Source organism: Rathayibacter sp. AY1D2 (genome assembly GCF_002932695.1).
In the GTDB taxonomy this organism is placed as follows: Bacteria; Actinomycetota; Actinomycetes; order Actinomycetales; family Microbacteriaceae; genus Rathayibacter.
Map to the genome: position 1 here is coordinate 1 of NZ_PSVX01000023.1, position 52497 is coordinate 52497.

The following is a 52497-nucleotide window of genomic DNA, read 5'->3' on the forward strand; positions in this document are numbered from 1 at the left end:
GTCGACCTGGTCTCCGGACAGGTCGGCCGCCTGCAGATCCCGGCGCACGACGGAGACGCCTACGCCCTCTCCTCCGCTCTGCACCTGCCGTTCTCGGGGGCGGTGCAGGAGGAGCGCTGCGGGATGCTCCTCCCCCGGCCCGTCGCGCGGGGGCGCTCCGGGCCGGGTGGGGAGGGGATCAGCTCGCGAAGGTCCAGGTGAGCGGGAGCGAGGCGGACAGGCCCTGGTAGGCGTTGGTGGCCGACGAGTCGAGGGTCACGGCGATGGAGAAGGGGGTGGAGGTGCCGGGGGTGACCGGGGCGGTGTTGAGGGTCTTGACGGCGGAGCCGGCGAGGGTCGCGGCGGTGCCCGTGAAGACGGTGGTCCCGCCGGAGGTGATCACGACGTTGAGCTTGCCGCAGAAGTCGGTGGCGGAGCCGGAGGCGCCGGCCGCGACGTTGTTGCTCTGCAAGCAGGTGGCGCCGGGGGTCAGCGTGAAGGTGTTGGCGTTGACGGTGCCGGTGTTCTTCAGCGTGATCGCGGTGGTGACGGTCTGGCCGGGGACCATCGTGGTCGATCCGCCGAACTTGTTGATGGTCGCGCAGGTCGCGGTGTTGGTGCTGATCGAGCCGCCGTCGGTGCTGAGGCAGGTGATGGGGCTGGCACCGGTCGACTTCTCCTCCATGACGAGCGAGCCGGAGGCGGCGGTGTTGCCGGTGTTGGAGATGCTCGCGACGAAGCCGGACAGGGTGCCGGACATCGAGACGGAGAGGAGAGCGGCGGCGGCGATGCTCGTCGCGATGGCGAGGGGAGCGAAGCGGACGCGCTTGGACTTGGCGGTGTGGGTCGACATGGCAGGACTCCTGATCGGGTGGGGCGGGCTGATGCTGAAGGGGGAGGGTCCGGCTGGTGGTCCGCCGAACTCGATTGACCGCTAAGTTACTTGATGACCAAGATACATTGCAATCGTTCTTTCACCCCCTGTCCGGGTGACAGGCCGGGACCCCCGAGGGCGACCCGTACGATGACCCCAGCCCTACCCCGAGAAGGACGAATGACCACCGAGAGACCGACCCCGCGCGACGTCGACCAGGACGCGCCCGCCGTGCAGCTGCGGCAGTCGCTCCGGCTGCTCGAGAACGCGCAGCGGCACCTCCGCGCGAGCATCGCCGCGGGCGTGGGCGTGGGCATCTCGGAGCTCACCGCGCTCGAGGTGCTCGGCGAGTCGCCCGACCTCACGCCGAAGTGGCTGGGTCTCGAGCTCTCCCTCTCGACGGGCGCCGTGACCGCGCTCCTCGACCGGCTGGCGACCGCCGGCCACGTCGACCGGCTCGCCAACCCGCAGGACCGCCGCAGCGTCCTGCTGCGCCTCACCGCCTCCGGGGAGCAGCTGCTCGCGCAGGTGGACGAGCGCTACGACGAGGTCAGCGCGGAGGTGCTGAAGGCCTCCCCCGGGCTGAACGGCATGGCGGACGACCTGGCGCGTGCCGCCGCGGTCATCACCGCGCACACGATCCGCTGATCCGCGCCAGTCGCTAGGAGTCCAGCGCCCGGGTCAGGGTCCAGACGTTGCGCCCCTCCGAGCGCTCGTGCTCGAACGTGGTCGTCAGCGCCTGGATGAGGGCGAGCCCGCGGCCCGACTCCGCGAAGACGTCCGGCATCTCCCGCGGCCCCGTGCCGATGTCCGGCGGATCGGCCGTGTCGACCAGCTCCGCGTGGATCGCGTCTCCCTCGACGCGCACGACGAGGCGGCAGACGATCGTCGTCGTCGACGTCGCGTGCTGGATGACGTTGTCGACCAGCTCGACCAGCGCCGTCTCGACGGCCATGCGGTCGCGGGCCGGCAGGTCCGGCCGCTCGCCCCAGAGCCCGGCGAGCATCTCGTGGACGACCTCGGTGTCGTCCGGGGGCGTGCGGAACCCGACGCTGCGCTCAGTCACGGTACGCGTCGCCGGCCGTGTCGAAGAGGGTGAGCACCCGGTCCAGATTGGACAGCTGCAGCACCATCACGACCTGCTCGCTGGGCGCCGCGATCCGCAGGTCGCCGCCCGCCTGCCGCGCGGTCTTGAGAGCGCCGACCAGGGCGCCGAGGCCGGAGGAGTCCATGAACGTCACCGCGCTGAGCTCGACGACGATGCGGGGGCTGCCCTCGTCGATCGCCCGGCGGACGGCCGAGCGCAGCTCCGGAGCCGAGGCCGCGTTGAGCCGCCCCTCCCCCCGCAGCACGGCGATGTCGGGGGCGGTCGTCTCGGTCGTGAACGTCATGCGGGGTCCTTCTCGGCGGAGCGGTCGGCGCCCGTGCGGGTCAGCACGAGGGCGGTGATGTCGTCGGACGCGGAGCCGGAGGCGGCGAGCGCCCTCAGCGCCTGCAGGAACTCGGCGGTGTCGGCGGAGTCGCGGGCGAGATCGACCGCGCGCGCCAGCGACTGCAGCGTCCCGTCGTAGAGGTCGAGGACGCCGTCGGTGAAGGCCAGGAGCGAGTCGCCGACCGCGAGCTCCACGGTCTGGGTGATCCAGCCGCCGTCCTCCGCGATGCCCAGCGGGAGGCCCAGTGCCGCGAGCCGCTGGAACGAGCCGTCGGCGCGGAGGAGGACGGTGAGCCCGTGGCCCGCGTCGACGAAGTCGATCCGGCCGGACGCGGTGTCGAGGCGCCCGTGGAAGAGGGTCGCGAAGGTCTCGGTGGCCGTGAAGTCGTCGTGCAGCTGGGCGCTCACCGCGCTGACGACCGCGTCGGGGTCGCCGCCCAGGCGCGCCCGGAACGCGGAGCGGATCGAGGCGGCCACGATCGCCGCTGCCGTCCCCTTGCCCATCACGTCCACGAGGGTCAGGTCGACCGTCTCGTCGTCGCCGCGCCAGCTGTAGAAGTCGCCGGTGATCGTCCACCGCGGCAGCGAGAGCCCCGAGAGCTCGTAGCCGGCGGGGTGGTGGAGGGAGGAGGGAGCCATCTGCGTCTGCATGTCGGCGGCGCGGTCGCGCTCCGCCGTGTCGCGCAGCTCCCGCTCGACCCACTCGCCGAACTCCTCGAGCAGCTGCCGCTCGTCCGGGGTGAGGCTCCGGGGCACGAAGTCGATGAGGCAGAGGGTGCCCAGCTGAAGGTCGCCCTCGACCGACAGCGGCCGCCCGGCGTAGAAGCGGACGTGCGGGTACCCCGCGACGTGCTCGTGCCCGGCCCACGCCTCGTCGGCACCGAGGTCCGGCACGACGAAGGTGGTGCGCTTCTCGAGCGTCGCGTCGCAGAAAGTGCCGGCGCGCGGGTAGGCGAGCACGGCGTCCGGACGCTGCGGGGACTTCGTGAACAGCGTGGTGTCGTCGAGGAAGTGGATCTCGGCCACGGGCACGCGGAACAGCTCCTCGGCCATCCGTGTGATCCGGTCGAAGCGCTCCTCCGGAGCCGACCCCATCATCTCGAGCGCCTCGAGCGCCACCAGCCGCGGATCCTGCTCGGCCTCGATCATCCGTGCCCCCTTCCCCCTGCGCGCCGCGCCGGGACTCCCCGGAGCGCACACGCACCTCCGACCGTATCGCCCCGCTTGACGGGTGGGGGACCTTCGGCGCCTCTGTACCCCTCACGGGGTACGGCTGTCGCAGATCGCGCGGTCGGGAGCGTCGGCGGTGGCCGATCCCGGCCGTCCTCGCCTCCGCCTCTTGCCGCCGGACGGAGCGGACCCCTACTCTTCACCCGACGCTCCCCCGGCGACCCGCGAGCACCCGAAGCCCGCAGGCTCGTGGGCGTCGCCTCAGGAGCGCCCGTGCCCACTCAGCCGCGTCCCCTCCGCCGATCGCGCGCGGAGACGAACCGACCCTCTCGATCCGACGCGCCCCGGCGCGGGAGCCCACTCGCTGCGGCGCTCCTGCTCGTGACCGTCCTGATCCTCCCGCTCGCCACCGCGCCGACAGCGTCCGCCGTCGACTCGGCGGGCGACGAGTACGACGCGATGCGCCTCGCCCTCGTCGCCGATCTGACGGGCACGATCCCGGGAAGCGGGAGCGTCGGCGGCCTCGCCGCGGCGAAGGGCCGCCTCGTCGCCGAGGCCGAGGGCTACTGGTCGACGCTCGAGACCGACGGCGGCGAGCCCTGGCCCGATCTGGTCACGGGCACCTCGGCGGTGGAGGTGTGGACCGCCTACAAGCGGGTCACCGTCCTCGCGACCGCGCTGAAGACCCCCGGCACCGCCCTCAGCGGCGACCCGGCGCTCCTCCGCGACGTCGTCACGACCGCCGACTGGCTCTCGGCGAACCGCTACAACCGCTCCACCACCGGCACCTCCCGCTGGTGGGAGCAGCAGATCGGCATCCCGCTCGAGCTGAACAGCATCACCGCCCTCCTCTACCCCGACCTCTCGGCGGCGCAGGTGCAGGCCTACCTGTCGGCCTCGACGCGCTTCGCCGACACCGTCACCCGGACCGGCGCCAACCGCGTCTGGACGGCGGCGGTCATCGCCGGGCGGGCAGTGCTTCTGAAGCAGCCGGCGAAGATCGCGGAGGCGGCCGCCGGCATCGACCCGGCGCTGAGGACGGTGGCGTCCGGCGACGGCTTCCACGCCGACGGCTCCTTCGTGCAGCACAGCGTCTTCGCCTACAGCGGCGGGTACGGGCTCTCGATGCTCGACACCCTCGACGACCTGTACTCGCTGCTCGACGGCTCCCGCTGGGAGATCACGAGCCCGGAGGGGCTCGGCGTGTACGACCGGCTCGCCTCCTCCTTCGCCCCCGTCACCTGGTGCGGCGCCGTGATGTCGACGGTCCGCGGCCGCGAGACCGCGCGGGCGGAGTCGGAGGACGGCGACGTCGGCGTCCAGCTGCAGGCGGCGGTGCTGCGCCTCGCCGACAGCGCCCCGCCCGCGGTCCGGACCCGGACGAACGCGCTGGCGAAGAGCTGGCTGGCCTGCAACGCCGGCAGCCCCGTGAGCATCGAGACGGCCGGATCCGTCAGCGACGTCGTGCGCGCGCGGCTCGTCCTCGCCGACACGGGCCTGACCGCGACCCCGATCGGCTCGGGCGTCCGGGCCTTCGCCGGCATGGACCGCTTCACGCGGACCACGGCGACCTCGGGCTTCGCCGTCGGCCTGTCGAGCACACGGATCGCCCGCTACGAGTCGCTCAACGGCGAGAACCGCAGCGGCTGGTACACCGGCGACGGCGCGACCTCGCTCCACCTGGGCAGCGGGCGCCAGTACGACGACGGCTACTGGGCCACGGCGAACCCGTACCGGATGCCCGGCACCACCGAGGACACGATCGTCCGGAGCGCGGGCGAGGGCGCGTCGTCCCGCCCGACGACGACCTTCACCGGGAGCCTCGAGAGCCCGTCGCGGCGGACGGGGATCGCGGCGCTCGACTTCGACGCGGCGTCGGTGAGCCTGGTCGCGAAGAAGGCCTGGTTCACCTTCGACGACGAGATCCTCGCGCTCGGCTCCGGGATCACGGCGACCGACATGTCCGGGACCGGCTGGGACGGGGTGCGCCGGCGCGCGGAGACGGTGATCGACGACCGCCGCGACGTCGCTCCCGACGCGAGGCTCCGCGTCGACGGCGTCCTCCGCGGTGCGGAGGCGACCGCCACGAGCACCGCCCGCTGGGCCTCGATCACCGGCTCCGCGGAGTCGGTGGGCTACGTCTTCCCGACGCCGATCGCCCTGACCGCGCAGGGGCGGACCCGCACCGGAGCCTGGAGCGCCGTGAGCGCCGCCGGTCCGACGGCGCCGGTGACCGGCCACTACTACTCCCTCACGACGAGCCACGGCACGAACCCGACCGGCGCCTCGTACGCGTACACGGTCCTCCCCGGCGCCTCCGAGGCGGCGACCGCCGCGTACGCGGCGGACCCGGACGTGACCGTGCTCAGCAACACACCCCAGCTGAGCGCCGCCCGCGACCGCTCGACCGGCACCGTGAGCGCCGTGTCGTGGAAGGCCGGGACCACGAGCCCCGTCCTCGTCGGAGGCACCCGGGTCGCGAGCATCACCGGCGCCGGACTGGTCTCGATCCGGGAGGACGCGGACACGGTGACCGTCTCGACCGTCGACCCGACGCAGGTCTCGACGAGCGCGCTCACCGTGACGCTCGCGCGGCCGACCGCGGGCACGGTGTCCTCGAGCGCCGCCCTGAGCGTGACGAGCAGGACGAGCACCGCGACGACGATCACGTTCCGGCCGAACGGGCTGAAGGGAGCGACGGCGTCCATCGTGCTCGCGAAGAGGGCCGCCACTCCGGTGCCGACGGCCACGCCCACGCCGACCGCCACCGCCGCGCCGACCTCGACGCCGACCGCCACCGCGACTCCGCTCGCCGCCGTCGGGGCCGGCACCCACCAGAACGGCTCGCCGGCCGTCGCCGTCACGGGCACCTGGTCCACGACCTCCTCCTCCGCGGACAGCGGCGGCGGTGTCTCCTTCTCGTCGACAGGGGGCGCCTCCGCCACCCTCCGCTTCACCGGCACCGGAGTCTCGTGGGTGAGCCGCCGGTCCAGCACGTCCGGGATCGACGAGGTCCGCCTCGACGGCGTCCTCGTGGCCTCGGTCGACCGCTACAGCGCCACCACCCGCTCCGCCCAGACCGTCTGGACCAGCGGGACCCTGCCCGCCGGCACCCACACCGTCACGATCACCCGCGGCAGCACACGGAATCCGGCGGCGACCGGGGGCAACCTGATCCACGACGCCTTCGTCGTGAGGGGCTGACGGCCCGGCTATCACCGGCCGCGGTGCCTGGCCAGGCCCTCGCCCGGCGGCGGGCGGGCCCGTAGCGTCGCCCGGACCGATCGACCCGCCGGGGTCACGACGAGAGGACGCGCCATGAGCAGCACGAGCGACATGATCCGGAGCCACCCCGAGGAGCTGCGCGGCGTCGATCCGGAGGTCCTGGCCGAGTGCATCGACGCGTGCGGCGCCTGCGCGCTCACCTGCACCGCCTGCGCCGACGCGTGCCTCGGCGAGGAGTCGGTCGCCGAGCTGGTCCACTGCATCCGCACCGACCTCGCCTGCGCCGACGTGTGCGCCGCGACCGGCGCCGTGCTCTCGCGCCGCGGCGTCGTCGGATCCGCGGCCGTCCGCGCCCTCGTCGAGGCCTGCCTCCTGGCCTGCCGCGCCTGCGCCGACGACTGCGAGCAGCACGCCGGGATGCACGAGCACTGCCGGATCTGCGCCGAGGCCTGCCGCCGCTGCGAGCAGGCGTGCGAGAGGCTGCTCGCGCAGCTCTGAGCGCGGGCGCCACCGCGGGACACCACCCCCACCGGACTCGACGGGCGGCTGTCAACCGTCCTGCCCTGAGCGTCCGGCGCTCCGCGGAGGTCATCGCCCACATCGAGCTCGAGACGCGCCGCATGCAGCCGGCCCGTCCCTCGTGGAGCGAGGAGATGACGGACATCCCTCCGCTGGACTTCCTCGAGTACACGGACATCGCCGACCTCGAGGACGCCCGGCGCGACCCGATGGACTAGGCCGCCGCCGGCTCCTCGGTGGAGCGGGAGTCGCTGAGGGACAGCGAGCCGATCGTCGCGATCACGCCGACGAGGACCGCCACGACCAGGAAAGCGACCCGCTCACCCGCGAAGAAGCTCCGGACGAGGTCCGCGCTCCACGCGCCCGCCGGGAGGGTGGTCGCCACCAGTGCGGCGATCAGCGTGCCGACGACGGCCGTGCCGATGCTGGTGCCGATCTCCTGGGCCGTGTCGTTGAGCGCCGCACCGATCGAGGTGCGGTTCGCGGGCATCGCCTCGACGAGGGCGACGGTGCAGATGGTCATGATCGTCCGCAGGCCCACCGTCATCACGACCATCATCACGGCGATCGCGAGGTAGCCCCGGTCCACCGCCCAGGACATCCCGAGCAGCGCGCCGACCAGGAGCCCGGTGCCGATCAGGCAGGCCGCGCGGTGCCCCAGCTTCGCGGCGAGGCGCTCGGTGACCGGAGTGGCGGCGAGCATCGTGACGATGACGGGCAGGTTCGCGAGGCCGGCGCGCACCGGGCTCCAGCCGTAGGCGTACTGGAAGTGCAGGATCAGGCCGAACAGGACGCTCGCGAAGGCGACCGAGGCGCCGAGCTGCGTGAGCGCCGCTCCCCGCGCGGGGCCGGCGCGGAAGATTGCGAGGTCGATCATGGGCGAGACGGCGCGGCGCTCGCGGACGACGAATCCCGCGACGGCGGCGACGGTGCCCGCGGCGCAGGCGATCGTGAGGAGCGACAGCCAGCCGTTCTCGACTCCGCTGGTGAGTGTGTAGCAGCCGAGCCCCACCGCGGCGACGGTGAGGGCGGTCCCCGGCAGGTCGAGCCGACCGGAGGTGAGGTCGGCGCGCTGGTCCGCGGGGACTCCGAGGCGCACGCCGATCCAGACCAGCAGCGCGATCGGGGCGTTGACGACGAGCAGCCACTGCCAGCTGACGGTGCTGAGGATCGAGCCGCCGAGGAGGGGGCCGAGGACCATGCCGGACATCCCGACGATCATCACGATCGCGATCGACCGCATGCGGAGCCTCTCGTCGTCGAAGAGCCGGAACACCAGCGACATCGTGACGGGCGCCATGGCGGCCGCGGCGCAGCCGAGCGCCGCGCGGAGGGCGATCAGCTGGCCGATGTCGGTGACGAGGACGACGGCGAGGCTGATCAGCCCGAACGCGGCGAGGCCGGTGAGGAGCACGCGGCGGCGGCCGAACCGGTCGGCGGCGGACCCGGCTGTCAGCAGCAGCCCGCCGAAGGTCAGGGAGTAGGCACCGGTCACCCACTGCAGTCCGGCGGTCGACCCGTCGAGTGAGCGTCCGATCGTCGGGAGGGCGATCGAGAGCAGCGTGTTGTCGACCATCTCGACGAAGAACGCGAGGCAGAGAGCGGCGAGCGGGAGTGCCGCGGAGCGGAGGGAGGTGTGAGCGCGGGACTCGGCGGAGGTGGTCGTCGGAGCGGACATCGAGGCGCCTTCCTATCGAACGCCGTTCGACTATCGTACGGCGTTCGATAGTATGGAACGCCGTTCGGTAAGATGCAAGCCATGCCTGCAGATCGCCCGACGGAGACCGCTGCCGCGCCCTCCCCCGCCCGGGGCCGCCGCCGAGCGTCGCACTCGCTCGACACCGTGCTGGCCGAGGCGATCGCGATCCTCGACGAGTCCGGGGAGTCGGCCCTCACGTTCCGCGCGCTCGCGGCCCGACTCGGCGGCGGTGTGGCGAGCATCTACTGGTACGTCGGCAGCCGCGACGAGCTGCTGGAGCGGGCGACCGACGAGGTCATGGGTCGGGTCCTCGCAGACAGCGAGCCGCTCACCCACGGGCCGGACCCGATCGACAACGTCCGCGCCGTCGCACTGGCCCTCTTCGACGAGTGCGTCCGCCGACCCTGGTTCGGCCTCTACATGCTCCGCACGACCGGGGTGCAGCCCAACTCGATGGCGATGTACGAGCGCCTCGGGCAGCAGCTCATGGCTCTCGACCTGACGCCCCGGCAGCGGTTCCACGCCGTGTCGTCCATCGTCAGCTACGTCGTCGGAGTCGCGGCCGACCTGGCGCAGCCGCCGCCCCGCGAGTTCCTCGAGAGCGGGATGGAGAGGGGCGAGTTCCTCGAGCACCTGGCCGACCGCTGGCGCGCCCTCGATCCGGAGGAGTTCCCCTTCGGCCACCACGCGGCCGACGTCATGGCGACGCACGACGACCTCGACGTGTTCCGCTCCGGCCTCGACCTGCTGCTGGCCGGGCTCCGGCTGCAGGCGGGGCGGGGCTGAGGCCGGGTCAGCTCCCCGAGGTCCGCCGGATCGCCACCACGGTCACGTCGTCCGCCAGCAGCCCCTCGGCCGCCAGGCCGGTGACGCCGGCGACCGCGGCGGCGGCGGTCGCCGGGGCGGCGACGGCCGCGTCGGCCACCCGGTCGAGGGCGGCGAGGGAGCCGTCGAAGAGGTCCAGCACGCCGTCGCTGCAGATCAGCAGCAGGTCGCCGGGGTGGAGCCGGAGGCCGGTCGGCTCCCACTCCTGCGTGCCGAGGAGGCCGAGCGGCAGATGGGCGGAGGGGATGCGCTCGCGCGAGCCGTCGGCGCGGCAGACGATCCCGAGTCCGTGCCCGGCGTCGACGAGCACGATGTCGCCGGTCGAGGCGCTGAGCCGCAGGTGGAGGAGCGTGACGAACGCGTCGTTCGCCGACAGGTCCGGCTCGACGACCCGGTCGATGAGCGCCATCGTCGCCGCGGGGCCGAGAGCGGGAGGAGTGACGCGCAGGGCGGCGCGGACCGTGGCGGCGATCATCGCGGCGCCGACCCCCTTGCCCATGACGTCGGCGACGGTGACGGCGAGCCCGTCGGGCGTGCAGCGCCAGTCGAAGAAGTCGCCGCTCACCGTCCCGCTGGGCACGCAGGCGCCGGCGACGTCGTAGCCCGGGAGGTCCGGGACCGAGCGGGGCTCGAGCCGCCGCTGCACCCTCTCGCCGTCGGCGAGCTCCTGCCGCGAGCGGGCGGCGCCGGCGGTGAGCATCTGCGCGACCTGCTCGCCGCTGAGCGACGCCATGCTGAACGACACCACGACCAGCAGCACCAGCGTGATCAGCGTGGTGGTCGGGGTCCCGAACCAGGTCGCGAACAGCTCGCTGCGCAGCCCCGCGGCCAGGAACACGGCGAACCGGAGCGCGTAGTAGAGGGAGAGGGCGCCGGAGCTGAGCAGCAGCGGCCAGCGCGTGCGCGAGCGTCCGGCGCCGAGCAGCGCGATCTCGCGGGTCGACAGGCCGATGAGGAGCGCCATCGAGGCGAGGTAGAGCGGCCCTCCCGACCAGTCGTTGACGGCGGGAGAGTCGAGGCTGGACACGCCCGTCACCACCACGGTCGGAGCGACCACCAGCCACCACGGCGTCGGCCGGCCGCGGAGGGAGCGGCTCGCCGCCCAGACCGCGGCGGCGCCGGCCACGATGAGCCCGTTCCCGAGCGGATTCGCCCACACCTGGTCGGCCGTGCCGTCGCGGAGGTAGGCGAGCGAGCCGCCCATGAACAGCGCGAGCGCCGTGCACCACCAGAAGCTGAAGGACGAGCGCGTCGACCGGTAGGTGACCAGCGCGAACAGCAGGAAGAGGGTGAGGGCGGTGACCCCGAAGGCGACGCGGAGGGTCGTGGCATCGAGCAAGGCGGGTCCGTGGCCCTTCCAGGAGACCGAGCGGCGGAGCGGCGGACGGGCGCCGCGATCAAGGGGATCCTGGCACGGCGCACGGGCCGTACGCGGCGCGCCGTGGAGGCCGGCCCCGGGGATCCGCGGCAGTGCGGCCCGTCCGCCCACCCGACGGGGGGAGCAGGAGGGGAGCCCGCACGTTCGAGGAGAGGCCACCGCCCTCGCGCTCGATACAGCATCGCGTGTACCGTCGCTCCCGTGCCCGCCTCCGCGACCCTCACCCACTCCGCCGCTCTCGCGCGCCTCGGATCCGCCCTGGCGGACGAGACCCGGTCCCGGATCCTGCTCGCGCTGCGCGAGGCTCCGGCCGTCCCCTCCGACCTCGCGGACGCGCTCGGGGTCTCGCGGCAGGTGATGTCGAATCAGCTCGCGTGCCTCCGCGGATGCGGGCTGGTGGAGGCCGTGAAGGACGGCCGGTACACCTGGTACCGGCTGGCCGAGACCCGGATCGCCGGGGCGCTCGACCACCTGCTCCGCCTGGCCCTGGTCGTCGATCCGGACTGCTGCTCCGGCGACGACTGCCGCTGCGCATGAGCGCCCTGCGCGCTCCGCTCCTCCCCGCCCGCCGCCGCGTGCTGCAGAGGCGGATCCGCTGGATCGTCGGCGCGACCATCGCCTACAACGTGGTGGAGGCGATCGTGGCCCTCGCCGCCGGGACGGTCGCCTCGTCCACCGCACTCGTCGCCTTCGGCCTCGACTCCGTGGTGGAGGTGCTCTCCGCCGCGGCCGTCGCCTGGCAGTTCTCGGGCCGCGATCCGGAGGCGCGCGAGCGCACCGCGCTGCGGGTGATCGCCGTCTCGTTCCTCGGCCTGGCCGCGTTCGTCGCCGTCGACTCGGTCCGGGCGCTGCTCGGATTCTCGGAGGCCCAGCACTCCCCCGTCGGCATCGTGCTGGCCGCCGTCAGCCTGCTGGTGATGCCCGCGTTCTCCCTGCTCGAGCGCCGGACCGGCCGCGAGCTCGGCTCGGCCTCAGCCGTCGCGGACTCGAAGCAGACGCTCCTCTGCTCGTACCTCTCCGCCGCCGTCCTGGTGGGCCTGCTGCTGAACAGCACGCTCGGATGGACGTGGGCCGACCCCGTCGCCGGCCTCGTGATCGCCGCGGTCGCCGTCCGCGAGGGCCTGGAGGCCTGGCGCGGCGAGTCCTGCACGACGCCGATCTCCGCGCTCACGAGCGAGGACTCCGAGGCCTGCGGCTGCTGCTGACGGGGGCGGGACGGCGCGGCGCACATCGGCGGTGGACGACCTCCGTCAGGACTTCGTCGCGAGGCCGGCGGCCGATCGGACCCGCTCCGGAGCTACCGACGGCCGGCCCGCGCCTCGACGACGTGCCGGCACCCGACCCCGCCGTGCTCCAGCTCCTCGCGCTCGCGGCGGAGCCCGACGCGGACCCGCCGCGCCTCGGCCAGCGGCAGCACCGCCTCCGGATCGACGGTCGCCAGCAGGAGCGCCGCCCGAGACCTCGCCGCCACCCGCACGTCGAGGCACGGCGTCTCCTCGGCGAGCCCGAGCAGCGCGTTCACCAGCAGCTCCAGCTCGACCGCGGTCGCGTGGAGCACCAGCACCCGCGAGGCCGGGCTCGACGGGTGGCGGACCAGGAGCGTCGCTCCGGTCATCGTCGTCGCCCTCCCCCGCTCGGGACCGGTCCGGGACGTCCGCCCCCGCCTCGGCCCTCGGCGACCGCCCGCGCGACGTCGGCGTGCACGCATGGGGTTCCTTCTCTCGTCCTGCTGCGGTGCGAACCGCGCCGCACCTCCATCCCACGACTCGGGCACCCGGCCGGGGAGAGGGTTGCCACGCGCGCGTCGGCGGGTCAGGAGGCGCCGGGGCCGCCGGGGATGAGAGGGTTGCGCGATGTCCACTGCGAGCGTGCCGTCGCCGCGCGCCGGAGTCCGGACCCGGCGCTTCCGGCGCCTCGCCCGCACGGGCTTCGCCGTCAACGGACTGATCCACCTCCTGATCGGCGGCCTCGCCCTGCGCGTCGCGGTCAGCGACGAGACCTCGCGGGAGGCGGACGCGTCCGGAGCGATCGGGCGCATGGCCGACACCCCCGTCGGGCTCGTGGTGGTCTGGGCCGCGCTGATCGGGCTGGTCGCGCTCGGCCTCTGGCAGCTCTCCCTCGGCGGGCGCTCCTCCGCGCCGGGGCTCCCCGCCCGCCTGGGCCGCCGGATCGTCGAGTCGGGCAAGGGCTTCGCCTCGCTCACGCTCGCGGGCACCTCGCTCGTCTTCGCGCTCGGCGGCTCGACGAGCTCGTCTGCCACGATCCGCCGCATCAACACCGAGCTGCTGACGAGCACGGTCGGCGTCGTGATCCTCGTGATCGTCGGCGGGATCGTGCTGGGCAGCGGGATCGGCTTCGTCGCGATCGGGATCCGGCGCGGCTTCCGCAAGCTCGTCCGCATCCCCGAGGGCCCGACGGGGACCGCCGTGCTGATCCTCGGCGCGACCGGCTACATCACGAAGGGGCTCGCTCTGGGCCTGGCCGGCGGGATCTTCGTGGTCGCGGCGCTGACCGGCGACGCCCGCCAGGCGACCGGGCTCGACGGGGCCATCCGCTTCCTCGACGTCCCTCCGTACGGCACGATCGCCCTGACCCTCGTCAGCGCGGGACTGGTCATGTACGGGCTGTTCCTCGTCGCCCGGGCGAAGCTCGCGAAGCTCTGAGCCGACGCGGCAGTCGTTCACAGTCGCCACCCATATCGCTGAGTATCGTTCGGAGAAACAGGAGGTCATCATGAACGGATCGTCATCGACCGGCGCGTTCGGCACCGGCACGCCCATCGAGAGCATCTGGCGCGCGATGGAGCAGGCCCGCTCCCGCATGGAGAAGCGCGTCGGCTCCCGGGTCGGCCGCGGGGACGTGCGCACCGCGGTGCTCGCGCTCCTCGCCGAGCAGCCCATGCACGGCTACCAGATCATCCGCGAGATCGAGGAGCGCAGCGGAGGCGACTGGAAGCCGAGCCCCGGCTCCGTCTACCCGACCCTCCAGCTCCTCGCGGACGAGGGCCTCATCACGGCCGACGAGCAGAACGGCCGCAAGACCTACACGCTGACCGACGCCGGCCGCGCGACGGTCGCCGAGCACGGCACCTCGACCCCGTGGAACGACTCCGACCACGTCGACTTCGGCGCCCTGCCCAAGGCGGGCCTCGAGCTCGCCCAGGCCGCGGCCCAGGTCGGACGCTCGGGCACCCCCGAGCAGATCCGCATGGCTGTCGCCGAACTCGAGGACGTGCGCCGCCGCCTGTACGCGATCCTCGCGCAGGACTGACCCGGGTGGCCTCGGTCAGCCCGGGTCCTGCCGCCCCGGGCCACCGAGAGCGGGAGGACCGGCGGCGCTACCGCCGGATCCTCCGCTTCGCCGCGTGGCATCTCGCGGTCACCTGGTTCTTCGACCTGCTCCTGCCGCGGGTGGGGCTCACGCGCGTCGCGCTCCGCACCCGACCCGGCCGGATGCGCCGCTTCGCCCGCAGCTTCCACGTGCTCGCGGTCGACCTCGGCGGCCTGATGATCAAGGTCGGCCAGTTCATGTCGTCGCGCCTGGACGTGCTGCCGCCCGAGATCACGCGCGAGCTGGAGGGGCTGCAGGACGAGGTCCCGCCCGTCCCGTTCCCGCGGATCCGGGCGCTGGCCGAGTCCGAGCTCGGGCTGCCGCTCGAGCGCGCGTACGCCGGAGTCGACGAGTCGCCCGTCGCCGCCGCCTCCCTCGGGCAGGCCCACCGCGCCCGGCTCTCCCCCGTCGACGCCGAGGACACCGGCTACTCCGCCGCCATCATGAAGGTGCAGCGGCCGGGGATCGACCAGATCGTCGAGGTCGACCTCGCGGCTCTGCGCCGCGTCGGCGGCTGGCTCAGCCACGTGCGCCTGGTCTCGGACCGCGTCGACGCCCCGGCGCTCGTCGAGGAGTTCGCGGTCACCAGCCTCGAGGAGATCGACTACCTGCAGGAGGCGGCCAACTCCGTCCGCTTCGCCGCCGACTTCGCGGGCGACGCCCGGGTGGCCGTCCCGGACGTGGTCTGGGAGCGCTCGACCCGCAAGGTCCTCACGCTCGAGGACGTCACCGCGATCAAGATCACGGACCACGCCGCGCTGCTGGCCGCCGGGATCGATCCGCGGGAGGTCGCTCCGGTCTTCGCGGCCGTGATGTTCGACCAGCTCTTCACCAACGGCTACTTCCACGCGGATCCGCACCCCGGCAACGTCTTCGTCACGCCGACCCCTGGGGGCGAGCTGCCCTGGCGCCTCACCTTCATCGACTTCGGGATGATGGGCGAGGTGCCGCCGAGCACCCGTGCGGGCCTGCGCCGGATGCTGATCGCCGCCGCCTCCCGCGACGGCAAGGGTCTCGTCGACGCGGCCCGCGCGGTCGGCGTCCTCCTCCCCTCGGCCGACTCCCGTGAGCTGGAGCGGGCGCTCACGCAGCTCTTCGCCCGCTTCGGCGGCATGGGCTTCGCCGAGCTGCGGGAGGTGGATCCGCGCGAGTTCCGCGACTTCGCCGTGCAGTTCGGCGACGTCGTGCGCGCGCTGCCGTTCCAGCTCCCCGAGAACTTCCTGCTCGTCATCCGCGCGATGTCGCTGACCTCGGGCGTCTGCAGCGCGCTCGACCCGGCCTTCAACCTGTGGGACTCGGTCGAGCCCTACGCGCAGCAGCTGATCCGCGAGGAGCGCGGCTCCGTCGTGCAGGACGTCGGCAAGCAGGCCGTCGACACGCTCGGCCTGATCTGGCGCCTGCCGCGCCGGCTCGACGAGCTCGTCACGACCCTCGACGACGGCGAGCTCGCGGTCACCGTCCCCACCATCGAGCGCCGGCTGAACCGGCTCGAGGGCACCGTCCGCCGCGTGATCTCGGCCGTGCTGTTCGCGGGACTGCTGATCGCCGGCGCCGTCGTGCGCCCGGACGACAGCGGCTTCGGGACCGTGCTGATGATCGCGTCGGCGCTGCCGCTGCTGCACGCCCTGCTGGCCCGCGGCCCGCGCGGCTGAGAGCCGCCGTCAGGCCGCGGCCGCCGCGTCGCATCCGTCACCTCCTCCACCCACCTCACCGGCGGCGCGGTCGACATCGGCTACACGGCCGCGGACAGCTGGCTCGCACAGCACGGCACCGACTACGGGCTCTGCCAGATCTACGCGAACGAGATCTGGCACTTCGAGCTCGCCACCGAGCCGGGCGGCGACTGCCCGGAGCAGCTGCCCGACGCGAGCGCGACCTGAGCGGCTCTCCCGCGCTCCCGGGATCCGATGCGTCGCGAACGGTCGTCATCGGAGCCGCGTGGGAGCCGTTCGCGACGCATCGATCGCGCAGGCGGCCGGGCGGCGGGGCTCGGCGGCCGGGCTCAGCGGCTGGTGAGCAGCTCGACGAACTCGTCCGCCATCGCGAGTTGGGCGCTCAGCGCCTCGCGGCGCTCGCGGGCCTGCGCGACGAAGGCGTCGAGCTGCGCGCGGACCTCGGCCGGCGCGTCGTCGCCCTCGGCCTCGAGGGTGTCGATCACGCGGAGCAGCGCGGCCATCTCCTCCAGCGAGAAGCCGAGCGGCTTCATGCGGCGGATGAGGATCAGGCGGTCGTAGTCGGTGGACGTGTAGAGGCGGAAGCCGCCCTCGGTGCGGCCGGACGCCTTCACGAGGCCGATCTCGTCGTAGTGGCGCAGGGTCCGGAGCGAGAGGCCGGTCCGCTCGGCGAGCTCGCCGATGTGCATGGTGCCGATCCTGCTCACCCCTTCAGGTCTACCCTTACGTGAGGGTAGGGTTGCCCGTGCTGCTGACACGCCTCTGCAAGCTTGGCATCCCCGCCCGCTTCCGCCGACCCGATGCCGCAGCCCTCCGCGCTCCTCGTCGAGCACCCCTCCCACTCCCTGGAGCCGCCGCGATGGCCCTCGCCTCGAAGACCCCTGCCCGCCCGCACGCCGAGCCCACCGTGATGACGGCGCTGCGCACCCCCCGCATCCTGACCCGCGAGGTCCTCGCCGGCCTCGTCGTCGCACTCGCGCTCATCCCCGAGGCGATCTCGTTCTCGATCATCGCGGGCGTGGATCCGCGGGTCGGCCTCTTCTCGTCGTTCGTGATGGCCGTGTCGATCGCGTTCCTCGGCGGCCGCCCCGCGATGATCACCGCCGCCACCGGCGCCGTCGCCCTGGTGATCGCCCCCGTCGCCCGCGACTACGGGATGGACTACTTCATCGCGACGGTGATCCTCGCGGGCGTGTTCCAGATCGTGCTCGGGCTGCTCGGAGTGGCGAAGCTCATGCGCTTCATCCCCCGCAGCGTGATGGTCGGATTCGTGAACGCGCTGGCGATCCTGATCTTCTCGGCGCAGATCCCCAACCTGATCGGCGTGCCCTGGCTGGTCTACCCGCTGGTCGCCGTCGGCATCGTGATCATGGTGGTGATGCCGCGCCTGACGAAGGCCGTTCCGGCGCCTCTCGTCGCCATCGTCCTCATCACCGCGGCGGTCGTCGTCACGGCGGTCGCCGTCCCCACCGTGGGCGATCAGGGCGAGCTGCCCCGCAGCCTCCCCGAGCTGTTCCTGCCGAACGTACCGCTGACCTGGGAGACCTTCACGACCATCGCGCCGTACGCCGTCGCGATGGCGCTCGTCGGACTCCTCGAGTCGCTGATGACTGCGAAGCTCGTCGACGACATCACCGACACCCCCTCCCGCAAGACCCGCGAGTCGCTCGGGCAGGGCGCCGCGAACGTGCTCTCCGGCCTGTTCGGCGGCATGGGCGGCTGCGCGATGATCGGCCAGACGATGATCAACGTGAAGGCGTCCGGCGCCCGCACCCGCATCTCGACCTTCCTCGCCGGCGTGTTCCTCCTGATCCTCGTCGTCGCGCTCGGCGACCTCGTCGCGATCATCCCGATGGCCGCGCTGGTCGCGGTGATGGTGATGGTCTCGGTGGCGACGTTCGACTGGCACAGCATCCGCCCGTCGACCCTGAAGCGGATGCCCGTGGGCGAGACGGTCGTCATGATCGCCACGGTCGTCGTGGTCGTCCTCACCCACAACCTGGCGATCGGAGTCGTCGTCGGCGTCCTGGCCGCCATGGTCGTCTTCGCCCGCCGGGTCGCCCACTTCGCCACCGTCGAGCGCACCCTCTCGACCGACGGATCGACGGCCCACTACACGGTCACCGGCGAGCTGTTCTTCGCTTCCAGCAACGACCTCACCACGCAGTTCTCCTACGCGGAGGACCCTGCGCACGTCGTGATCGACCTCTCCGGCTCCCACATCTGGGACGCCTCGACCGTCGCCGCGCTGGACGCCGTCACGACCAAGTACGAGCGCCACGGCACCCGCGCCGTGATCGAGGGGATGAACGACGCCTCCACCCGGATTCACGGCCGCCTCGCCGGGAACCTCGGCGCGGGGCACTGAGGGCGGGGGCCGCGGGACCGCGGCGCCCGCCGGGGTCGATGCGTCACGAACGGTCGTCACGGCGGGCGGATGAGGACCGTTCGTGACGCCTCGATCCCGAGGGGGCGGGGGTGGGAGGGCGAGCGGGCGGCGCTAGACGCGCACGGGCGCGACGGAGGCGCGGCGGATCAGGCGCGTCTCGAGCTCCATGCGGGTGGCCGAGGCGCCCGAGGCGAGCGGGGTCGCCGACCGGTGCGCCTGGTGCAGCATCCGGAAGGCGATGGCGCCCATCTCGCCGATGGGCTGCTGGATCGTGGTCATCGGCGGGGTCGCCCAGGCCGACTCCTCGACGTCGTCGAAGCCGATGACGCTGAGGTCGCGGGGGATGCGGAGGCCGGCGTCGTCGGCGGCCTCGTAGACGCCGAGCGCCATCACGTCGGAGCAGGCGAAGAAGGCGGTCGGCGCGTCGGGCTCGGCGAGCATCAGCCCGGCGGCCTCGCGGGCCAGCTCGCGGTCCCAGTCGCAGTAGGCGACGCGCGGATCCTCGACCCCGGCGGCGCGGAGCGCGGTGGTGAAGCCGTCGATCCGGGCGCTGCTGTAGAGCTGGGTGCGGGTGCCGCCGAGGACGCCGAAGCGGGTGTGGCCGGCGTCGAGGAGGTGCTCGGCGGCCATGCGGCCCCCGTCCCAGTTGGTCGCGCCGACGCTCGCGACGTCGGCCGGCGGCCGCGTGCTGGGGTCGACGACGACGACGGGCAGCTCGGCGGTGGTCAGCAGGTGCAGCTGCGCGGCCGAGACGTTGACCAGCACCACGATGGCGCCGAGCGAGGGGCGGCGGAGGAGGCGGCTGATCCAGGCGCCGTCGTCGCGGGCGCGGGTGAGCACCAGGTCGACCCCGGCGGCGGAGGCCTCGGCCTCGATGCCCTCGAGGACCGGGCCGATCCAGGTGCCGCCGATGTGGCCGACGACGACGTCGACGATCTGGGCGGAGTGCGGATCCTCGACCGGCGGGCGCAGGCGCGGTCGGCGGCGGTAGCCGAGCGCGTGCGCCGCCTCCATCACGCGCAGACGGGTCGCCTCCGAGACGTCGGTGCCGCCGTTGAGCACCTTCGAGACGGTGGGGACGCTCGTCCCGGCGCGCTCGGCGATGAGCGCCATGGTCGGGCGGGTGGTCGCTCCGGAGACGTCGTCGTGGTCGGGCATGTGCTCACCGTAGCGGATACCGACTTTCGCAACTGGACCGGCGCGCGGACGGCTTGCTCCCGCCGGGAACCGCGGTGCATGATGGTCGGACGCCGGGGCTACCGCACAGAAGTTGCGCAAGTCCTGTTCGATGACGAACCGCGGAGCGATCCGCCCGCACGTGAGGACGACGATGACCGACCACTCCCCGACCACTCCCGGCAAGACGGCCCTCGTCGTCCGAGGGGGCTGGGACGGCCACCAACCGGTCGAGGCGACCGAGCTGTTCCTGCCGTTCCTCCGCGACAACGGCTACGACGTGCGCGTCGAGGAGTCGACCGCCGTGTACGCCGATGAGGCCTACATGCGGACGGTCGACCTGATCGTGCAGTCGAACACGATGACCTCCATCCAGTGGGAGGAGTTCCTGGGCCTCCGCGCGGCGGTCGAGCGCGGCACGGGCCTCGCCGGCTGGCACGGCGGGATCGCCGACTCCTACCGCGACAACTCCGACTACCTGCAGCTGATCGGCGGCCAGTTCGCCTCGCACCCCGGCAAGCACCCGGACGAGCGCACCGGCGAGCAGTCGGACAACTACATGCCGCACACGATCGAGATGACGGCCCTCGCCGCCGACCACCCGATCACGCAGGGCATCTCCGACTTCGAGCTGGTCACGGAGCAGTACTGGGTGCTGCACGACGACTACAACGACGTGCTCGCCACGACCACGCAGGCCGTCCGCCCGTGGGACCCGTGGAAGCGCCCCATCACCTCCCCCGCGATCTGGACCCGCCTCTGGGGCGAGGGCCGCATCTTCGTCTCGACGCCGGGCCACCGCGTCGAGATCCTCCAGGACGACAACGTCCGCACGATCATCGAGAGGGGAATGCTGTGGGCGTCCCGCTGAGAGTCGGCATCATCGGCGTCGGGAAGATCAGCGAGCAGTACCTCGCGAACCTCCCGACCTTCCCCGGCCTCCGCCTCGTCGCGGTGGCCGACCTGAACCAGGAGCGGGCGCAGCAGGTCGCCGACGAGCAGGGCGTCCGCGCCCTCACCGTCGACGCGCTGATCGACGACCCGGAGATCGACGCGGTGCTGAACCTCACGATCCCGGCGGCGCACGTCGAGATCGGCACCCGCGCCCTGAAGGCGGGCAAGCACGTCTTCGCCGAGAAGCCGCTCGGGCTGAACCCGGCCGAGGCCGCGCCGATGCTCGACCTCGCGGACGAGCTGGGCCTGCGCTTCGCGAGCGCCCCGGACACGGTGCTCGGGACCGGCGTGCAGACCGCGCGCCTCACCCTCGACTCCGGCGCGATCGGCACCCCGATCGCCGCGCAGGTGCACTGGGCCGCTCCCGGCCACGAGCGCTGGCACCCGGCGCCCGAGTTCTACTACCAGCCCGGCGGCGGCCCGCTGCTGGACATGGGCCCGTACTACCTGACGGCGCTCGTGCACTTCTTCGGGCCGGTCGTCCGCGTCACGGGCCTGGCCACCCGCTCCGACCGCCCGCGCACGATCGAGACCGGGCCGAAGGCGGGCACGCCGATCGAGGTGACGATCGACACGCACATCACCGCGCTGCTCGAGCACGCGAGCGGAGTCGCCACGACCGTCACCGTGAGCTTCGAGGTCTGGCGCAGCCGGGCCCCGAAGTTCGAGGTCTACGGCACCGAGGGCACCATCTCGGTCCCGGATCCGAACATGTTCTCGGACCCGGTCGAGGTCGCCGTCCGCGACGAGGACTGGCGGGTCGTCCCCGACTCCGCCGGCGTGATCGACACCGGTCGCGGAGTGGGACTGGCCGACCTCGCGGAGGCGATCGCGGAGGACCGCCCGCACCGCGCCTCCGGCCGCGTGGCCCTGCACGTGCTCGAGATCATGGACGCCGTGCTTCGCTCGAACGAGGAGAAGGCGGTCGTGACGATCGCGAGCACCGCCGAGAAGCCCGACGTGATGCCGCTGCGCACGGCGGGCTCGATCGGCGCCTGACAGCGCCGGGGGGCGACGACGGGAGGCGGGGGATCGCCGCCAGCGCGTCGCTCCCCGTTCGGGGGTGACGGCGGGGGGCGAAGCCGTAGACTCGGCGGATCGACGGTCCTCAGCCGCCGTCGCACGCGGAGGGGGATCGGCCGTGGCAGTCGGCTTCCGGCGGAGCGGAGAGCTCCGTGCCCTCGCGCGCCCCCGGCTCCGGGCGGCCGGCGACCCGCTCTCCCCCGAGGACCACCGCTCCCGGCTGTCCGGTTGGCTCAGCATGCCCGGCGGGCCGGGTCTCGTGCGCCCCTCCGCCCTCGCTCCGGCGTGGGAGGCGCCCCTGCTCCGGCTCGTGCGCGCCGGGGCGCCGGCGGAGGACCTGCACGAGGCGACCACCGGCTCCCCCGAGGGCTCGCGCCTCGCGGCCGTCGTCGAGCTCGTCCGCGACGCCCTGCACTCCGCGGACGACGATCGCGCTCTGCGGCTCACCGGCTGGCTGGTGCGCATCCGCTACGACCCGTCGGCCGACTCCTTCCTCCGCCGCTACGGGATCGCGCTGACCGTCCGCCTGCCGCTGAGCGGCGGCCTCGACGTGGAGGTGCCGCTCGACGCCCCGGCGCTGCGCCTGCTCTACGCCGAGCTGACGGCACCCACGGATCCGGCCGCGGCTGCCGTGGCGGTCGAGACCCTGGAGCCGTCGACCCTCGCGGCGTCGACGCTCGCCTCCCTCTACTCCGCCCGCCGACGCTGGAGCGACGTGGCCGAGTTCTCGGCGCCCGTCGAGAACGTGGACGCCGCCTCCGCCGCGGTGCTCATCCGCCGCGGCGTCGCTCTCCGCGAGCTCGGCCTGATCGAGGGCGCCCTCGAGGCGTTCGACCGCGTGGTGCGCCCGACCGTCACCAGTGCGCGGCCCGTGGAGCTGCGGGCGGAGGCGCTGCTCGAGCGCGCGAGCACGCTCCTCTCGGACGGGCGCACGGCTCCGGCTCGGCGCGATCTGGAGCGCGTGCTCTCCCGCTACCCGGACAGCGCCGCGGCGCACGAGCTGCTGGCGGTCACCGGGCGCTGACGCGACGGAGGGGCGCACCCTCTGCAGGATGCGCCCCTCCGGGGAGTGCGTCGGCTCAGTGCGTCGGCTCAGCCCTCGGCCTTCGAGGGCTTGCCCTCGGCGGGCAGGACCTCGTGCGGGGTGTCGCGCTCGTCCTCGCCCTCGGCCTGCGACGGCTTGTCGGACTGGTCGTCCGGGTCCTCGACGGGGCTCGGGGTCTGGTCGCTCATCGGAGTCCCTCCGGCTCGTCGGACGTGGCGGACGGCTCGGGGTGCGCCTCGAACTCCATCCAGGCGCGGTCCAGATCGGCCTGCGCCGACTCGGGCTCGCTGGCGAAGTAGCCGTCGTAGATCGCGCGGCCGCCGTGCTCGGGCAGGTCGTCGCGACCGCCGAAGGCCTGCGCGAAGCGGCCGACCTCGTCGTCCCTCTTCTGCTGATCCCGCAACCAGGCGGGGAAGGTCTGCGTCATGGTGACACCTCTCTCTCCTGCCCTCCAGCCAATCGCCCGTCGCGGATCCGGGCAAGCCCTTCCGCCGCGGGCCCCGAGGGGCCAGGCTCCGCCCTGGAGGGCCCGGGCTCCGCCCTTGAGAAGCGGCGCTCCGCCCTCTAGAGGACATGTCCGCTACAGGGCGCCCCCGCCCCCGCCGCGGAGGAGAGCCGGCCCCTAGCGTGAGCCCGTGACCGACCCCGCTTCTCCGCGCCCCGCCCGCACCGCCGCGGGTCTGCGCCGCACTCTGCTCGCTCTGACCGCGACCGTCGCGCTGCTCGCCGGCACCGCGGCTCCCCTCGCCTTCCGCCGAGCCGGACCCGGTGCCGGTCGGGAACGACCACCTCGCCAACGGCGTCGCCGCCTGGGGGCGCTACCTCAACGGGGAGTGGGACGTGCCGGCGGGCATGTCCGACCTCACGGACGTCGCGAGCAGCTACAGCCACACCCTCGCGCTCCACACCGACGGCACCGTCGAGGCCTGGGGAGCGGATCTGGAGGGCGAGCGGGACGTGCCGGCCGGGCTCCGCGAGGTGACGGCGATCACGACCGGGTACCTCCACAGCATCGCCCTCACGATGGAGGGGACGGTCGTCGCGTGGGGCGACGACCGTCAGGGCCAGACCGACGTCCCGGCCGGACTCGGCGGCGTGACCGCCGTCGCCGCGGGCAGCTACCACACCCTCGCTCTGCGGGGCGACGGGACCGTGGCGGCCTGGGGCTCCGATCAGTTCGGAGCGACCGACGTGCCGGCGGGTCTCTCCGGAGTGGTCGCGATCGCCGCGGGCGGCTGGAACAGCCTCGCGCTGCGCGCCGACGGGACGGTCGTGGCGTGGGGCGGCGACGACAGGGGCGCGTACACCGCCCCGGCAGGCCTCCGCGACGTCGTCGCCGTCTCGGTCAGCTACTCCCACAGCCTCGCCCTGAAGCGGGACGGCACCGTCGTCACCTGGGGCGGCCCCGCCGACTCCGGCTTGCCGCGGGTCCCCGCCGATCTCGGCGGCATCACCGCGATCGCCGCCGGCATCGGCTTCAGCGTCCTGCTGACGTCCGACGGCACCGTCGTCTCCCTGCACCCCGACGGCGACACGGAGCTGGACGTCCCGGCCGGGATCACCGGCGCCACCGGCATCGCGGTCGGCTTCAACCACGCCTTCGCGATCGGCCCGCTGCCGACCCTCACCGCCGACACCGCCGAGACGCTCGTCACGACCGGGACCCGCTACTCCGCGACCTTCACGGCGTCCGGCCCGGCTGCGACCTTCGAGGTCTCGTCCGGCGCCCTTCCCGCGGGGGTGGCCCTCTCGCCGGAGGGCGTCGTCTCGGGCAGGCCGACCACCGCAGGCGACTCCACCTTCACGGTGAGCGCGCGGAACGCGTACGGCACCACGGCCGGCGTGCCGCACACGGTCACCGTGGTCCCCGCGAACACCCCGCCCGTCGTGACGGTCGCCTACGCCACCGACGGCGCTTCCTACGAGAAGGGCTCGGAGCCGAGGGCCGCCTGCGCGATCACGGATGCGGAGAGCGGAACGTTCAGCGAGGAGGCCGTCGTCACCGGCACGCTCGTGAACGGCCTCGGCACCCGCACGGCGACCTGCACCTGGACCGACCCCGGAGGACTGACCACGACCGCCACCGCGACCTACCGGATCGTCGACACCGGCGTCCCCACCATCGCCGCGACGACCGCGCCGACGGCTCCGAACGCCGCAGGCTGGTTCCGCTCCCCCGTCTCCGTCGGCTTCTCCTGCGCCGACGGCAGCGGCTCCGGGATCCGCAGCTGCACCCCCGCGCGGATCCTGCGCGAGGGCCCCGGCCAGAGCGTCACCGGCACCGCCGTCGACAACGCGGGCAACCGTGCCACGACGACCCGCAGCGGCATCGGCATCGACTCCACGAAGCCGCAGCTCTCGTTCACGTCGAAGCCCGAGGGGTCCTACCCCTACGGCACGGCGATCCCGGAGGCGCGCTGCCTCGCGGACGACCCGCTCTCGGGCCTCACCGGCGCCTGCGTGATCACGGGCGGCGGCCGCTCCGTCGGTCCGCACGTGTACCGGGCGACCGCGACCGACCGGGCGGGCAACGTCTCGACCCTCACCGCGTCCTACACCGTGACCCCGTGGACGATCGGCGGGCTCAGCACCTCGGTGAAGAGCGTGGCCGCCGGAGCCGCGACCGGCATGACGTTCCAGGTGACCTCGACGTCCTCTGCGGGAACGTTCCGCCACTCCGCCCTCGCCGACGTGCGCAGCGTCACGCAGAAGCAGACCTCCTGCACCGCCGGCGCCGTCCTCACCGGAGCGCCGACGACCACCCTGACCGGACGCCTCCGCTACGACACCGCGACGAACCGCTACGTGAAGGCGTGGACGGTGCCCGCGAAGCGGGGCACCTGCTGGACGCTGACGGTCACGACGGCGGACGGCAGCACGGGGAGCGCCCGGTACTCGGTGAAGTAGCGGCGCCGGACGGCCGCCGCGGTCCGGTCAGGCTCCCGCCGCGGCGTACCGCTCCGCGAGCACGCGGAACGCGGCGGCCAGCTCGGGCGGCTCGGCCCCGGCCATCGGAGCGTCGAACCGGCCGAACGACGCGGCGAGAGCCTCCCAGGACCAGGCGCCGAGGGCGAGTCGGCAGCCCGCGTCGCCGAGGTCCTCCACCTCCCCGTCGCCCGCGTAGGGCAGGACCTCGGCGGCGGGCGCCTCCAGCACCACCGAGCCGCGGCACGGCCACCCCTCCCCGGGCGCTCCGCCGCGGAACCGCGCCTCCAGGAACTCGGCGGGACTCCCGACCGGCAGCGCCCGGCGGCGGAAGCGGGCACCGCGGGGCGAGCGCGGCTCGAGCCGGTCCACGCGGAACACCCGCCAGTCGTCGCGGTCGAGGTCGAAGCCGATGAGGTACCAGCGGCCCTGACGCGCGACCAGGTGGTGCGGCTCGACGCGGCGCACCGCCTCCGCGTACGCGAAGCGGAACACCTCCGAGGCCCGGACGGCCGCCGCGACCGCGACCAGCCGCTCCGGAGGGACTGCGGGGGCCGGCGCCGCCGCGACCGTGAAGCGCAGCGCATCAGCTCGGGGCCGGAGCCGGGCGGGCAGGACCTGCCGCACCGTCGCCAGCGCCCGGGCCGACGCCTCCTCGAGCCCCGCGACCGGCGCGCGCAGGGCGGCGGTGAGGGCGAGCACCTGCTCGTCGTCGAAGAGCAGCGGCGGGAGCTCGGCGCCGGCCTCGAGCCGGTACCCGCCGTCGGGGCCCTTCGCCGCGTCGATCCGGTAGCCCATCGTGCGGAGCCGGTCGACGTCGCGACGCACCGTGCGCGGCGCGATCCCCAGGCGCTCGGCGAGCACTCCGCCCGGCCAGTCGCGGCGGGTCTGCAGGAGGGAGAGGAGCAGGAGGAGCCGCTCGGTCGTCGTGGACACGTCCCGAGGGTATTCCGAGAAGAGGACCGTCACCGTCCTCTTCTCCTGGGAGCGTCGGGGCACCGGGTGATCGACCCGGCACGACTGCGAGGAGCGCACCATGAGCATCACCACGACGACCCACCTCAACTTCCGCGGACAGGCCCGCGAGGCGCTGGAGTTCTACGCCTCGGTCACGGGAGGCCGGGTCGACGCGATGTCCTACGCGGACGCGAACGCTGTCACCGCGCCCGACGAGGCCGACCAGCTGATGTGGGGCCAGGTCGTCTCCGAGGCCGGCTTCCGCGTCATGGCGTACGACGTCCCCGCGCACACGGCTTACGACCCGGGCACGATCCCGGTGTTCGTGTCGCTGCGCGGCTCCGACGCCGACGAGCTGCACCGCCTCTGGGACGGCCTCTCGGAGGGGGCGGCGGTCGTCGTGCCCCTGGCCCCGGCGGCCTGGTCGCCCCTCTACGGGATGCTGCGCGACCGCTTCGGAGTGACGTTCGTCGTCGACCTCGAGGTCGCCTGGGGCTGAGGCCCGCGGGCTCGGCGGCGGGGCGCGTCCCACTGCGGACGCGCCGGCCGCCGACTCGGTACGCTCAGCACCGGATCCGGTCGGAGGGACGCTGCATGCTGGAGACGATCTCCGAGGCCCTCTCGCTGGTCACCCTCCCCCTCGGCGTGCTGTTCCTGCTCGCCGCGTTCGTCGCGGCGCTGATCGACGGACGCTGGCTGACGACGACCGCCTACCTCGAGGAGGGTCCGCCCCTCGCGCTGCACTGGGTGACCCGGGCCGGCGAGGTGCGATCGCGTCCGCTGTCCGCCGGGGACCCGCTGACGCCGACACGGTCGGACCAGCGGGAGGTGCACTACCGCGAGGAGGATCCGCACCGCATCCGCCTGCACCGGTGGAGCGACGCGGTGCGGGCGCTGCGCCTGACCGGCCTGATCCTGCTCGGGGCGGGCGTCGTCCTCGGGATCCTGTCGACGGCGCTGGCGGTCCTCGCCTAGGCGGCGCTCCGTGCGCGAGGATCGGACCCGTGGATGCGGAACGGGTTCTCGGAGACGGTCGGGCCGACGGGGTGTGGTGCCGGCTCGGGGAGCCGCTGACCGTCGCGCAGATCGCGCGCGGCGGGCCGGCGTGGCTGTGCCTGGACGCGCAGCACGGCGCGTTCGACGACGCCGCGGTCCTCGCCTCCCTGCGCGCGCTCGGCGCCGTGAGCGGGAGGCCGCCCGTCGGCGTCCGGGTCGCCGGGCTCTCCGACGCGCTGATCGGCAGGGCGCTCGACGCCGGAGCGGACGTCGTGGTCGTCCCGATGATCGAGACGGTCGAGGAGGCGCTCGCGGCCGTCCGCGCCGCGCACTACCCGCCGCTCGGCCGCCGCAGCTGGGGGCCGATGTCCGATCTCTGGGGCGCCGCTCCCCCGTCGGCCGCCGAGGCGCGCACCGCGCTCTGGGTCATGATCGAGACGCAGGCCGGTCTCGACGCCGTCGATCGGATTCTCGCGGTGCCGGGCGTGAGCGGAGTCTTCGTCGGCCCGTTCGACCTCGCGATCGGCCTCGGACGGGACCTGTCCGACCTGCTCGCCGCCGACGGTCCGGACGACCCGCTGCCGAGGATCGCCGCGGCGGCCCGGCGCGCGGGCAAGGGTGCCGGGGCCTACGCGGGCGACCGCGAGCGCGCCGGGCTGCTGCGAGCGCTCGGCTTCCCGAGGGTCGCGGTCGCGACGGATCAGTCGCTGATCGCGCTCGGCACCGCGGCGGCGCTCGACGCGGACACCGCCGACTCCGGCTGCTGAGCCCGAGGCCGGGCACGGGGCCGGCCGCCGGTGACCGGCGAGCGCTCCCGCCGGGGGGACGCACGGGCTCCGGCGGCTCGGGGACGAAGCGGAGGCCGCCGGCGGAGTTCGCGAGATCGGTGAGCGCCGAGATCCAGGCGGGGTTGATGCGGGGCATGCGGCCGCCGACGTAGGTGTAGCGGAGCGTGTGCGAGGGGTGCAGCCAGATCGCGCTGCGGCCGTCGCTCATCCCGTTCTCGTCGCGCCAGGTGAGCAGGCACGACTCCCCCCGGCGCAGCTTCGCGGTGAGGACGATCTGCAGGTGGGCGAGCACCCGGTCCTCGACGTCGATCTCGACCGATCCGTCGTAGTGCAGCTTCCCCATCGGCGTCTCCCGGCCTCGTCCTCGGAGGACGGGCGCGCCTCCTGCCCACCACCCTCGGGTGTCGTCCAGTGACCAGTTCGGGGCGGCGACAACCGGCGGAACAGCTGGTATCGGCGGATCCGCTGGTCTCGACGGGGCGGGGCTCAGGCCGGCGGGTTCGCCGCCATGAAGTCGCGCATCGGCAGCAGGTTCTGGAGAGGCGCGAAGTACCCGAAGCGGGGCAGGTCGAAGACCACTCCCGCGACTCCGGAGGACCCCATCGCCGCGATCCACTCGAGCGCGGCCGGCATCGGCACCTTCAGCACGCGTGACGCGTCCTCGTCGGAGAGGCCGGCGTGCAGCGCCCCGGCGCGGGCGCGCTCCCCCGTGGTGAAGGCGAAGACCATCGGCCCCGACTCCAGGCCGCCGACGAAGGGGGTGGGCGCGTCGTCCGGCCCCCGCGCGATGAAGCACCACATCGGCAGGGCGTAGACGCTGCGCCAGAGCGCGTCCATCGCCGCGAAGCTCTCGGGGTCGGCGCGCAGGGCCTCCGCCCGGGCGTCGATCTCGACGGTCTGATCCATGGGGCTCCCCTCGGCGCCGGCGATCGGCGCGGACCCCCACGCTAACGATGCTCCCGCTGGGCCGCACCCGCGATCGATCCGTCAGCAGCGGCCCGTCCCGGCGGAGGGCACGGGCCGCGGACGACGGATGGGTGCGGTGGTGGCTGTGCGAGCCGTCCGCTGATCCGCTCGGCCACTGGCCCCGTCCAGGCGGTTAGGTTAGGTTAACCTTCGCAACCCCACCACCCCCTTCGAAGGATCGCCGTGCCCGCCACTCGCACCCCCCTCCGCCTGACCGCCGTCGCCTCGCTCGGCCTCGCCGCCCTGCTGCTCACCGCCTGCTCGGGAGGAGCCGACGCCGGCTCCGAGGGCACGTCCGAGAGCAGCGCCGCCGAGAGCAGCGAGGGCTTCCCCGTCACCGTCGACCACGCCTTCGGCAGCACCACCGTCGAGTCGGCCGACCGCGTCGTCGCGACGAGCTGGACCAACCAGGACGTGGCGCTCGCGCTGGGTGTGACCCCGGTCGGCTTCACCCGCGCCTCCTACGGCGACGAGGACGGCGACGGCCTGCTGGTGTGGACGAAGGAGGCGCTCGACGCCTCCGGCGCCGAGACCCCGACCCTGTTCGACGAGACCGACGGCGTGCCCTTCGAGGCGATCTCGGACCTCAGCCCGACCGTGATCCTCTCGGCCTACTCCGGCATCACCCGGCAGGACTACGACACCCTCAGCCAGATCGCCCCCACCGTCGCTTACCCGGGCCTGCCCTGGGGCACGACCTGGCAGGACTCCGCGAAGCTCGACGGCGCCGCGCTGGGCCTCGAGGACGAGGCCGTCGCGAAGGTCGGCGAGATCGAGAGCGACATCACGCAGACCACCGCGTCCTACCCGCAGCTCGCGGGCACCACGTTCATGTACGGCTGGTACGACCCGACCGACGCGAGCACCTTCACCTACTACACGCCGAACGACGCGCGCGTGAAGTTCGTCGAGGACCTCGGACTCGACGTCGCCCCGAGCGTCGTCGAGCTCTCCGGCGACTCGGAGGCGTTCAGCGGCACGATCAGCTCCGAGAACGCCGACCAGCTCGACGCCGACGTGCTCGTCGTCTACGGCGACGACACGACCCTCGCCGCACTGCAGGCCGACCCGCTGCTCTCCAAGATCCCGGCCGTCGAGCGCGGCTCCGTCTACGTGCTGGAGGACGGCTCCTCCGCCGCCATGGCCACCTCGTCGCCGAACCTGCTCAGCATTCCGTGGGTGCTCGACGAGTACACCGCAGGCCTCGCCGCGGCCGCCGACAAGGTGTCGTGACCCGCACCGCACCCACCCGGAAGACGAGGGCGACCGCGCTGGCGGTCGCCCTCGTCGCGCTGGCCGTCGCGTCGGTCCTCTCGCTCGTGTACGGCTCCCGCGAGATCCCGCTCGGCGAGGTCTGGCCGGCGCTGACCTCGCCCGATCCGGCGTCCATCGTCGACGCGGCGGTGCAGGGGCGGGTGCCGCGGACGGTCCTCGCGATCCTGGTCGGCGCCGCGCTCGGGCTCGCCGGAGCCGTGATGCAGGGCCTGACCCGCAACCCGCTCGCCGATCCGGGCATCCTCGGCCTCAACTCCGGCGCCTCGCTCGCGGTCGTGCTCGGGATCGCCGGGGTCGGCGCGACGAGCCTGCCGCAGTTCATCTGGCTCGCGTTCCTCGGAGCCGCCGCCGCCGGGGCGTTCGTCTACGCGGTCGCGTCGCTCGGCCGCGAGGGCGCCACTCCGCTGAAGCTCGCCCTCGCCGGAGCCGCCACCGCCGCCGCGCTCACCTCCCTCATCAGCGCGGTCCTGCTCACGCAGGAGACCACGCTGAACCGCTTCCGCTTCTGGCAGGTCGGCGGAGTCGGCGGCGCCGAGACCGCGAGCATCCTGCAGGTCCTCCCGTTCCTCGCGGTCGGCGCGGTGCTGGCCCTCTCCAGCGCGCGAGGGCTCGACGCCCTGGCGCTCGGCGACGACCTGGCGACCGGCCTCGGCCGGCGCGTGGGGCGCATCCGCCTGGTCGCGGGGCTCGCGGCCGTGCTGCTCTGCGGCGCCGCGACCGCGATCGCCGGACCGATCGGATTCATCGGCCTGGTCGTCCCGCACCTCGCCCGCCGCGTCACCGGCCCCGCGCACGCCTGGCTGCTGCCCTCCTCCGCTCTGCTCGGCGCCCTGCTGCTGCTCGTCGCCGACGTGGTCGGCCGCGTGGTCGCCCGGCCGAGCGACGTCGAGGTGGGCATCGTGACCGCGCTGATCGGCGCCCCGGTGCTCATCGCGATCGTGCGCCGCTCGAAGGTGCGGGCGCTGTGAGGACCGCGGAGGCGCCCGCCGCGGTCGGCATCGCGGCCGGCCGCACGCTGCGCCGTCGGCGCACGGTCATCGGCTGCGCGGTCCTCGCGGTGCTCGTGCTGGCGCTCGTCGTCGTCTCGCTCACGGTCGGCAGCACGGTCTACTCGGTGCCGGAGGTCGTCCGCGTGATCCTCGGCGAGACCGTGCCGGGCGCCTCCTTCACCGTGGGCACGCTGCGGCTGCCGCGCACCATCACGGCCGTCCTGGTGGGCGTGGGCTTCGGGATGGGCGGCGTGATCTTCCAGACGATGCTGCGCAACGCCCTCGCCAGCCCCGACATCATCGGCATCACCTCGGGGGCGAGCGCGGCGGCCGTCGTCGCGATCGCGTTCTTCGGGCTCTCGGGAGGCGCGGTCTCGGTGATCGCAGTCGCGGCCGGGCTCGCGACGGCCCTGATCATCGCCGGGCTGGCCGAGGGCGGCGGAGTGATCGGGGCGCGGCTGATCCTCATCGGCATCGGCGTCGCGGCGATGTTCCAGAGCGTGATCGCCTACGTGCAGACCCGCGCCGACTTCGAGGACGTCCAGGAGTCGCTGCGCTGGCTGACCGGCAGCCTCAATTCGGCCGCCTGGCCCTCCGTCCCGCCGCTCGCGCTGACGATGCTCGTGCTGGTGCCGCTGGCGCTGCTGCTCTCGGGCCGGCTCGGCGTGCTGCAGCTCGGCGACGAGTCGGCGACCGCGCTCGGGCTCGACGTGCGGCGCAGCCGGCTGGCCCTGCTCGCGGTCGGAGTCGGCCTCGTGGCCGTCGCGACCGCCGCCACCGGCCCCATCGCGTTCGTCGCCTTCGTCTCGGGGCCGATCGCGCGGCGGATCCTGCCGAGCGCGCGCACGCTGCTGATCCCCTCCGCCCTGGTCGGCGCGGTCGTGGTGCTCGCCGCCGACCTGCTCGCCCAGTACGTCGTCGGCGCGCTGTTCTCGGGCGCGCGCTTCCCGGTCGGCGTCGTCACCGGCGCCCTCGGCGCGCCCTTCCTGCTCTGGCTCCTCGCCCGCCGCAACCGCTCCGGAGGCTCCCTGTGACCGACGCCCCGCCCACCCTCTCCGCCGACGCGGTCACCCTCGCCTACGACGAGCGCGTGGTGGTCGACGGGCTCTCGCTCGCCGTGCCGCCCGGCCGGATCACGGTGATCGTCGGCGCGAACGCCTGCGGCAAGTCGACGCTCCTGCGCGCGATGGCGCGGCTGATCACCCCGCGCTCGGGGAGCGTCCTGCTCAACGGGCGCGCGATCCACCGGCTCCCGACGCGCCAGGTCGCGCAGCAGGTGGGGCTGCTGCCGCAGACCCCGATCGCCCCGGAGGGGATCGCCGTCTCGGACCTGGTCGCCCGGGGCCGCTACCCGCACCGGGGCCTCTTCGGCCGCGGCTCCGGATCGGACGACGACGCGATCGTCGAGGAGGCGCTGCGCGACACCGGCACGCTCGAGCTCGCCGACCGCCCCGTGGACGAGCTCTCGGGCGGGCAGCGCCAGCGTGTGTGGATCGCGATGGCCCTCGCCCAGCGGACCGACGTGCTCCTCCTGGACGAGCCGACGACCTACCTCGACGTGTCGCACCAGGTCGAGGTGCTCGACCTGCTCACCGACCTCAACCGCTCGCGCGGGACGACCATCGTGATCGTGCTGCACGACCTCAACCTCGCCGCCCGCTACGCCGACCACCTCGTCGCCGTGCGCGACGGAGCCCTGTACGCCTCGGGCACGCCCGCCGAGGTGGTGACGCCGGAGACGGTGCGCGCGGTGTTCGGGATGGAGTCGCGCGTGATCGAGGACCCGGTCTCGCGGACGCCGCTGGTGCTGCCGATCGGGCGCCACCACTCGGGCTGAGCCCGGCCGGCCGTTCAGGGCTGAGCGGTCAGGGCCGGCCGGTCAGGCCGGAGCCGCGGCCAGGGAGGCGCCGTCGACGAGCGTGCAGCGGAGGAGCTGCTGCTCCCGTCGCGCGGGGTCGCCCTCGATGAGGATCTGCACGGCGCGGCGGCCCATGTCGCGCCGGGGCAGCTCGAAGCCGGCCTGCCAGCCGGTGCGGTCGGCCGATCCGGAGAGCGACACCAGCGACAGGTCGCCCGGCACCGCCACCTCCTCGGCCTCGGCGGCCTCCTGCAGGAGGACGAACTGCTCCTCCTGCTCGGCGAGGACGACCGTGACGCCCTCGGCGGCGATCCGGCGGATCCACTCCCGCGGCGACGCCTCCGGCCCCGGCACGAGGTGGAGGAAGCCGTCGCCGAGCTCGGCCCGCGCGCCGGCCATGCGGTCGGTGTACGACTCGACACCCTCGCCGTGGCCGGCGTAGGCGAAGCGGGTGTGGCCGAGGGCGCGCGCGCAGGAGATCAGCTCGCGGACGATCGACGCGTAGTCGGCGGCCACGTAGGGCACGGGCCCGCCGGCGTCGTCGCGGCGGCCGATGCTGACGAAGGAGAAGCCGCTCGCGTTGAGGAACTCGAGCTCCGCGCGGGGCATGCGCTGCCCGAGGAGGATGCAGGAGTCGGCCAGGCGCAGCCGGGTGGTGCCGCCGCTGAGGCCGCCGCGACGGCCGCCGACGCGACCGCTGGTCAGCAGGAGGAGGTCGATGTCGCGGTTCTGCGCCTCCTCCTCGATGCCGGCGAGGAACGGGTGGAAGAAGTCCTCGCGGTCGAGCGGGAACAGGCTCTCGTAGGTGTAGACGCCGATCATGCCGGTGCCGACCTGCTTGAGGCGGCGCGCGATGGGGTCGGCGACGTACCCCGTCTCCTGGATCGCCTTGAGGATCCGCGCCCGCGTCGCCTCCGGGACCCGGGCGAGCTGCTCGCCCTTGTCGTTGAGCACGAACGACACCGTCGTCTGGCTGACTCCCGCGAGACGCGCGATGTCCTTCTGCGTGATCCGCGGCACCCGGACACCCCCGCTTCATCCTGGTAATAGGTATTACGTCTTGACCTCAGGCTACCGATGACAAAGGATCGCCGTACGCCCATCCGGGGCGAGAGAGGGCGGAACGTCGACGATGATGAATCCCGCAGACCCAGACAACCAGACCACGGCCTCCCCGAGGCCCGATCGGCAGCACAAGCCCGATCAGCAGCCCGAGCACGATCCGCAGCGCAGGCCCGACAACTCGCGCCGCCTCTTCCTCGCCGGGGGCGCCGCCGCCCTCGCCGGCGCGGCAGGAGCCGTCGGCGCCGCCACTCCGGCCGCCGCCGCGCCCCCGGCCGACGCTCCCGGGCAGAAGAAGCGCCTGAGCGTCACCGAGGGGCCGATCTCGCCGCTCGACAAGGAGTTCCGCTGGGACGACCGCGCCGGCGCCGACAACACCCGCGCGGTGCAGGCGGCCATCGACAAGGCGATGACCGCTCCGGGCGGCGAGGTGTCGCTGCCCGCCGGCGAGATCCGGGTGACGGGCCTCGCGGTCGACTACCGCGGCTACCCGGTGCAGCCCGAGAACGGGCCGCCCTACGGCTACGCCGGGCCGAAGATCGTCGGCGCCGGCATGCGCCAGACGAGGATCGTCCAGATCGAGGGCTCGACCCGCGACATCTTCACCGTCTCCGGCCAGACCGGCGACGCGGCCGGCCCCGCCAACAACAACAAGGCCACCGGCGTCGTCCTCGCCGACTTCGAGATGACGGGCACGCCCTCCGGCGGCCACGGGATGTCGCTGCGTTCGCTGGTCAACTGCGAGTTCCGCAACCTGTGGATCCAGAAGACCGGCAAGTCGGGCATCTTCCGCGAGCGCGCCACCTTCGTCTCGGGCGTCGACGACGAGTACTCGTACGCCAACTCCTGGAACAAGATCAAGATCGTCGCCCCCGCCGGCTGGGGCGTGGAGGACTCGGGCAAGGCCTCCATCGGCGGCTCGATGACCAACGTCGAGGCGATCAGCCCCGGCCTCGGCGGCTTCCTCCTCGCGCCGACGAACATGACGCTGCTCGACTGCCAGGCCATCGGCGGCACGGTCGGCCTCCGGTCGATCCGCAACGAGAACCGGCGCTCGGTCAACTCCGGCCTGACCCTGATCAACTTCCGCTCGGAGGGCTCCCGCGACGGCTGGGAGGTGCTGATCGAGGCCGGCACGAGCCACATGATCGTGAACCCGAACTTCTTCCCGACCTCGGGCGCGAACTGCCTCGGCGTCGGCCTGACGAACGGCGGGGCCGACTTCGAGGTGCGCAACCTCACCGTCCTCGGCGGCTTCTACGGGCTCAGCCTCGGCCGCTTCCCGCAGCAGAAGGCGATCGTGCTGGGCAGCGACTCCTCCCAGACGCGCCTCGTGAACCCGTTCATCGAGCGCGGCGCCGCGGGAGTGGACGAGGGCTCGCTGATCGTCGACGACGGACGCCTGACCTCGTTCGAGCTCGGCCGCGGCCGGGTGGAGCGCGCGGCCGGCTACACCACGGTCGCCCGCGCCCCCGAGACCATCCCGACCCCTCCGGCCGGGCAGGTCAACGAGGGCTGGGAGCGCTCCGGCGACACCTGGCGGAAGGTGGCCGTCTTCCCCGACGGGCACCGCGTCGTCATCGCCTCCTGACCCCGGGCGGCGGCGCCCTCCGCGCCGCCGCCCTCCCCCACTGCACACGGAACGAGCACCAGAACGCATGCATGACGACAGCACCCGCATCGAAGCCCGCATCGCCCGCTTCCGCGCCGAGAGCCTCCGGCCGGCGATCCACCGGGCGGTCGAGCCGCTCGGGATCGAGTCGTGGACCGCTCCGGGCGAGCCGGTCCCCTTCGACCAGGCGCGGGCCGCGTCCTACGCGCCCGCCCGCATCGGGGAGCCGTGGGGCGCCCCCTGGGGCACCGTGTGGTTCCACGTGCGCGGCGAGATCCCCGCCTCCTGGGTCGGCGTCGACGGCTGCGAGCCCGAGCTCGTCGTCGACCTCGGCTACACCGGCGCCCAGTCCGGCTTCGAGGCGGAGGGGCTCGTCTTCACCGCGACCGGCACGGTCGTGAAGGCCGTCGAGCCGTTCAACCAGTCGGTCCCGCTCGACCGGCTGCCCGGCCGCGAGGCGGGCGACCGCACGGTCGAGCTCTACATCGAGGCCGCCGCCAACCCGAACATCACCGGTGACTGGTCCTTCACCCCCACGGCGCTCGGCGGCCGCCCCGCCGACGGCGCCCTGCCGTCCGACCCGCTCTACCGCCTCCGCCGTCTCGAGCTCGGGCTGCTCGACCGAGAGGTCTGGGAGCTGGAGCAGGACATGGCCGTGCTCGTCGGGCTGATCGGGCAGCTGCCCGAGTCCTCCCAGCGCCGCGCCGAGATCGTGCGCGCCCTCGACCGCGCCGTCGACGTCCTCGATCCGGACGACGTGTCCGGCACCGCCGCCGCGGGCCGGGAGGCGCTGCGGACCGTCCTCGAGCGGCCCGCCTCGGCCAGCGCGCACCACCTGCACGCCGTCGGCCACGCCCACATCGACTCCGCCTGGCTCTGGCCCGCCCGCGAGACCGCCCGCAAGGTGGCCCGCACCTTCTCGAACGTCTGCGACCTGATCGAGCGCGAGGAGGGCTTCGTCTTCGCCGCCTCCTCCGCGCAGCAGTACGCGTGGCTCAAGCGCGACCACCCGGAGCTGTTCGAGCGCGTCCGCGGCCACGTGCTCGCGGGCCGCTTCGTGCCGGTCGGCGGTATGTGGGTCGAGTCGGACACGAACATGCCCGGCGGCGAGGCGCTCGTGCGCCAGCTGCTCGAGGGCAAGCGCTTCTTCCTCGACGAGTTCGGGATCGACACCGAGGAGGTCTGGCTCCCGGACTCCTTCGGCTACTCCGCCGCGCTGCCGCAGATCATCGCCGGAGCGGGCGGGCGCTGGTTCCTCACGCAGAAGATCTCGTGGAACGAGACCAACACGATGCCCCACCACACCTTCTGGTGGGAGGGCATCGACGGCACCCGCGTGTTCACGCACTTCCCGCCCGTCGACCTCTACAACTCCGACCTCTCCGGCGAGGACCTCGCCCGCGCCGAGCGCCAGTACGCCGAGAAGGGCAGCGGCACCATGTCGCTCGTGCCCTTCGGCTACGGCGACGGCGGAGGAGGCCCCAACCGCGAGATGATCGCGGCCGCCCGCCGCACGCGCAGCCTCGAGGGCTCGCCGACCGTCGAGCTGTCCACGCCCCGCCGCTTCTTCGAGGAGGCGCAGGCCGAGTACCCGGACGCGCCCACCTGGTCGGGCGAGCTCTACCTCGAGTTCCACCGCGGCACCTACACGTCGCAGGCGCGCACCAAGCAGGGCAACCGCCGCAGCGAGCACCTGCTCCGCGAGATCGAGCTGTGGGCGACCACGGCCCTCGTCCGCGCCGGGGTCCCGTACCCGGCCTACGAGCTGCGCGAGATGTGGCGGACGGTCCTCCTGCAGCAGTTCCACGACATCCTGCCCGGCACCTCCATCGCCTGGGTGCACCGCGAGGCGGAGGAGAACTACGCCCGCATCGCGCAGCGGATCGAGGAGATGATCGCCGAGGCAGTCCGGGCCCTCGCCGGCGAGGGCTCCGCGGAGCTGCTGGTGAACTCCTCCCCCTTCCCCGTCGGGGGCGTGCCGGCGCTCGGCGCGGCCGCGGCCGAGCCCGCCGCGGAGCACTCGGCCCCGACGCTCCGCTCCGACGGCGACGCCCACGTCCTCGACAACGGGCTCGTCCGGGTGCGGATCGGCGCCTCCGGGCTCCTCGAGTCGGTCGTGGACCTCGCGAGCGGCCGGGAGGTCGTGCCCGCCGGCGCCGCCGCGGGGCTCCTCCAGCTCCACCGCGACACCCCGAACAAGTGGGACGCCTGGGACCTCGACGACAACTACCGCCGCACGGTGGAGGACCTCGTCGGCGTCGACTCGGTCCGCGCCGGCACCGTGAGCGACCCGCTCGGCCGCGAGGTGCCGGCGGTCGTGATCACCCGCTCGTTCGGCGGCTCCACGGTCGTGCAGACCGTCTCGCTGCAGATCGGCCGGGCGGCCGTCGACCTCGACCTCGACATCGACTGGCACGAGCGCCGCAAGCTGCTCAAGCTCGCCTTCCCGCTCGACCTGCTCTCGGACCGGGCGACGTCCGAGATCCAGTTCGGCCACGTGCACCGCCCGACCCACGTGAACACGACGTGGGACGCCGCCCGCTTCGAGACCGTCGCGCACCGCTGGGTGCACGTCGGCGAGCCGGACTTCGGCGTCGCGGTCGTCAACGACTCCACCTACGGGCACGACATCACCCGCGACCGCGCCGCGGCCGGCACCCCGACGACCACGGTCCGGCTCTCGCTCCTGCGCGCGCCGCTGTTCCCCGACCCGGACGCCGACCAGGGCCGCCACCGCCTCGCCGTCTCGCTCGTGGTCGGCGCCGAGCTGCCCGACGCCGTCGAGGCCGGCTACGCGCTGAACACCCCGGTCCGCAGGCTCACCGGCGCCGCGCCCGTCGCTCCCCTGGTGTCGATCGACGACCCCTCGGTGATCGTCGAGGCCGTGAAGGCGGCGGACGACGGGAGCGGCGACGTGATCGTGCGGCTCTACGAGTCGCTCGGCCGCCGCGCCGCAGCGACCCTCCGCGCCGCCTTCGCCGTCCGGGCGGTCACCCGCACCGACCTGATGGAGCGTCCCGCCGAGCAGGTCCGCATCGAGAGCTCCGTCGAGGCGGAGTCGGCCGACGTGCGCCTCGAGCTGCGTCCGTTCGAGATCGCGACGGTGCGCCTGGCGCGCTGAGCGCGAGGGGACGAGGGGCGGGAGCAGGCCGGGTCGGCTTGCTCCTGCCCCTGCGTCATGTGGTCTGCTCGATGCACACCGTCCCGATCGGAGAGGTCCCTCATGCAGTCGTTCCCCGCCCCGCCCCGCCAGGTGCAGATCGGCGACGCCGCCGCGTTCGCCGGCGTCACTCCGCGGGCGATCCGCCACTACCACCGGCTCGGCCTGCTCCCCGAGCGCGACCGGGGCGGAGACGGCCGCAGGCGCTACGGCTACGACGACATCATCCGGCTGCTCTGGATCCGCCGCCTGGCCGACGCCGGGGTCGCACTCGAGGACATCCGGGACGCCTTCGCCGTCGCAGCCCCGGCCGGCGCCGAGGACAGCGCCGACCGCGAGGACGAGGTCGCGGGCGTCCTCGCGCGGCTGGACGCCGCGCTCGCCGCGCAGGAGGAGGAGCTGCAGCGGAAGCGGGCCTCGGTCCGGCGCATGCGGACCCTCGGCGGCCGGCTGGGGCTGCTCGACGACATCGTCTCGCGCCGCCTCGAGGGCGCACCCGAGGGCTCGCTGCGCCAGGCCGACCTCGACACCCTGCTGGTCACCGAGCGGATGTTCGGCCCGCTGGGCGCCGTCTCCCAGGCCGGCCGCTTCGTGGTCCTGGCCGCCGATCCGGCGCTGCGGGCGGAGGCCGACCGCGTCGACGCCGCCGAGGAGGCCCTCGACGACACGGTCGCCGAGGACGACCCCCGGGTGGAGCAGGTGGCGCGGGAGCGGCACGCCTTCGAGGCCCGGCTGATGCGCGTCGTCGAGGAGTCCGGTCAGCTCGAGGAGGACGAGGCGATCTTCGACGCGTGGGACGAGGCGCACCCGTCCGAGGACCCCGCGCCGGCCCCCGATCCCGCGCAGGGCTCCCGCGCCCGGAGCGCCGGCGAGATCATCCGGAGCCTGCCCTACGACGTCTCGCCGGCCCGCCTGCGCGCCATGGACCTGGCGATGCGGCTCGGGATGGAGGAGGCGCCGACGCCCTGAGACGCGGCGTCACGCCCGCTCGGTCACCCGAGGACCTCTCGCAGCACCTCCAGCGCCCGCTCGCGGTCGCCGACCCCGCCGCCCTCGTGCCCGCTGTACGGCCACACGTCGATCGACGTCTCGCCGCCCGAGACATTGTGGGAGGCGAAGACCGTCGAGGGCGGGCAGATCGGGTCCATCAGGCCGACCGAGCGGTGCACCCGGCAGCGCAGGCGCCGCGAGAAGTGGACGCCGTCGACGTAGGAGAGGGTCCGCTCGACGGCGTCGAGGTCCTCGGGGCGGGTCGCCAGGTAGCGGGCGATCTCCACGTAGGGCGCCTCGTTCGTGACGGTCGTGGCGCGCAGGACGTCGGAGAGGAAGGGCACCAGGGCGATCGCCGCGCGCACCCGGGGGCGCAGCGCCGCCGCGGCGGTCGCGAGCGCTCCGCCCTGGCTGCCGCCGAAGACCGACACTCGGTCCGGGTCCAGCCCGGGGAGCGCCTCCACGGCGTCGACGGCGAGCGCCGCGTCCGCGATCATGCGCCGGTAGTAGTACGTCTCGGGCGACTCGATGCCGCGGGTCGTGACCCCGGGGTACGCGGGTCCGCTGCCGTGGGGGTCGGGGGTGGCTCCGGAGCGGGCGAGACGGCCGGCTCCCTGGCCTCGCGCGTCGACGACCAGTTGTGCGTACCCGGCGGCGGCGATCCAGAGGTGCTCGATCGGACGGCCCCGTCCGCTGCCGTACCCGGGGTACTCGATCACCACGGGGAGCGGGGCGCCCGGGTCGACCGCGGGGGTCACCAGCCAGGCGGCGATCGGCTCGCCCGCGAAGCCGGGGAACCGCACGTCCCGCACCCGCACCAGCGGGAGGCCCGCGTCGACCGGCGCGGCGCTGACGCCGGGGCCGCCCTCCCGCCCGAGCGCGAGGGTGGCCCGCCAGAAGGCGTCGAAGTCGTCGGGCTCCGCGACCTCCGCACGGAACTCGCGGAGGGCGGCGAGGGGGCGATCCGTGAACACCGGGTCAGCCTTTCAGACCGGAGTGCGCGAGCCCTTCCACGAACTGCCGCTGAGCGAGGAGGAACACGGCCAGCACGGGCACGACCGTCATCGTCGCCGCGGCGAGCTGCACGTCCCACATCTCCCCGCCGTAGGCGTCGGTGAAGCGGGTGAGCGCCTGGGGCAGGGTGAAGAGCTCGGGCGAGGTCAGGTAGACCGTCGGCTCGAGGTACATGTTCCAGGACCCGAGGAAGGTCAGGATCGCGACGGCCGACAGCGCGGGCTTGGACAGCGGCAGGAAGATGCGCCGCCAGATCCCGAAGCGGCCGAGGCCGTCCAGGCGCGCGGCCTCCTCGAGCTCGCCGGGCATCGCGATGAAGTACTGCCGCATGATGAACGTGCCCAGCACCGCCGGCGCTCCGACCATCGGCACCAGCAGCAGCGGCACGTGGGTGTCGATGAAGCCGAGCTGCCGGAAGATCTGGAACAGCGGGATGATCGTCACCTCCGTCGGCACCAGCAGGCCGGTCAGGACGACGAGGAACACCGCGTTGCGTCCAGGGAACGGGATCCGGGCGAAGGCGTAGCCGGCCAGGCTCGAGACCAGCAGCGTCACCACGGTGACCGTGACCGCGATGTAGAGGCTGTTCCAGTACTGGAGCGCGAACGGCTGGAACCGGAACGCCTCGGCGTAGCCCGCCAGGCTCGGCGAGTCCGGCAGCAGGGTCGGCGGGTTCGAGAAGATCTCGTTCACCGGCTTGAACGACGAGGCGATCATCCAGAACGTCGGCACCGCGAACGGCAGCACGAGCAGGATCAGCGTCACGACGAGCAGGGCGGTCATGAGCGGGCTGCGGCCGCGGCGGCGCTTGACGGGCGGCTCCGGGACGGCTTCGGGGCGTGGCGTGAGCGGGGTCCCCTGCTCGACGACGGCGTCAGTTCTCATAGAAGACCCATTTCTTGCGCAGCTGCCACTGCACGACCGTGAGGATCAGGACGAAGAGGAGCAGCATCAGCGAGAGCGTCGCGCCGTAGCCGATGTCGCTGAACTCGAAGGCCTGTTGGAACACGTAGTAGACGAGCACTGTCGTCGACAGCTCCGGCCCGCCCTCGGTCAGGACGGCGACCTGCGCGAACGCCTGCAGCGAGCCGACGATCGTGAGGATGGCGGTGAGGAGCAGGGTGGGCGAGATGAGCGGGAGCGTGATCCGGAAGAAGATCGCGCGGGGGCTCGCGCCGTCCAGGCGGGCCGCCTCGTAGAGGTCGCCCGGCACTCCCTGCAGCGCGGCGAGGAAGAGCACCATGTTGACGCCGACGCTGCGGATGACCTGCGTGACGATGACGCTCGCCATCGCGGTGGGCCCCTCCTGGAGCCAGTTCGGCCCGTCGAGGCCGACCAGCGAGAGCAGGCCGTTAATCGCGCCGTTGTCCTGGAGGAGGAAGCCCCAGACGAGGGTCCAGGCGACCACCGAGATGACGACGGGCGAGAAGAAGAGCGTGCGGAACAGGGCGCCGCCCGGGATCCTCCGGTTCAGCAGCACGGCCAGGCCCAGCCCGAGGGCGAGGTTCAGGACGACCACTCCCCCGGAGAAGACCGCGGTCGTGCCGAGCACCGCGCCGATGCTCGGGTCGTTGATCGCCCGCTCGTAGTTCTCGCCGCCCACAAAGGTCATGGAGCCGGTGAAGACGTTCCACTCATTGAGGCTGAACCAGACCGCGAGCCCGACGGGCAGCAGCACGAACACGATCACACCGAGCAGCTGGGGCGCGATGAAGAGCCAGCCGGCGAGCGCGTCGCGGCGCCGGAGGTTCCAGTAGGCGCCGGCGGGAGCGGATCGGCGGCTGTCCGTCGAGGTCGCGGTCACGGGATCACTTCCCCTGGAGGACGGGCGCGATGGCGTCGCAGACGCCTCCGAGCACCTCGGCGACGTCGGCGTCGGCCGACCACATGCGGTCCAGCGCCGTCTTGCCGACCGAGGTGATCTCGGCGGGGCTCGTCACCGGAGGGGTGGCGGACACGTCGGCGAGCTCGTCGACCACGACGCGGTCGAGCTGCTCGGCGCTGAGGCGGGTGTTGACCTTCGCCAGCTCCTCACCGGACAGCAGCGACTCGCGGGGCGGCGGGAAGAACTGCGCGAGCTTGGCGGAGTTCTCCGGGTTGGTCATGAACGAGAGGAAGCCGGTCGCCTCCTCCACGTGGTCGCCGCCTGCGAGCGCCGCCATGCCGGCCTGGCCGATGTTGCCGTACTCGCCGGCGGGGCCGACGGGCAGCGGGTAGATCTCGAACGGGAACGAGCCGTCGAGCAGGCTCGCGCGCGAGACCTGCGCGGTCGTGAACGCGGCGTCGCCGGCGAAGAAGTCCGCCGTCACGCCGGGTCCGGGGGTCGCGCCGCTGACGTAGACCGAGTCGTGGAAGAACTGGAACGCCTCCACCATCTCGGGCGAGTCCATCGTGCACTGGGTCCCGTCGTCGCTCCACGGCTGGGCTCCCCAGCCCGCCCAGAGGTTCGCGAGGCTCAGCCAGCCCGAGAAGTCGAAGTCGCGGATGATGTAGCCGGCCTTGCCGGTCGACTCGTTGACGGCCGCGCCGATGCGGTCGACGTCCTCCCAGCTGAGCGTCGCGGGGTCGACGGTCTGGCCGGCCTGCGCGATGAGGTCCTGGTTCACGTACAGCGCGAACGGCGAGTTGGAGAACGGGTACGCGTAGAGCTCGCCGTCCTGGCTGAACGACTGCGCCACGCTGGGCAGGATGTCGTCGTACTCGTAGCCCTCGGTCCCCTCGAAGGTCTCGGTCAGCGGAGCGAGTGCTCCGGCGTCGATCAGATCCTTCGCGATGTCGCCGACCCAGGCGAGGTCGGGGGCGTTGCCGCCCGCGGCCTGCGTGGTCAGGGTCGAGTTGTAGTCCGCGAACGGGAGGGACTCGAAGGTCACGGACTCGATCTCGGGGTGGTCGGCGATGTACTCGTCGGCCATCGAGTCGAACAGGGCGAGCTGCTTCTCGTCGGAGGTCCAGACGGACATCCTCAGAGCGACGGGTGCTGAGTCGTCCCCGCCGCCGGCGGCGCCGCAGCCCGAGAGGGCGGCGATCACTCCGACTGCGGCGAGCGAGGCCATCAGCTTCTTCGCTGGTCTCATCGTCTCTCTTTCTCCAATGGTCTTCTCGGTGTTCCCGGTCAGTACCCGACGACGTCGGGCCAGTGGGTCTCTACGCCGCGCGACTCGAGCCTCGCCTGCAGGCGGGCGACGAGGGCGGGGTCGGCGGCGATCTCGTGGGGCGACAGGTCCTCGGCGAGGGCGAGGGCCGCCAGCTCGCCGACGGCCTCGCCGATGTTCCACTCCACGGGGTGGAGGCGGTACGCGCCGTTGGTGATGTGCGTCGTCCCGATGTTCTTGCCCCCGGGCAGCAGGTTCGTCGGAGTGCGCGGCACGAGGGCGCCGAGCGGGATCTCGAACGGCGAGCACTCCACGTCGAGGTAGTTGTCGCCTCCGGTGGTCGGGTGCAGGTCGATCCGGTACATGCCCACGCCGACGGAGTCGTCGAAGCGCGCGGGGCTCCCCGTCCCGCGGGCGGCGACGGAGACGTCCTGCTCGCGCACCGTGGTGAGCGCGCGGATCCGGCGCGACTCGCGGATGTAGGGGGCCTGCGCGAGGCCGTCGGCGGTGCCCATCACGTCGCCGCGGAGCCGGAGCCCGGGCCAGCCGCGGCCGCCGTCGGGCCGGGGCGCCTCGGTCTGGAGCCAGTAGAAGTACGACAGCGAGAGCGCGCGGGCGCCGGCGAGGTGCTTCTCCGGCTCCGGCACGTCGAGGATCGAGCTGTCGAGGTAGTCGAGCATCGGCCAGTTCGCGAGCACGATGTCGCTGTCAAGCGCGCCCGGTCGGAGGGTCTCGGTCGCGAGGATCCGGCGGAACATCCAGAGGTCGGTGTCCCCGCCCTGCGCGCGCTGGTCGGCGGTGCGGGTGTCGCCCACGGCGTTCACGTGCATCGTGCGGGTCTCGGGGCGCAGCGTCCTCGGGTTCGGCGCGGTGAAGGAGAGGAGCTTCCCGCCCCAGAACGGCACCTCGTACTCGTGCCAGTAGTCGTAGTCGGACGGGCGCTCGATGGTGTGGTCGCCGTCCGCGCTGTCGAAGCCGAAGCACCAGGTGACGGCCTGCACGTTCATCGGGTCGGCGACGGCGGGAGCGCTGGGCTCGCCGTGCTCGTCGCGCGACTCGGAGCCCGTGACGTAGTCGACCTCCGCGAGGGGGAGCAGCTCCCCCGTCTCGGTCGCGTCGACCACGTACCGTCCGGAGACGGCGAGCTCCTCGCCCGAGACCGCGTCGCGCAGCAGGACGCGCTCGATCCGGCCCGGGCCGCCGTCGACGGCGAAGGGGACGACGCCGGTGACGACGCGGATCGCTCCGCTCGAGCGGTAGGGGGCGAGCATCTCGTCGAGCACGGCGACGGCGACGCGGGGCTCGGCGCAGAGCCGGCTCACGAGTCCGCGGCCGGGGTTCAGGCGGTCGTCGCGCATCGCCTCGGCGGTGAGGGGGTAGTTGCGGCGGTAGTAGCCGCGGATGCCGTCGCGGAGGCGCCGGTAGTCGGCGGTGACGCCGAACTGCTCGACCCAGGTGTGCTCGTCCGGCGGGACGCCCTGCGAGGTGAGCTGGCCGCCCAGCCACGGGTACTGCTCGGTCAGCACGACCGTGAGGCCGTTGCGGGCGAGGGCGATCGCCGCCGCCACTCCTCCGAGGCCGCCGCCGATCACGGCGACATCTGCTTGCATCGGGGTCACGCGTCCGCCTCGTCCTCGTCGACAGTCTGGGTCATCGGCCTACTACCCGCGGGTAATACGTATTGCCGATTGATTAGACCGTAACGCACGAGTGTCCGGTTGGCAACGGTCTCCGCCGTTCCGAGCGATGCCGCGGCGACCCGCGGGCGTCCTCAGCCGGAAGCGGGCCGGATGTCAGGGCTCGGTGGCATGCTCGACCCCGAGCGCGGCCGGCGGCCGGCGGCGCGGAGCGGAGCAGCATGATCGGGTTGGATCTCACCGGGCGCACGGCCCTCGTCACGGGGTCGGGGCAGGGCATCGGGCTGGCCATCGCGACGACGCTCGCGGAGGCGGGCGCCGAGGTGATCGTGAACGCCCGCTCCGAGCGGTCGATCCGCCGGGCGATCGAGGCCGTCGGCGCGGCGGTGCCGGAGGCGCGGGTGCGCGGAGTCGCGGCCGACGTGTCGACGGAGAAGGGCACGGCCTCCCTCCTGCGCGCGGCCGCCGACGTGGACGTGCTCGTCAACAACCTCGGGATCTTCGGCTCCGCCGATGCGCTCTCCATCGACGACGCCGAGTGGCGCCGCTACTTCGAGGTCAACGTGCTCACCGGCGTGCGCCTCACCCGCGCCTACCTCCCCGGGATGATGGAGCGCGAGTGGGGCCGCGTCCTCTACATCGGCAGCGACTCCGCCGTCGTCACGCCCGCCGAGATGATCCACTACGGAGTGTCGAAGACCGCGCTGCTGGGCGTCTCGCGCGGCTTCGCCAAGGCCGCCGCCGGCACCGGCGTGACGGTGAACAGCGTGCTCGCCGGGCCGACCCACACGGGCGGCGTCGAGGACTTCGTCTACGAGCTGGTCGACCGCGAGCTCCCGTGGGAGGAGGCGCAGCGCGAGTTCATGCGCCTGCACCGGCCGCAGTCGCTGCTGAAGCGCCTCATCGAGCCGGAGGAGATCGCCCACATGGTGGCGTACCTCGCCTCCCCGCTCGCCTCGGCCACCACGGGCGCCGCCGTGCGCGTCGACGGCGGCTACATCGACTCGATCGTGCCGTAGCGCGCGCTCCCGGGGCTTCCCGGGGCGCCGGCCGTCAGCGCGGAGGGGCGACCGAGCCGCCGGGGCGCCACGGGCCGCCGATGCGCTCCTGGAGGAGCGGCGCCGCCGGGTCGGCGAGACGGGCGAGCAGCGCCTCCACTCCGCGGCGGCCGAGCTCGCGGCCGGGCGCGACGAGCAGGTCGAGTGCCGGGTCGGCCAGGTCGGCGACGTCGGGGTCGGAGGCGAGCAGGACGATCGAGAGGTCCTCGGGCACGCGCAGCCCGCGGTGCCGCACCTCGTGCGCGAACCCGACGGCGGCGCCCCCGTTGACGATCACCACGGCGGTCGCGGAGGCGGGGTCGAACGAGCGGGCGAGGGTGCGGCCGCCGGCGGGGGACTCCTCGCAGCGCAGCAGCACGCCCTCGACGCCGCGGGCCGCGCAGGCGAGTGCGAACGCCTCCTGGGTGCGCGCGTAGGGGCCGAAGTCGGCCGCGGCGTCGCGGTCCGGGCCGAGCACGAGCGCCACCCGCGCGTGCCCCAGGCCGGCGAGCCGGCCGAGCGCCTCCTCGACCATCCCCTCGAAGTCGATGTCGACCCAGTCGAGGGCGGACGGGTCGCGGGTGCGCCCGATGAGGGCGAAGGGCGTGCCGGAGTCCCGAAGGACCGGCACGCGCTCGTCCTCGCTGGTGACCTGCATCAGCACGACGCCGTCGATCAGGCCGTCGGCGCGCAGGTCGGCGAGGCGGTCGGAGCCGCCGACCGTCGGCCACAGGACGATCGAGTGGTCCTGCTCCGCCGCGGCCTCGGCGGCTCCGAGCAGGAACGAGGTGGCGGTGTTGAGCGGCCGGCTCGACACGAGCGGATAGACGACCGCGACGATCCCCGAGCGGCGCCGCGCGAGGGCGCGGGCCAGGGCGTGCGGCCGGAAGCCGAGCTCGTGCATCGCCGCCCGCACCCGCTCGCGGGTCTCGGGCGAGACGGGCTTGGTGTCGTTGACCACGAACGAGACCGTCGCGATCGAGACCCCCGCGAGGCGCGCGACGTCCCTCATCGTGGCCACCGCGCCTCCTCCGCTCGCGCCGCCCGGCCGTGGTTGACGCGGGGCGGACGTCTCCCGCATCCTAGGAGACGCGGCCGGTAAAGCGGTTAACCCCGTGTCGGGCCGCCCACCGCCGCACCGTCTCCACCGTCGAAGAAGGAACACCGTGACCACACCCTCCTCCCCCGTCCGCGTCCTCGTCTGGGGCGAGAACCGCCATGAGCAGATCGAGGAGAAGGTCCGCGCGATCTACCCCGACGGCATGCACAGCACGATCGCCGACGGCATCCGCGAGAACCTCGGCGAGCGCGCCACCGTCTCCACCACCACGCTCGACGAGCCCGAGCACGGCCTCACCGAGGACGTCCTCGACGCCACCGACGTGCTCGTCTGGTGGGGCCACATGGCCCACGGCGACGTCTCCGACGAGATCGTCGAGCGCGTCCAGCGCCACGTCCTCTCGGGCATGGGCCTCGTCGTCCTGCACTCCGGCCACTGGTCGAAGATCTTCGGCAAGCTCATGGGCACCACCTGCACGCTGCGCTGGCGCTCGGAGCAGGACCGCGAGCTGGTCTGGACCGTCGACCCCACGCACCCCATCGCCCAGGGGATCCCGCACCCCTTCCTGATCCCGCAGCAGGAGATGTACGGCGAGTTCTTCGACGTGCCGGCGCCCGACGAGCTCGTGTTCCTCTCGACCTTCTCGGGCGGCGAGGTGTTCCGCTCCGGCATGACCTGGAAGCGCGGCCACGGGCGCATCTTCTTCTTCTCCCCCGGCGACCAGGACTACCCCGTCTACCACCAGGCCGAGGTGCGCCGCGTGATCGCGAACGGCGTCGAGTGGGTGCGCTCCTCGCGCCCCGAGCGCCGCCTCCCGGTGCTGCAGCGCTACGAGACCGAGGACTTCCACAACGGCCAGGACTACGAGGGAGCGCTCGTCCGATGACGGTCCGCCTCGTCCAGGTCGGCGCCGGCGCGATGGGCCGCGCCTGGATCCGCACCATCCGCGACTCCCCGGACGCCGAGCTCGTCGGCCTCGTCGACCTCGACGTCGACCTCGCCACGGCTGCCGCGGAGGAGGAGGGGGTCGGCCCGGTCGCCGTCGGCACCTCCGTCGCCGAGGTCGCCGCGCGCTCCGGCGCCGACGCCGTGGTCAACGTGACCGTGCCGCGGGCGCACCTCCCCGTCAGCTCGGAGGCGCTGTTCGCCGGGCTGCCCGTGCTCTCCGAGAAGCCGATCGCGCCGACCATCGCCGAGGCGCTGGTGCTCGCGGCGACGGCCGAGGCCTCGGGCCGGCTCCTGATGACCAGCCAGTCGCGCCGCTACTACGCGGCGATCACCGCCTTCCGCGAGCAGATCGCCGGGCTCGGGCAGCTGGGGACCGCCTCCGTGCACTTCGCGAAGGCGCCCCGCTTCGGCGGCTTCCGAGACGAGATGGACCACGTGCTCCTGGTCGACATGGCGATCCACGCCTTCGACGCGGCACGGTACCTGCTCGACAGCGACCCGGTCGCGGTCTACTGCGAGGAGTACAACCCGGGCTGGAGCTGGTACGCCGACGGAGCCGCGGCGAGCGCCGTGTTCGAGTTCGCCGGCGGAGTGCGCTTCAGCTACACCGGCAGCTGGTGCGCCGACGGCCTCGAGACCTCGTGGAACGGCGACTGGCGCGTGAACGGGGCCGGCGGCACCGCGCACTGGGACGGCGACGGCGCTCCGGAGTGGCAGTCGCGCGAGTCGGAGGCGGTGCGGACCGCCACGCTCGAGCCCGTGCCCGAGGAGATCGCGGGCTCGCTCGCGGAGTTCGTGCGGGTGCTGGGCTCGGGGGCGGTGCCCTCGGGCGAGGTGCACTCGAACGTGCGGAGCCTCGCGATGGTGGAGGCGGCGGTCCGCTCCTCCGAGACGGGTGCGCGGGTGCGGCTCGACGACGTGCTGGAGGAGGGGTACGCGGAGGCGCTGACGCTCGCGCGCGACGAGCGCGTCCGCGCGGCCCTCGGCTCCTGGGGCTCGGCCGCGGAGGGCCTCGCACGCTGACCACGCCGCCTGGCGGATCTCGAGGCGTCCGTGCGGCGGACTGCGGCACGCGGCGTCTCGAGACCCCCGCCCGGTCGCGGCTCCGCCACCGCGCGTTCGCCGGGCGGACACCTGCGGGCGGCGGTGCGTTCACCGGGGGCGGCCAGCGTGGGCGGGTTCCTTCGAAGCCGCTCAGGAGACCCGTGTCCTCTCGTCATACCCGCACACGCACCGCCACCCTCGCCCTCACCGTCACCCTCACCGGCTGCACCCTCGGAGCCGCGGCCCTGCCCGCCTCCGCCGCGGGCGACTCCTTCTTCACCCGCATCGCCACGGTGCCGGCCTACCTCAACGCGGCCGACCCGTCCGCCGACTCCGCCGTCGCCGAGATCTCGAGCGCGTCGCCCGACGGCCGCCTGGTCTACTCGACGCACTCCGCCGGGCAGCGCATCGACGTCCTCGACATCTCGGACCCCGACGCCCCCGAGCCGCGCGGCGGCGTCGGCGTGGGCGGCGAGCCGACGTCGGTCTACGCGACCGGCGAGTACGTCCTCGCGGTGGTCGACACGAGCGACGGCGACTTCGCGAACCCCTCCGGCCACGTCAGCGTGCTGCACGCCGACGACCTCGCGCCCGTCGCGAGCATCGAGCTCGGCGGCCAGCCCGACTCCATCGACGTCACCACCGACGGCTCGACCGCGGTCATCGCGATCGAGAACCAGCGCGACGAGGACCTCGCCCCCGAGGGCGGCGAGGAGGGCGACCTCCCGCAGGCGCCCGCCGGGGAGCTCGTGGTGATGGACCTCGCGGGCGACCCCTCCGCCTGGGTGCCGGAGCACGTCGACCTCACCGGTCTCGCCGGCCTCGACACCCCGTCGGACCCGGAGCCCGAGTACGTCTCGATCAACCCCGCCGACACGGCCGTCGCCGTGACGCTGCAGGAGAACAACGCCGTCGCGATCGTCGACCTGGCCACCCGCTCCGTCACCGCCTCGTACACCGCGGGCACCGCCTCCGTCAGCGGCATCGACACGCTCGACGACGACTCGATCTCGCTGACCGGCTCGATCACCGACGTCCCGCGCGAGCCCGACGCGATCGGCTGGGTCGGCGACGACCACGTCGCGATCGCGAACGAGGGCGACTGGAAGGGCGGCACGCGCGGCTGGTCGATCCTCGACGCCGCGACCGGGGCCGTGCAGTGGGACGCCGGGAACTCGTTCGACCACCTCGCGGTGCGCCTCGGGCTCTACCCGGACAAGCGCTCCGACGCGAAGGGCTCCGAGCCCGAGGGCCTGCTCTCGGACACCTTCGACGGCGTCCCCTACGTGTTCGTCGGCGCCGAGCGGGCGAACTTCGTGGCCGTCTACGACGTGTCGGAGCCGACCGCGCCGCGCTTCGTGCAGGCGCTGCCGTCGACGCCCGGCCCGGAGGGGCTGCTCGCCCTGCCCGAGCGCGACCTGCTGGTCGTCTCGAGCGAGACCGACGACGCCGAGGCCGCCGTCCGCGCGAGCGTGCAGCTCTACGCGCTCGGCGCCTCCGCCCCCGCGTTCCCGACCGTGCTGTCGGCCGACGTCGACGGATCGCCGCTGCCCTGGGGTGCGCTCTCGGGCCTCTCGACCGACCCGGCGGCGCCCGACCGCCTGTACGCGGTGAGCGACAGCGCCTACGCGCCGAGCACCCTCCACTCGATCGACACCTCCGTCTCGCCGGCGCTGCTCGACACGACCCTCACGGTGACGGAGGGCGGCGAGCCCGCCGCTCTGGATCTGGAGGGGATCGCCGCCCGCGTCGACGGCGGCTTCTGGGCCGTGACGGAGGGCGGGACAGGCGACGGCAACGCGCTCCTGCGACTCGACGCGGACGCCGCGGTGACCGAGCGGATCGCCCTGCCCGCGGAGCTCGCCTCCACACTGGGCAAGCAGGGCTTCGAGGGAGTGACCGTCGAGGACGGCGCCGCCGGTGAGATCGTCTGGACGGCACTGCAGCGCGAGGCCTCGATCGACGCCGACGGAGTGGTCCGGATCGGGCGCTACGACGTCGCCGCCGACAGCTGGAGCTTCTTCGGCTACCCGCTGGAGGCCGCGTCCGGGGCGGACGGCGACTGGAACGGGCTCTCGGAGATCACGCTGACCCCCGCGGGCACGCTCGCGGTGATCGAGCGCGACAAGCTCAACGGGCCGGACGCCGCGCTGAAGGCCGTGTACACGGTGCCGCTGCCGACGGAGGCGGGCGCGGCGGTCGGCGAGACGCTGCCGATGCTCGAGAAGACGCTCGCGGTCGACGTGCTGCCCGCGTTGCAGGCCGGGAACGGCTGGACCCAGGAGAAGCTCGAGGGCCTCGGGATCACCGGCTCCGGCGAGGTGTTCGCGGTGACCGACAACGACGGCGTGGACGACGCGAACGGCGAGACGGTGCTCGCATCGCTCGGCTCCGCG

49 protein-coding genes are annotated in these 52497 nt (G+C 73.5%); 29 read left to right on the forward strand and 20 right to left on the reverse strand.

Features of this window, described 5'->3' with window-relative positions; genetic code table 11:
* Nucleotides 1-201: hypothetical protein (locus C5D04_RS18515; RefSeq protein WP_219815015.1), on the forward strand; the 201-nt coding region annotated here is incomplete at its 5' end.
* Here the strand turns inward: C5D04_RS18515 and C5D04_RS07715 are convergent.
* The gene (locus C5D04_RS07715; protein WP_104347527.1) at nt 179-832 is read right to left on the reverse strand and encodes a hypothetical protein; all 654 of its coding nucleotides are present in this window, start codon (nt 830-832) and stop codon (nt 179-181) included. The genes C5D04_RS18515 and C5D04_RS07715 overlap by 23 nt on opposite strands.
* 201 nt (nt 833-1033) lie before the next feature.
* Here C5D04_RS07715 and C5D04_RS07720 point away from each other — a divergent pair, with 201 nt between their 5' ends.
* Nucleotides 1034-1501, forward strand: coding sequence for a MarR family transcriptional regulator (locus C5D04_RS07720; protein WP_104224277.1), 468 nt, complete (start codon nt 1034-1036; stop codon nt 1499-1501).
* 13 nt (nt 1502-1514) lie between these two features.
* On the opposite strand, the gene C5D04_RS07725 is transcribed toward C5D04_RS07720, so the two are convergent.
* From C5D04_RS07725 to C5D04_RS07735, 3 genes are read right to left on the reverse strand one after another with little or no spacing between them, the layout of a single operon-like run.
* Complete coding sequence (locus C5D04_RS07725; protein ID WP_104227126.1) at nt 1515-1919, reverse strand: ATP-binding protein; 405 nt, start codon at nt 1917-1919, stop codon at nt 1515-1517.
* Nucleotides 1912-2244: an STAS domain-containing protein gene (locus tag C5D04_RS07730; protein ID WP_104227127.1), complete on the reverse strand. Its 333-nt coding sequence runs from the start codon at nt 2242-2244 to the stop codon at nt 1912-1914. Before C5D04_RS07730 ends, C5D04_RS07725 begins: the two co-directional genes overlap by 8 nt.
* On the reverse strand, nt 2241-3434 hold the full coding sequence (locus C5D04_RS07735; RefSeq protein WP_104224280.1) for a PP2C family protein-serine/threonine phosphatase: 1194 nt from the start codon (nt 3432-3434) through the stop codon (nt 2241-2243). The genes C5D04_RS07730 and C5D04_RS07735 overlap by 4 nt, the downstream gene beginning before the upstream one ends.
* Nucleotides 3435-3836: 402 nt before the next feature.
* On the opposite strand from C5D04_RS07735, the gene C5D04_RS07740 reads away from it, so the two are divergent.
* Both C5D04_RS07740 and C5D04_RS07745 read left to right on the forward strand, forming a co-directional pair.
* Nucleotides 3837-6659: a polysaccharide lyase 8 family protein gene (locus C5D04_RS07740; protein ID WP_104326234.1), complete on the forward strand. Its 2823-nt coding sequence runs from the start codon at nt 3837-3839 to the stop codon at nt 6657-6659.
* Between the two features lie 114 nt (nt 6660-6773).
* Nucleotides 6774-7178: a four-helix bundle copper-binding protein gene (locus C5D04_RS07745; protein ID WP_104255963.1), complete on the forward strand. Its 405-nt coding sequence runs from the start codon at nt 6774-6776 to the stop codon at nt 7176-7178.
* Nucleotides 7179-7413: 235 nt separating this feature from the next.
* Here the strand turns inward: C5D04_RS07745 and C5D04_RS07750 are convergent, their stop codons facing one another.
* Nucleotides 7414-8877 (reverse strand): MFS transporter, encoded by a 1464-nt coding sequence (locus C5D04_RS07750; protein ID WP_104347528.1) that lies wholly within the window; start codon nt 8875-8877, stop codon nt 7414-7416.
* Between the two features lie 81 nt (nt 8878-8958).
* On the opposite strand from C5D04_RS07750, the gene C5D04_RS07755 reads away from it, so the two are divergent.
* Nucleotides 8959-9684, forward strand: a complete 726-nt coding sequence (locus C5D04_RS07755) for a TetR/AcrR family transcriptional regulator (protein WP_219812210.1) — start codon at nt 8959-8961, stop codon at nt 9682-9684.
* A gap of 7 nt (nt 9685-9691) precedes the next feature.
* Here the strand turns inward: C5D04_RS07755 and C5D04_RS07760 are convergent, their stop codons facing one another.
* A complete protein-coding gene (locus C5D04_RS07760) occupies nt 9692-11062 on the reverse strand; it encodes a PP2C family protein-serine/threonine phosphatase (protein WP_104295808.1) in 1371 nt (456 codons plus the stop codon).
* A gap of 240 nt (nt 11063-11302) precedes the next feature.
* On the opposite strand from C5D04_RS07760, the gene C5D04_RS07765 reads away from it, so the two are divergent.
* Nucleotides 11303-11638, forward strand: a complete 336-nt coding sequence (locus C5D04_RS07765; RefSeq protein WP_104224288.1) for a helix-turn-helix transcriptional regulator — start codon at nt 11303-11305, stop codon at nt 11636-11638.
* Entirely contained in the window at nt 11635-12306 is a 672-nt protein-coding gene (locus C5D04_RS07770) for a cation diffusion facilitator family transporter (RefSeq protein WP_104308499.1), read from the forward strand. Before C5D04_RS07765 ends, C5D04_RS07770 begins: the two co-directional genes overlap by 4 nt.
* Before the next feature lie 92 nt (nt 12307-12398).
* On the opposite strand, the gene C5D04_RS07775 is transcribed toward C5D04_RS07770, so the two are convergent.
* Entirely contained in the window at nt 12399-12716 is a 318-nt protein-coding gene (locus C5D04_RS07775; protein WP_104347529.1) for a hypothetical protein, read from the reverse strand.
* Between the two features lie 238 nt (nt 12717-12954).
* Here C5D04_RS07775 and C5D04_RS07780 point away from each other — a divergent pair, with 238 nt between their 5' ends.
* The 3 genes from C5D04_RS07780 to C5D04_RS07790 all read left to right on the forward strand — a co-directional run bounded on the left by C5D04_RS07780 (nt 12955) and on the right by C5D04_RS07790 (nt 16083).
* Nucleotides 12955-13764, forward strand: coding sequence for a DUF1206 domain-containing protein (locus tag C5D04_RS07780; protein WP_104347530.1), 810 nt, complete (start codon nt 12955-12957; stop codon nt 13762-13764).
* A 70-nt stretch (nt 13765-13834) separates the two neighbouring features.
* Nucleotides 13835-14371: a PadR family transcriptional regulator gene (locus C5D04_RS07785; RefSeq protein ID WP_104347531.1), complete on the forward strand. Its 537-nt coding sequence runs from the start codon at nt 13835-13837 to the stop codon at nt 14369-14371.
* 5 nt (nt 14372-14376) lie between these two features.
* Nucleotides 14377-16083 (forward strand): AarF/ABC1/UbiB kinase family protein, encoded by a 1707-nt coding sequence (locus tag C5D04_RS07790; protein ID WP_104267906.1) that lies wholly within the window; start codon nt 14377-14379, stop codon nt 16081-16083.
* A 350-nt stretch (nt 16084-16433) separates the two neighbouring features.
* On the opposite strand, the gene C5D04_RS07795 is transcribed toward C5D04_RS07790, so the two are convergent.
* Nucleotides 16434-16793 (reverse strand): MerR family DNA-binding transcriptional regulator, encoded by a 360-nt coding sequence (locus C5D04_RS07795; protein ID WP_104227142.1) that lies wholly within the window; start codon nt 16791-16793, stop codon nt 16434-16436.
* A gap of 170 nt (nt 16794-16963) precedes the next feature.
* Between C5D04_RS07795 and C5D04_RS07800 the strand changes: the two genes are divergently transcribed.
* Nucleotides 16964-18472, forward strand: coding sequence for a SulP family inorganic anion transporter (locus tag C5D04_RS07800; RefSeq protein ID WP_104347532.1), 1509 nt, complete (start codon nt 16964-16966; stop codon nt 18470-18472).
* Nucleotides 18473-18604: 132 nt separating this feature from the next.
* Here the strand turns inward: C5D04_RS07800 and C5D04_RS07805 are convergent, their stop codons facing one another.
* Entirely contained in the window at nt 18605-19651 is a 1047-nt protein-coding gene (locus tag C5D04_RS07805) for a LacI family DNA-binding transcriptional regulator (protein WP_104224297.1), read from the reverse strand.
* A 172-nt stretch (nt 19652-19823) separates the two neighbouring features.
* On the opposite strand from C5D04_RS07805, the gene C5D04_RS07810 reads away from it, so the two are divergent.
* The 3 genes from C5D04_RS07810 (at nt 19824) to C5D04_RS07820 (ending at nt 22670) form a co-directional block, all read left to right on the forward strand.
* Nucleotides 19824-20540 carry a ThuA domain-containing protein gene (locus tag C5D04_RS07810; protein WP_104224320.1) on the forward strand — a complete coding sequence of 239 codons (717 nt, stop codon included), beginning with the start codon at nt 19824-19826 and terminating at the stop codon, nt 20538-20540.
* Nucleotides 20525-21622 (forward strand): Gfo/Idh/MocA family protein, encoded by a 1098-nt coding sequence (locus tag C5D04_RS07815; RefSeq protein ID WP_104255953.1) that lies wholly within the window; start codon nt 20525-20527, stop codon nt 21620-21622. Before C5D04_RS07810 ends, C5D04_RS07815 begins: the two co-directional genes overlap by 16 nt.
* 142 nt (nt 21623-21764) lie before the next feature.
* Entirely contained in the window at nt 21765-22670 is a 906-nt protein-coding gene (locus tag C5D04_RS07820; protein ID WP_104347533.1) for a tol-pal system YbgF family protein, read from the forward strand.
* Nucleotides 22671-22738: 68 nt separating this feature from the next.
* Here C5D04_RS07820 and C5D04_RS18175 read toward each other — a convergent pair whose 3' ends face one another.
* Entirely contained in the window at nt 22739-22879 is a 141-nt protein-coding gene (locus C5D04_RS18175) for a hypothetical protein (RefSeq protein ID WP_159940045.1), read from the reverse strand.
* Nucleotides 22876-23118 (reverse strand): hypothetical protein, encoded by a 243-nt coding sequence (locus tag C5D04_RS07825; RefSeq protein WP_104227148.1) that lies wholly within the window; start codon nt 23116-23118, stop codon nt 22876-22878. Before C5D04_RS07825 ends, C5D04_RS18175 begins: the two co-directional genes overlap by 4 nt.
* 341 nt (nt 23119-23459) lie before the next feature.
* Between C5D04_RS07825 and C5D04_RS07830 the strand changes: the two genes are divergently transcribed.
* A complete protein-coding gene (locus tag C5D04_RS07830) occupies nt 23460-25598 on the forward strand; it encodes a PxKF domain-containing protein (protein WP_104347534.1) in 2139 nt (712 codons plus the stop codon).
* Nucleotides 25599-25625: 27 nt separating this feature from the next.
* Here C5D04_RS07830 and C5D04_RS07835 read toward each other — a convergent pair whose 3' ends face one another.
* Nucleotides 25626-26552 (reverse strand): YafY family protein, encoded by a 927-nt coding sequence (locus C5D04_RS07835; protein ID WP_258068864.1) that lies wholly within the window; start codon nt 26550-26552, stop codon nt 25626-25628.
* Between the two features lie 100 nt (nt 26553-26652).
* Between C5D04_RS07835 and C5D04_RS07840 the strand changes: the two genes are divergently transcribed.
* The 3 genes from C5D04_RS07840 to C5D04_RS18185 all read left to right on the forward strand — a co-directional run bounded on the left by C5D04_RS07840 (nt 26653) and on the right by C5D04_RS18185 (nt 28336).
* A complete protein-coding gene (locus tag C5D04_RS07840) occupies nt 26653-27072 on the forward strand; it encodes a VOC family protein (RefSeq protein WP_104224302.1) in 420 nt (139 codons plus the stop codon).
* 95 nt (nt 27073-27167) lie between these two features.
* Entirely contained in the window at nt 27168-27548 is a 381-nt protein-coding gene (locus C5D04_RS18180; RefSeq protein WP_104267914.1) for a hypothetical protein, read from the forward strand.
* Nucleotides 27549-27577: 29 nt separating this feature from the next.
* Nucleotides 27578-28336 (forward strand): HpcH/HpaI aldolase/citrate lyase family protein, encoded by a 759-nt coding sequence (locus tag C5D04_RS18185; protein ID WP_181137690.1) that lies wholly within the window; start codon nt 27578-27580, stop codon nt 28334-28336.
* A gap of 507 nt (nt 28337-28843) precedes the next feature.
* Here C5D04_RS18185 and C5D04_RS07855 read toward each other — a convergent pair.
* Entirely contained in the window at nt 28844-29263 is a 420-nt protein-coding gene (locus C5D04_RS07855; protein ID WP_104224305.1) for a hypothetical protein, read from the reverse strand.
* Nucleotides 29264-29506: 243 nt separating this feature from the next.
* Here C5D04_RS07855 and C5D04_RS07860 point away from each other — a divergent pair, with 243 nt between their 5' ends.
* From C5D04_RS07860 to C5D04_RS07875, 4 genes are read left to right on the forward strand one after another with little or no spacing between them, the layout of a single operon-like run.
* Nucleotides 29507-30556 carry an iron-siderophore ABC transporter substrate-binding protein gene (locus C5D04_RS07860; protein WP_181125670.1) on the forward strand — a complete coding sequence of 350 codons (1050 nt, stop codon included), beginning with the start codon at nt 29507-29509 and terminating at the stop codon, nt 30554-30556.
* Nucleotides 30553-31566 carry an iron ABC transporter permease gene (locus C5D04_RS07865; protein ID WP_104224306.1) on the forward strand — a complete coding sequence of 338 codons (1014 nt, stop codon included), beginning with the start codon at nt 30553-30555 and terminating at the stop codon, nt 31564-31566. The genes C5D04_RS07860 and C5D04_RS07865 overlap by 4 nt, the downstream gene beginning before the upstream one ends.
* The gene (locus tag C5D04_RS07870) at nt 31563-32621 is read left to right on the forward strand and encodes an iron chelate uptake ABC transporter family permease subunit (RefSeq protein ID WP_104261585.1); all 1059 of its coding nucleotides are present in this window, start codon (nt 31563-31565) and stop codon (nt 32619-32621) included. The genes C5D04_RS07865 and C5D04_RS07870 overlap by 4 nt, the downstream gene beginning before the upstream one ends.
* On the forward strand, nt 32618-33424 hold the full coding sequence (locus C5D04_RS07875) for an ABC transporter ATP-binding protein (RefSeq protein ID WP_104347536.1): 807 nt from the start codon (nt 32618-32620) through the stop codon (nt 33422-33424). The genes C5D04_RS07870 and C5D04_RS07875 overlap by 4 nt, the downstream gene beginning before the upstream one ends.
* Before the next feature lie 42 nt (nt 33425-33466).
* Here the strand turns inward: C5D04_RS07875 and C5D04_RS07880 are convergent, their stop codons facing one another.
* Nucleotides 33467-34465, reverse strand: a complete 999-nt coding sequence (locus C5D04_RS07880) for a LacI family DNA-binding transcriptional regulator (RefSeq protein ID WP_104347537.1) — start codon at nt 34463-34465, stop codon at nt 33467-33469.
* 112 nt (nt 34466-34577) lie between these two features.
* Between C5D04_RS07880 and C5D04_RS07885 the strand changes: the two genes are divergently transcribed.
* From C5D04_RS07885 to C5D04_RS07895, 3 genes are all read left to right on the forward strand, one after another.
* Nucleotides 34578-36098 carry a hypothetical protein gene (locus tag C5D04_RS07885; protein ID WP_104234018.1) on the forward strand — a complete coding sequence of 507 codons (1521 nt, stop codon included), beginning with the start codon at nt 34578-34580 and terminating at the stop codon, nt 36096-36098.
* A gap of 67 nt (nt 36099-36165) precedes the next feature.
* Nucleotides 36166-39240 (forward strand): glycoside hydrolase family 38 C-terminal domain-containing protein, encoded by a 3075-nt coding sequence (locus tag C5D04_RS07890; RefSeq protein WP_104347538.1) that lies wholly within the window; start codon nt 36166-36168, stop codon nt 39238-39240.
* A 102-nt stretch (nt 39241-39342) separates the two neighbouring features.
* Entirely contained in the window at nt 39343-40248 is a 906-nt protein-coding gene (locus C5D04_RS07895) for a MerR family transcriptional regulator (protein ID WP_104347539.1), read from the forward strand.
* 23 nt (nt 40249-40271) lie between these two features.
* On the opposite strand, the gene C5D04_RS07900 is transcribed toward C5D04_RS07895, so the two are convergent.
* The 5 genes from C5D04_RS07900 to C5D04_RS07920 are packed head-to-tail and all read right to left on the reverse strand — an operon-like array spanning nt 40272 to nt 45985.
* Entirely contained in the window at nt 40272-41243 is a 972-nt protein-coding gene (locus C5D04_RS07900; RefSeq protein ID WP_104347540.1) for an acetylxylan esterase, read from the reverse strand.
* 4 nt (nt 41244-41247) lie between these two features.
* Entirely contained in the window at nt 41248-42168 is a 921-nt protein-coding gene (locus C5D04_RS07905; protein WP_258068866.1) for a carbohydrate ABC transporter permease, read from the reverse strand.
* On the reverse strand, nt 42158-43087 hold the full coding sequence (locus C5D04_RS07910; RefSeq protein WP_104238790.1) for a carbohydrate ABC transporter permease: 930 nt from the start codon (nt 43085-43087) through the stop codon (nt 42158-42160). Before C5D04_RS07910 ends, C5D04_RS07905 begins: the two co-directional genes overlap by 11 nt.
* Before the next feature lie 4 nt (nt 43088-43091).
* On the reverse strand, nt 43092-44357 hold the full coding sequence (locus tag C5D04_RS07915; RefSeq protein WP_104224315.1) for a sugar ABC transporter substrate-binding protein: 1266 nt from the start codon (nt 44355-44357) through the stop codon (nt 43092-43094).
* Between the two features lie 38 nt (nt 44358-44395).
* Nucleotides 44396-45985, reverse strand: a complete 1590-nt coding sequence (locus C5D04_RS07920) for an FAD-dependent oxidoreductase (RefSeq protein ID WP_104347543.1) — start codon at nt 45983-45985, stop codon at nt 44396-44398.
* Nucleotides 45986-46236: 251 nt separating this feature from the next.
* Here C5D04_RS07920 and C5D04_RS07925 point away from each other — a divergent pair, with 251 nt between their 5' ends.
* A complete protein-coding gene (locus C5D04_RS07925; protein ID WP_104227166.1) occupies nt 46237-47031 on the forward strand; it encodes an SDR family NAD(P)-dependent oxidoreductase in 795 nt (264 codons plus the stop codon).
* 34 nt (nt 47032-47065) lie between these two features.
* Here C5D04_RS07925 and C5D04_RS07930 read toward each other — a convergent pair whose 3' ends face one another.
* Nucleotides 47066-48061 (reverse strand): LacI family DNA-binding transcriptional regulator, encoded by a 996-nt coding sequence (locus C5D04_RS07930; protein ID WP_258063691.1) that lies wholly within the window; start codon nt 48059-48061, stop codon nt 47066-47068.
* Nucleotides 48062-48215: 154 nt separating this feature from the next.
* Here C5D04_RS07930 and C5D04_RS07935 point away from each other — a divergent pair, with 154 nt between their 5' ends.
* The 3 genes from C5D04_RS07935 to C5D04_RS07945 form a co-directional block, all read left to right on the forward strand.
* On the forward strand, nt 48216-48995 hold the full coding sequence (locus tag C5D04_RS07935) for a ThuA domain-containing protein (protein ID WP_104261591.1): 780 nt from the start codon (nt 48216-48218) through the stop codon (nt 48993-48995).
* Nucleotides 48992-50080, forward strand: a complete 1089-nt coding sequence (locus C5D04_RS07940; protein WP_104267971.1) for a Gfo/Idh/MocA family protein — start codon at nt 48992-48994, stop codon at nt 50078-50080. Before C5D04_RS07935 ends, C5D04_RS07940 begins: the two co-directional genes overlap by 4 nt.
* Nucleotides 50081-50262: 182 nt before the next feature.
* Nucleotides 50263-52497, forward strand: a 2235-nt coding sequence (locus tag C5D04_RS07945; RefSeq protein WP_104347541.1) for an esterase-like activity of phytase family protein, incomplete at its 3' end; no start/stop codon positions are given.

Excerpts from the sequence above, each read along its gene's own strand:
- C5D04_RS07905 (WP_258068866.1), bottom strand. The coding sequence starts at position 42,168 with ATGAGAACTGACGCCGTCGTCGAGCAGGGGACCCCGCTCACGCCACGC.
- C5D04_RS07780 (WP_104347530.1), top strand. The coding sequence starts at position 12,955 with ATGTCCACTGCGAGCGTGCCGTCGCCGCGCGCCGGAGTCCGGACCCGG.
- C5D04_RS07920 (WP_104347543.1), bottom strand. The coding sequence starts at position 45,985 with ATGCAAGCAGATGTCGCCGTGATCGGCGGCGGCCTCGGAGGAGTGGCG.
- C5D04_RS18175 (WP_159940045.1), bottom strand. The coding sequence starts at position 22,879 with ATGAGCGACCAGACCCCGAGCCCCGTCGAGGACCCGGACGACCAGTCC.
- C5D04_RS07750 (WP_104347528.1), bottom strand. The coding sequence starts at position 8,877 with ATGTCCGCTCCGACGACCACCTCCGCCGAGTCCCGCGCTCACACCTCC.
- C5D04_RS07775 (WP_104347529.1), bottom strand. The coding sequence starts at position 12,716 with ATGACCGGAGCGACGCTCCTGGTCCGCCACCCGTCGAGCCCGGCCTCG.
- C5D04_RS07795 (WP_104227142.1), bottom strand. The coding sequence starts at position 16,793 with ATGCACATCGGCGAGCTCGCCGAGCGGACCGGCCTCTCGCTCCGGACC.
- C5D04_RS07720 (WP_104224277.1), top strand. The coding sequence starts at position 1,034 with ATGACCACCGAGAGACCGACCCCGCGCGACGTCGACCAGGACGCGCCC.
- C5D04_RS07770 (WP_104308499.1), top strand. The coding sequence starts at position 11,635 with ATGAGCGCCCTGCGCGCTCCGCTCCTCCCCGCCCGCCGCCGCGTGCTG.
- C5D04_RS07715 (WP_104347527.1), bottom strand. The coding sequence starts at position 832 with ATGTCGACCCACACCGCCAAGTCCAAGCGCGTCCGCTTCGCTCCCCTC.
- C5D04_RS07895 (WP_104347539.1), top strand. The coding sequence starts at position 39,343 with ATGCAGTCGTTCCCCGCCCCGCCCCGCCAGGTGCAGATCGGCGACGCC.
- C5D04_RS07890 (WP_104347538.1), top strand. The coding sequence starts at position 36,166 with ATGCATGACGACAGCACCCGCATCGAAGCCCGCATCGCCCGCTTCCGC.
- C5D04_RS07810 (WP_104224320.1), top strand. The coding sequence starts at position 19,824 with ATGACCGACCACTCCCCGACCACTCCCGGCAAGACGGCCCTCGTCGTC.
- C5D04_RS07805 (WP_104224297.1), bottom strand. The coding sequence starts at position 19,651 with ATGCCCGACCACGACGACGTCTCCGGAGCGACCACCCGCCCGACCATG.
- C5D04_RS07940 (WP_104267971.1), top strand. The coding sequence starts at position 48,992 with ATGACGGTCCGCCTCGTCCAGGTCGGCGCCGGCGCGATGGGCCGCGCC.
- C5D04_RS07930 (WP_258063691.1), bottom strand. The coding sequence starts at position 48,061 with ATGAGGGACGTCGCGCGCCTCGCGGGGGTCTCGATCGCGACGGTCTCG.
- C5D04_RS07825 (WP_104227148.1), bottom strand. The coding sequence starts at position 23,118 with ATGACGCAGACCTTCCCCGCCTGGTTGCGGGATCAGCAGAAGAGGGAC.
- C5D04_RS07885 (WP_104234018.1), top strand. The coding sequence starts at position 34,578 with ATGATGAATCCCGCAGACCCAGACAACCAGACCACGGCCTCCCCGAGG.
- C5D04_RS07785 (WP_104347531.1), top strand. The coding sequence starts at position 13,835 with ATGAACGGATCGTCATCGACCGGCGCGTTCGGCACCGGCACGCCCATC.
- C5D04_RS07915 (WP_104224315.1), bottom strand. The coding sequence starts at position 44,357 with ATGAGACCAGCGAAGAAGCTGATGGCCTCGCTCGCCGCAGTCGGAGTG.
- C5D04_RS07745 (WP_104255963.1), top strand. The coding sequence starts at position 6,774 with ATGAGCAGCACGAGCGACATGATCCGGAGCCACCCCGAGGAGCTGCGC.
- C5D04_RS07755 (WP_219812210.1), top strand. The coding sequence starts at position 8,959 with ATGCCTGCAGATCGCCCGACGGAGACCGCTGCCGCGCCCTCCCCCGCC.
- C5D04_RS18180 (WP_104267914.1), top strand. The coding sequence starts at position 27,168 with ATGCTGGAGACGATCTCCGAGGCCCTCTCGCTGGTCACCCTCCCCCTC.
- C5D04_RS07855 (WP_104224305.1), bottom strand. The coding sequence starts at position 29,263 with ATGGATCAGACCGTCGAGATCGACGCCCGGGCGGAGGCCCTGCGCGCC.
- C5D04_RS07800 (WP_104347532.1), top strand. The coding sequence starts at position 16,964 with ATGGCCCTCGCCTCGAAGACCCCTGCCCGCCCGCACGCCGAGCCCACC.
- C5D04_RS07840 (WP_104224302.1), top strand. The coding sequence starts at position 26,653 with ATGAGCATCACCACGACGACCCACCTCAACTTCCGCGGACAGGCCCGC.
- C5D04_RS07735 (WP_104224280.1), bottom strand. The coding sequence starts at position 3,434 with ATGATCGAGGCCGAGCAGGATCCGCGGCTGGTGGCGCTCGAGGCGCTC.
- C5D04_RS07730 (WP_104227127.1), bottom strand. The coding sequence starts at position 2,244 with ATGACGTTCACGACCGAGACGACCGCCCCCGACATCGCCGTGCTGCGG.